Below are 56,335 nucleotides of genomic sequence, written 5' to 3' on the forward strand. Positions count from 1 at the left end.
CATTCCCATCCGGGAGGCGCTGGCGTCGCTCGCCGCGACGGGGCATGTGGTACACAAGCAGAGCCAGGGATACTTTTCGCGCGAGCTGTCGGCGGAGGACCTCACCGACATCTACCACTGGCGAGAGGTGCTGGAGCCTGAGGCGTACACGCTCGCCGCGCCTGACCTGACCGACGAGGACTTCGCGGTGCTGCGCGGCCTGATCGACCAGATGGCCGCACTGACGGCGCCGGAGCAGCGCTTCGAGTATCTCGAACTCAATCGCGAGTTCCACTTCGTGATCTTCCGGCGCGCCGGCTCCGATCGGCTGCTGCGGTTCCTCACCTATCTGTGGGACTCGGTGGAGCCGTATGGCTCGCGTGGCGCCCATGACCTGCGCAGCAGTGAGATCAGCCACGCTGAACACCTCGAGATGATGCCGATCATCGAGAGCCGCGATCCGGAGAAGATCGTGGCTGTCATGGATGAACACCGACAGCTCGGCACCGCGCACGTGGCTGCCTGGCTCGCTGGCCAGGACTGACCGGTATCGCCGGGTATCGGCTCTACTGTCGTCGGTCGCAGTATAGTTTATTGTCTTGTAGGCCCCAACGAAGGAGCACAGCGTGTCAGAACATGAGATACCGGAGCTGGTGCGAGTTGACGTGCGAGACCGTATCGCCGTCATCACTCTCACCAACGAACGGCGTCGGAACTCGCTCACCGTCGCGATGGTCGACCAGTTCATCGCCGCTGTGGACGCCGCCGAAGCGAACGACGGCATCGGCGCCATCGTCATTACCGGCGCAGGTGAGGCATTCTGCGCCGGCGCTGATCTGCGACACCTGGTCGGCGCCGCCAGCGCCGATGGGCGAGCCGAGGAGAGCCTGCGGTCCATCTACGCCGCCTTCCAGCGGTTGCATGCCTGCGCGCTACCCACGATCGCGGCCGTCAACGGCCCCGCCGTCGGCGCGGGAATGAACCTCGCGCTCGTCTGCGACGTGCTGCTCGCCGCCGAAGAGGCGCTCTTCGCCACACGCTTCCTGGAGCTGGGGCTTCATCCCGGTGGCGGCCATACGTGGCTGCTGAGCCGCCTCGTCGGCCCGCAGGCGGCGAATGCGCTTGTCCTGCTGGGGGAGGACGTCGACGGCGAACGGGCCCGCGAGCTCGGGCTCGTCTTTGAGTGCGTGCCGGGCGACCAACTCATGCCACGAGCCCTCGAGCTCGCCGCGAAGGCGTGCGTCGCCCCGCGTGGGGTTGCCGAGCGCGCCAAGGCATCCATCCGCGAAGCGGCAGCCTTCACCGACTACGGCCCCGCGATCGAGAACGAGATCACGAAGCAGCTCTGGTCTGCACAGCAGGACGAGTTCCAGAGCCGCATCGCCGCGCGCATGGCGCCCTCGAAACGGTGAGCTGAAGCCCGGATGCACGTCGAACAGATCGCGCGGGATGTCTGGCGGTTCCCGATCCCGATGCCCGAGGGGCACTGGATCGACAGTGCGAACGTCTACGCGCTCCGAGATGCCCACGGCGACGTGCATCTCGTCGACGCCGGCTGGGACACCGACGCCGCTTGGGGGGCGCTTGAGCAGGGGCTCCGCTCGCTCGGGCACGAGGTGACCGGCATCCGCTCGCTCACCCTCACCCATCTGCATCAGGATCACCGTGGTCTCGCGGAGCGCATCCGTGCGAGGAGCGGGGCGAGGGTCGCCATGCACAGAGCGGATGCCGCGGCTCAGGCATTGCCGCGCGGTACGACCGAGGCGGAACTGCGCGCTTGGGCCGTTCCGCCCCCGCGGTGGCCAGAATTGCTGGCGGCCGTGCCTGCTGGGCCCGCGCCGACCACCATTGATCGTCTACTGGACGACGGTGACCGACTCGGCATCCCCGGACTCGCGGTGACCGTCGTGCATACGCCCGGCCACTCGCTGGGGTCGATCTGCCTCGCCTTGCCCGATGAGCAGCTGCTCGTTACCGGCGACCACGTCCTTCCTGACTTCTACCCCGGGGTCGGCCTCAATCGGGGCGGCGCCGGCGACGACGCGCTCGCGGAGTATGTCAATTCGCTCGAGCGCCTCGCGCCTATGTTCGGCTGGCGTGGGCTGCCCGGGCACGGAGGCGTGATCCCCGAGATCGGTGTTCGCGTCGACGCGACCATCAAACATCAGCTGAAACGCGGGGAAGCGGCGAGAGAGATACGGCGGCGAGAATTGGATGCCACAGTGTGGCAGATCGCCGGTGCCCTGCGCTGGGGGCCCGGCTGGGAGGGACTTCGACCTTGGCATCGGGTGTCGGCATTGCGGCAAACGGCCATGCATCTGCGCTTCACCAGCGGTGATTAGTATATAGTTTACTCAGGACGCTACCAATGGAGGCCGCGATGACCACGACGGAACAGGCAGACGCGAAGTTCGAGAAGAAGCTCGCTACGGCGCAGTTCACCGACGAGATGCTCGACGAGATGCGAGCGCTGATCGGGACCGAGCTGCGCACGGCGGGATCCGTGAACAACGAGTATGCGGACCGCCACGCGATCCTGCGTTACTGCGAGGGCATCGGAGACGGCAATCCGCTGTGGACCGACGAGGAGTACGCGGTGCAGTCCGTCTACGGCGGCATCATCGCCCCACCGACGTTCATCTTCGCCTGTCTCGGGTCGGTGCAGGTCGGTTGGCGAGGCCTGGGCGGCTTCCACGCAGAGACGGACATCGAGTTCTACAAGCCGATCCGCGTCGGCGACAAGATCACCGCCACCATCGTCTTCGACGGGTTCGACGGACCGATCGAGGCGAGCAACTTCGCCGGCCGCCGCATCAAGGACTACCTCCGCCAGGAGTACCGCAACCAGGACGGAGAGCTGGTTGCGAAGTTCATCTGCTCTCGCATGCGATTCGAGCGCTCCGAGATGCAGAAGAAGCGCGAGACGCGCAAGATCGAGCTGCCGCATCCCTGGACTCCGGAAGAGATCGAGCAGATCGAGCGTGACGTGCTCGCTGAGACCCCCCGCGGCGCCGATCCCCGCTACTGGGACGACGTCAATGTCGACGACGAACTCGACGTCATCACTAAGGGACCGATGGGACTGAGCGACTTCATCGCCTTCATCGCATCGGGTGCCGCACCCATTCCGCGCATCGCGGCGCATGGCGTCGCACTCCGGCGGTTCGCCAAGCACCCCAAATGGGCGTTCCGCGACCCCAACACGCATGCCCTCGAGCCGGTCTACGCGGTGCACTACAACGACTACGCAGCGAGCCTGCAGGGTGCGCAGGCCGCGTACGACGTGGGTGTGCAGCGGACCGCCTGGGGCGTTCATCAGCTCACCAACTGGATGGGCGACGACGGGTTCCTGAAGCATGTCCACGGTCAGTACCGTGCCCACGTCTACCTCTCTGACGTGGTGCGTCTCGGTGGCAAGATCACCGAGAAGTACATCGACGATGACGGCGACCACGTCGTCAAGGTGGAGACGTGGGCGATGAACCAGCGAGGGCAGAATGCCATGCCTGGTACCGCCGTGATCAAGCTCCCGGTTCGGCCGCCCGCGGCGTGACAGCCACGCGTTCCCCGCGATGACGCTGATCACGATAGCCGGGCAGGACGGGCCGGTCGAAGCGTGGCTCGCCCGGCCGGATGGCGCTGCGGGCACCGCAGAACCACGGGCTGTGCTCCTCTTCATGGATGCGCTCGGCCTCCGCCCGAGGATCCATGAGATGGCGGACCGGATCGCCGGTTGGGGCTACGTGGTCCTCGCGCCCAATGTCTTCTATCGCTCGGGCACGGCCGACGAAACATCGCCGCGGAACGATCTGCGCCAGCCCGGCGCGCGCGAGGCGTTCTTCGGGGAAGCGGCGCCGCGGATGGATGCGCTCACGAGCGAACTCTCACGGGCGGACACCGCGAACTACATCGCGGCGCTCCAGGAACTCAGTGGGGCATCGTCCGTCGCGGTGAACGGCTATTGCATGGGCGTCCGCCTTGCGCTGCGGGCCGCGGGGGATCATCCCGACGTCGTGCGGGTGGCTACAGGATTCCATGGTGGAGCGCTCGTCACGGATGCCGCGGACAGCCCCCACCTGAGTCTGCGGTCAGCCCGGGCAGCGGTGATGCTGAGACATGGCGATGACGACCCGTCAATGCCTCCCGCGGCCATGGCCGAGATCGACCGCATCAGCCGCGTCGCCGGTGTGGAACTCTCGCAGGACGTGTACGCAGGAGCGCCCCATGGCTACTCGATGTCGGACACCTCGATGTACGACGAGGCTGCTGCAGAGCGTCACTTCGGGGAGCTGCGCCGCTGGCTCGACACCCGGCTGACCTGACGCTCGCTGAGCCGGACCGCCGCGTCGGCCTTGCAGGAGCCGGCGGAGTGAAGGACACGTGCTCATGGCGGCTCAGGACGTACGCGATTCCTGCGCGGCGGTGGAAGGGGTGGCAGCCCAGCTGCGGAGAAGATCGAGGGCGTCGGCGGAGGAGGAGCCCCTCTCGGCCAGGTATGTCGCCAGTCGGATCTTCGGCGCGGACGGAAGAGCCAGCGTCTGATAGGTGAGCGCCATCTCGCCGACGACGGGATGGGCAATGCGCTTGATGCCGGTGGTGTGGGTGCGTACGGTGTGGCTTCCCCACCACGTGCGGAACTCGCTGCTTCGGGTCGCGAGTTCTCCGACGAGGGCGGCGAGTTTCCTGTCGCTGGGGTCCTGACCGGCGAGGAGTCGCATCGCGGACACGGATTCGCGCGCGACCACATCCCAGTCGGGGTAGAACTCTTGAGATCGCGGGTCAAGGAACAAGTAGCGGGCGGTGTTGAGAGGGGTGGTGCCCTCCGGGAACAGGTGCAGGAACAAGGCCCTCCCGAGAGAGTTTGATCCCATCGGATCGCCGAGCCTGGACAGCGCGACGACGGGGACGTCTCTCATCGTGTCGAGAAGCTGTTCGAGTTGGGGCGAGAGCCGCGTTGCGGGCTTGGTTCGTGACGGTCTGCCGACACCGGTGGCATTGCGGGCGAGATCGAACAGATGCTGCGTTTCGGCCTCGTTGAGTTGCAGGGCGTTGACGAGGGCGTATAGCACGCTTTCGGACACGCCGCCGAGGTCGCCTCGCTCCATTCGCGTGTAGTACGCGGTGCTGACGCCGGCGAGTTGCGCGACCTCTTCGCGGCGGAGTCCTGGCACGCGTCGTTCTCCGCCGAACGCCGTGATGCCGGCGACCTCGGGAGTGATGCGTCCGCGCAGTCCGGTGAGGAAATCCTGCACCTCGTGCCTATTGTCCATACCTTCGACGCTAGTCCTCGACCCGGTCGCCGCGGGAGCCACCACCATTGACCCCTTCACGAGCCGTGGGGGTGAACGCTGGTGACTCTCACCCGGTTGGCGGTCCGGCGTACCGTCGGAGCATGACCACTCCGAACCTCAACCTGAACAACGGTGTCGAGATCCCCGCCATCGGGCTCGGCGTCTTCCAGACCTCTCCCGACGAGACCGTCGCCGCCGTCGTCGCGGCGCTGCAGGCCGGCTACCGGCACATCGACACCGCTGCTGCGTACGGCAACGAGCGCGAGGTGGGTCAAGGCATCCGCGACTCCGGTGTGCCCCGCGAGGACATCTTCATCGAAACCAAGATCTGGATCAGCGACTACGGCTACGACGAGACGCTGCACGCATTCGAAAAGAGCGCCGCGAAGCTTGGGGTCGACCAGATCGACCTGCTGATCCTGCACCAGGCATTGCCGTCGGCATTCGACAAGACCGTCGGCGCGTACAAGGCTTTGGAGAAGCTCCTCGCTGACGGAAAGGTACGGGCGATCGGTGTCAGCAATTTCATGGTCGAGCATCTGACGGACCTCCTCGCGCAGACCGACGTGGTGCCCGCGGTGAACCAGATCGAGGTGCACCCCTACTTTCAGCAGCGCGAGGTGCAGGCCATCGACGAGAAGCACGGCATCCTCACCCAGGCGTGGTCACCGATCGGCGGCATCACGTCCTACCGGGAGTCGGCTAAGCGCAGCTTCGACGAGCCAGTGATCCTCGCGATCGGCGAGGAGCACGGTAAGTCGGCTGCGCAGGTGATGCTTCGCTGGCACATCCAGAACGGCATCCAGGTGATCCCGAAGTCGACCAAGCCGGAGCGCATCGCGGAGAACTTCGACGTGTTCGACTTCGAACTCACCGACGACGAGATCGCCCGAATCGATGCACTGGACACCGGGACACGCGGCGGGCCCGACCCCGACGCGATCACGCTCGAGACTTTCGGTCGCCCTATCCCCGAGGCATGACCGTCACACGCCGCACCCTTCTCGGAGGGATCGCGGGACTCGCCGTGACCGGCCTTGCCGCCTGCACGCGGCCACCGTCACCCACCTCCTCTCCAACATCCAGGAGCGTCATGCCCACCCCCGCCACTGGCAGCCGCGTGCTCGTCGCCTATTTCTCCCGCGCAGGAGAGAACTACTGGAACGGTGGCCGCCGTGACCTGGACACCGGAAACACCGAAGTGATGGCCGGTTTGATCTCCGACCGGATCGACTGCGATGTGTATCGCATCGAGGCGGCCGAACCGTACTCCGACCGCTATGACCCCACCGTGGCGCGCAACGTCGCCGAACAGCGGGATGACGCCCGCCCCGCGATCGCCGGGGACCTGCCCGAGCTATCGGCATACGACACCGTTCTCCTCGGCAGTCCCATCTGGAACGTGCAGCCGCCGATGATCATGGCGACCTTCGTTGAAGCGGTCGACCTCTCGGGAACCTCGCTGCACCCATTCGTGACCTATGCCGTCAGCGGCCTGGGCTCCACCGCATCTTTCTACCGTGATCTGGACACTGGCGCCGACCTCCGCGACGGCCTGGCCATCCGGGGGGAAGAAGTCCGTGAAGCGCCAGCCGGCGCCGACGTCGAGCAGTGGCTGCGCGCCGCTGGTCTCATCGAAAGGTAGACATCATCATGACCGACCCTCAGTTGACCATCCTGGTCGTCGGCTCCACGGGCAGCATCGGCCGACGCGTTGTCGACGAAGCCCTCCGGCGGGGACACCGTCCCCGTGCGCTCGTCCGCAGTCCCGACCGCACTCCCGCGTTGAACCCTGACGCGGAGGCCGTCGTCGGCGACCTCACCGACTCCGCCACCCTCGCGGCCGCGGTCGACGACGTGGACGCGGTGATCTTCACCCACGGCGACAACAGCAACGCCGAAGCAGTCAACTATGGCGCCGTACGCAACGTGCTCAATGCCCTGGCCGGCCGCCCGGTGCGGATCGCGCTGATGACGACCATCGGCGTGACCGTGCTGCGGGACAGTTCGAAATGGAAGCGGCGCGGGGAGCGGCTGGTGCGCGCGAGTGGCAACGAATACACCATCGTGCGTCCTGGGTGGTTCGACATGAACGACGCTGACCAGGTCGCCATCGCGCCCCGACAAGGCGACACTCACCAGACCGGTACTCCCGCAGACGGTGTCATCGCCCGTCGCCAGATCGCTCGTGTCCTCGTCGACAGCCTCACCAACCCCGAGGCGGCCCACAAGACGTTCGAGCTCGTCGCCGCCCGAGGCCCAGAGCAGGACGACCTCGGCCTGGTGTTCGCCGCGCTAACGACAGATCCTGACGACGCTCTCGACGGCCCCGGCGACGCGGCGAATCTGCCCCTCGACGGCGAGCCCGCCTCGGTCCGGACGGATCTTGACCACATCAGGGCGCAGCGCTGACCCGACACGGGCGCGGGAGGATTGTCATGAAGACTTGGCTGATCACCGGAGCCTCCAGCGGACTTGGAGCTGCCCTGGCTCACGCCGTTCTCGACCGCGGCGACAACGCGGTCGTGACCGCTCGCAACGCCGACCACCTCGACAAGCTCACCGCTGCCTACCCTGACACCACCCTCGCCGTGTCACTGGATGTCGGGGATAGTGAACAGGTCGTTGCAGCCGTCGATGCGGCAACCGCCCGGTTCGGCGGTGTGGACGTGCTGGTCAATAACGCCGGGCACGGCTATCGGGCTGCGGTCGAGGAAGCCGAAGTCGACGAGGTTGAGGAACTGTTCGCTACCAACTTCTTCGGCCCCGTCGATCTGATCAAGCGGGTGCTGCCGCAGATGCGCGCCCGACGCGCCGGGACTATCGTCAACGTCTCGTCGATCGGCGCGCCCCGCTCGAACCCCGCCTCCGGCTACTACACCGCCACGAAGGCTGCTCTCGAAGGCGTGTCGGACGCCCTCCGCCGCGAGGTCGAGCCGCTGGGCATCCGGGTGCTGATCCTTGAGCCAGGTGCGTTCCGCACCGACTTCTCGGGCCGGTCGCTGAAACAGTCCCGCACCGTCATCTCTGACTACGCCGACACGGCCGGCAAGCGTCGTATTGAGAAGGACACCACCCACGGAACCCAGCGCGGTGACCCCGACCGCGCGGCCACGCTCATCATCGACGCGGTTCACGCCGAGGTGGGACCTTTCCGGCTCCTCCTGGGCTCGGACGCGATCCACGTCGTCCGCGAAGAGCTGCAGGGGCGCATCGATGAGATCGACGCCTGGGCGCACCTGAGCGTCACCACTGACTTTCCGAAGGAAGACAAGGAATGAGCGTCTGGTTCATCACCGGAGCATCCTCGGGGCTCGGGCGCTCATTGGCGGAGAAGGTGCTGGAGGCCGGGCACCAGGTCGTCGCCACCGCCCGTGACATCTCCGCGCTCGACGACGTCCACGACGCCAATCCGGGCTCACTGCTCGCCGCAACGCTCGATCTCACGGAAACAGACTCGCTGCGCGCGGCCGTGACAGCCGCCCATACGCGGTTCGGCTGCATCGACGTGCTGGTCAACAACGCAGGGTACGGGTACACCGCCGCGGTTGAGGAAGGCCGCACCGAGGATGTGGCGCGCCTGTTCGCGACCAACTTCTTCGGTCCGGTCGAGCTCATCAAGGCCGTGCTCCCTGGCATGCGCGCCCAAGGGGCCGGCACGATCGTGAACATATCCTCGATCGGAGCTCGCGCGATGATCCCTGGCGGTGGATATTATTCTGCCGCAAAAGCGGCGCTCGAGGGGCTTTCCGGAGCGATGCGGAAGGAGGTTGAACCGCTGGGACTGCGGGTGCTCGTCGTTGAGCCCGGCTCGTTCCGCACCGACTTCCGAGGTCGCTCGGCTGATCACTCCGACATCCGGGTCGAGGCGTACGACGAAGTACTCGGCCGCACCGGAAGCGCTCAGCTGAGCGCCCAACGCGGAGACCCGAAGAGGGCCGCAACCGCGATTTTGGAAGCCGTCGAGCACCCCGAGCCACCCTCGTTGCTGATCCTCGGCACCGACGCGCTTGCCGGCTTTCACGCATCCACCGCCGCCGATGCAGCGGACGTCGAACGCTTCTCGCGCCTGACCCGCAGTACTGACGCCGACTCGTGACCGTCACCTTGAACTGACGCGCTCGACCTGCCGCAGCGTTCGGACGCAAGAGTCCCGAGCGCGGAGCGGTCGGGCCTGTCAGCGCAGTGGCCTCGACCCGCGTCGCCTGTCCCACTTCTGCAGGATCCCAACTCACACGCGTGCACAGATCGGCAAGGCTTCCACGTCGGTCGGCAAGCCGTTTCGGGCTCGCTGCGAGACGGTGGCCATGCCGAAGACGGCAGAACCAATCGAGAAAGTTGGGATTCTGATGGGACACGCAATGAAGCAAGTCCGGCGCACTGCGGTGGGGGGTGTCGCGGTGTTGGGATTGACGGCGGGTCTGCTCGCCGCGGGAGTGACCTCCGCAACCGCGGCGGAGCCAGTCGATTCAGCGACGCTGGAGGAGGTCGACAAGCCGGGAACGACAATGATCTCGGCGGCGCCGTTCGACGTGAGTGCGTACGGCTACACCGAACGCGAGTTCTTCGCCTCGGGTGAAGCGCACCGATTCCAGAACGCCGACGGTTCGGTCTTCGCCTGGTCGCCGCGGGAGAGCATGACCACCGCTATTCGGGGCGACATCGCGGGAGACTACAAGACGCGTGTCGTTGTGCGGCAGCCTTCCGCTGAGAAGTTCAACGGAACGCTGGTCGTCGAACTGACGAACGTCACCACCGGCAACGACGGTGAATTCACGTTCGCCGAGAGCTATGACACGCTGCTCACCGAGGGTTACGCCGTCGCCGTCGTCAGCGGGAAGAAGGTCGGAGTGGACAATATCGTCGCGACCCGGCCCGCCCGCTACGGCGACCTCGAAGTCGAGCCTGAGGACTGCGCCGCCGGTGCCTGCCCGGTCGACACCATGTCGATCGACATCTTCACGCAAATCTCCAAAGCGCTCAAGGACTCGCCGGACTCGCCGTTCGCTGAGATCGGAGGAGTGGACGAGGTGATCGCCGTGGGCCAATCGGGATCCGCCTCAAACCTGTCGGCCTACTACAACAAGATTCAGCCGTTCTACAACTTCTTCGACGGCTTCGTGTTCTGGGATGGCGCGGGCCCCCTCCGCACAGATGTTGCGACGCCCGGTGTGGCCCTGAGCTCGTGGACCTGGAACACCGGAGGGGCAGTCCCGGTCACCGGTGAGTACACCCGGGAGTGGGAAGTGAACGGCGCGGCGCACGGGTCGGCGTACGTGCACGAGTATTTCGACGAGGTGTTCGTGCGCGACGGGACGCAGCCCGGCGGAGCGTCATTCACCGACTGGCATCTGGGCATCGGTAACTGCGCCAGCAGGCAGGTCGGCACGAAGGTGCACGTCGGCCAGGTGATCGGCGCGGCGATCGACAACGTCGACACGTGGATCAGAGGCGGAGAGTCTGCAGCGCCCGACGCGACATTCCAGCGGAACCCCGACGGGTCGCTGGCCCTCGATGACAACGGTCGAGTGATCGGCGGCGTGCAGATCGCGGATGCCGCGGCTCCGTCCTGGCGCTACGAGTACAACACCGGTGGATGGACCTGCCCGGCCGCCGGTGCGTGGGCGGAGTACACGGCCGAGGAGTTGAACGAGATGTACGGCTCGCATGCGGGCTATGTCGCCGCGGTGACCGAGGCGACCGAGGCAGCGCTTGCGAGGCGTCACATTCTGGCGTCGGATGCGGCGAAGACGATTGCGGAGGCGAAGGCGTCGACGATCGGTGCTGCGGTGTCGGATGACTCGCAGGAGATCGAGGTCTCGATTCCGCAGGCGGCTCCGGGTGAGTTCGTGTGGTCGATCGATGGGTCCAACGGGCTGGTTCAGCTCGGTGATGCTGTCGAGAGCGGCGACCACTACGCCGCCGCCGGTGAGATCAACCCGGTGCGGGTCACGGATACTCGTGCGGGCAGCCCGGTGTGGTCGGTGTCGGCGTCGGTCAGCGACTTCGCTGCCGGTGACGACACGTTCTCGGGCAAGTACCTCGGCTGGACGCCGAAGGTGATCGAGAGTGGCACGCGGGTGCAAGCCGGCGCGGCGGTGGGGTCCGGGTTCGACGGGGGCAAGGGTCTGTCGGTGTCGTCGACGCTCGGCTTCGGTCAGACCGGTCATGACCGTGCCTCGGCGCTGCTGGGTGCCGATCTGGGGCTGAAGATCCCGCTGGAGGTCGGTGAGGGAACCTACGCCGCAACGCTCACCCTGACAGCCCTGAGCTGAGCACTGCACCACGGAAGGAACGGCGGTGCCCCGGAAGGACTATCCGTCCAGGGCACCGCCACAACCGGAGAGGGCCACATCACCGGGAAGTGAAGCGACGCCTGGAGTCGTACGCAACGCATGCACAGATCGGCAAGACTCTCACATCGTTGGGCAAGCCTCGATGGGTAGCGCTACGAGACGGTGGCCATGCCGAAGACGGCTGTATCAATCGAGAGAGTTGGGATTGAGATGGGACACGCAATGAAGCACGTCCAACGAACCACAGTGGGGGGTGTTGCGGTATTGGGACTGACGGCGGGTTTGCTCGTCGCGGGAGTGACATCCGCAACCGCCGCTGAACCGGTCGATTCAGCGACGCTGGAGGAGGTCGACAGACCGGGAACGGCGATGGTCTCCGCGGCGCCGTTCGACGTGGGCGCATACGACTACACCGAACGCGAGTTCTTCGCTTCGGGCGAAGCTCACAGCTTCCTTCTCAACGGGGTGCTCACTCCGATGACCGGCGACTACAAGACCCGCGTCGTCATTCGTCAGCCCTCTGCTGAGAAGTTCAACGGGACGCTAATCGTCGAGTGGTTCAACCAGACGACCGGCAATGATGGCGAGTTCACTTTCGCCGAGAGTCACGACACGCTCCTGACTGAGGGCTTTGCGTACGCGTCGCTGAGCGTCCAGCGAACCGGTGTCAACAACCTCGTGGCCACGCAACCTGCGCGGTATGCCGGTTTGGAGGTGGACAGCACCTCTTGCGCGCCCGTCACGTGCCCCAACGACGCCATGCAATATGACATCGTCTCCCAGGTCTCGAAGGCACTGAAAGACTCGCCCGAGTCGCCATTCGCCGACCTCGGCGTCGAGAAAATGCTTCTGACCGGGCAATCCGCGGCTGGCGCGTCGATCACGCGCTATCGCAACTCAGTCCAACCGGTCACCGAAGTGTTCGACGGCTTCGTGAACTGGGACGGCACCGGCGTCGAGGAACGGACGGACCTGGCCGTGCCTTACATCCGGGTCTCGTCGTGGACGAAGGCCGGAAACACGACGGCTGCCCCACGTGTGACAGGACCGTTCAACCGCGAGTGGGAGGTGAATGGTTCGGCGCACGGCTCGAAGTACTCCCACGAGTACTTCGACGCGGTGTTCGTACGCGACGGCACCCAGCCGGGTGGACGGTCCTTCACGGAGTGGCACACCGCTGCCGGCAACTGTGCGAGCCCGCAACCGGGGACACCGGTGCACGTGGGTCAGGTCGTAGGTGCTGCATTCGTCGCGGTCGATCGCTGGATCCGCACTGGCGAGGCTGCTCCGGCGTCGACGTTCTTCGAGCGGAATCCGGACGGAACACTCGTTGAGGATGAGCGTGGCTTGTCCGTCGGTGGCGTGCAGATCGCAGATGCCGCGGCTCCGCACATGCGCACCGCTCGGCAGGCTGGCGGCCTGTTCTGCATTTACGCGGGGCAGTGGGCGGAGTACACGCCCGAGGAGCTGAATGAGATGTACGGCTCGCATGCCGGGTATGTGGCGGCGGTGACCGAGGTGACCGAGGCGGCTCTTGCTGGTGGTTACATTGCGCCGTCGGATGCGGCGAAGACGATTGCGGAGGCGAAGGCGTCGACGATCGGTGCTGCGGTGTCGGATGATTCGCAGGAGATCGAGGTCTCGGTTCCGCAGGCGGCTCCGGGTGAGTTCGTGTGGTCGATCGATGGGTCCAACGGGCTGGTTCAACTGGGAGATGCTGTCGAGAGCGGCGACCACTACGCCGCCGCCGGTGAGATCAACCCGGTGCGGGTCACGGATACTCGTGCGGGCAGCCCGGTGTGGTCGGTGTCGGCGTCGGTCAGCGACTTCGCTGCCGGTGACGACACGTTCTCGGGCAAGTACCTCGGCTGGACGCCGAAGGTGATCGAGAGTGGCACGCGGGTGCAAGCCGGCGCGGCGGTGGGGTCCGGGTTCGACGGGGGCAAGGGTCTGTCGGTGTCGTCGACGCTCGGCTTCGGTCAGACCGGTCATGACCGTGCCTCGGCGCTGCTGGGTGCCGACCTGGGGCTGAAGATCCCGCTCGAGGTCGGTCAGGGAACCTACGCCGCAACGCTGACACTGACAGCGCTCAGCTGATCACTGTCCACTGAATGAACGGCGGTGCCCCGGACGGCCAACACCTCCCGGGGCACCGCGCCACACCCGATATCAGAGCAGGAGACATCATGCACAGCTTCCGTTCGCGCATCGCAGGCGGTGCGGCGATCGTCCTGCTGACCGTCGTGGCCGCAGCCGGCGTGGCGGCACCAGGGTGGGCCGCGTCAGACGACGTCACGTGGGGTGTGCGGGCGGCCGACAACGATCACGGCACCGAGCGGCAGAACTTCACCTATGTGGTAGATCCCGGCGAATCAGTCGACGACACCATCGAGGTGACCAACCACGGCGCGGACGATCTGGCGCTCGAGCTCTACGCCGCTGACGGGTTCACCACCTCCAGTGGGCAACTCGATGTACTGACGCCGGGCGAGGCGTCCACCGAGATCGGCGCATGGACAACTGTCGAGACGAGTTCCCTCCTGCTCGAACCGGGCGAGTCGGCGGCTGTGCCGTTCCAGCTCGCCGTGCCCGAGAACGCATCCCCTGGCGACTACGCCGGCGCGATCGTGTCCTCGTTGCAGACGTCGCAGGACTCCGGCCTGAGCGTCGATCGCCGACTCGGCATCCGCATTCACCTGCAGGTCGGCGGCGAGCTTGCGCCGGCCCTGGAGATCGCCGACTTCACGGTCGAGTACGACGCGGCGATGTGGCCGTTCGTGACCAATCCGGCGACAGCGGAAGTCACCGTACACAACAGCGGCAACGCCCGGCTCGCCGCCGGACAGACGGTCACCCTATCTGGGCTGTTCTGGAGTTCGACGAGCGAACCCACCCAGGTGCCACAGCTTCTCCCGGGTGAAACCTGGACAACGTCGATCGAGGTGACCGGCATCATCCCCTCGGTGTATCTGACGGCCGCCGGCGAGCTCGTGCCCACCAGGCCCGACGGTGAGGTCGAAGACGCCGTTGCCGCCTCGGTGGGGGTGTGGGCCGTTCCGTGGCTGCTGTTCGGAATGATTGCACTGGCGGCGCTGATCGCGGTGGCGCTGACGTGGGCTGCGAAGCGTCGTCGACGTCACGCCAAGCAGGCAGAACAGCAGCGGATCTCGGATGCCGTCGACGCCGCACTGAAGGAACGCGACAGCGCGACGACGTGACGCCCTTACCGGCCGAGCGGCCGCAGGTCCGTTCACGCTGAGACATGCCTCCCGCGCTGGCGGTCAAGTGGCCGCACCCGCCCCGATCGAGAATGGGACCAGGCGCCCCCCCTGGGGCGCGCCCTCGACGATGAAGGAGACGCCGATGTCCGATACCACCCAGGTCCTCGACGAGACCGCGCTGCTGGCGCGCGTCGATACCGCCGACGGCCGAGAGATCCTCGACGCCGCCACCCGAGAGGTCATCGGCCGCGCCCCCGTGCACACCGTGGTGGAGCTCGACTCGGCGATCGCTCGGGCCAGGGCGGCCCAGCCTGCCTGGGATGCGCTCGGCCATGATGAGCGCAGCGCCATCTTGAACCGTGTCGCCGACGCGATCGAGGCGAACGCCGAGGCCCTCGCGCGCGTGCTGTCGCGCGAACAGGGCAAGCCGCTCAACGGACCCAATGCGCGTTTCGAGGTCGGGGCGTGCGCCGGGTGGCTGCGCGCCGCGGCCGGAACGCCGCTGGAGCCCGAGATCGTGATCGACGATGGCGAGAACTACTCCGAGCTGCATTACAAGGCCGTCGGCGTCGTCGGCGCCATCGGCCCGTGGAACTGGCCGATGATGATCTCGATCTGGCAGATCGCACCGTCGCTGCGCATGGGAAACACGGTCGTCGTCAAGCCGAGTGAGTACACGCCGCTGAGCGTCCTCGCGCTGCTGTCGGTCATGAACGACGTGCTCCCCGCCGACGTGCTGATCGGCATCTCGGGGGACCGTGAGGTCGGGGCGCGGCTGGCTTCGCACCCCGACATCGACAAGATCATGTTCACCGGATCGACGGCCACCGGCCGCAAGATCATCGAGAGCTCGGCAGGCAATCTCGCCCGGCTCACCCTCGAACTCGGCGGCAACGACGCCGGCATCGTGCTGCCCGGCACCGACCCTGCCGCCATCGCCGAGGACCTGTTCTGGGGGTGCTTCATCAACACGGGCCAGACGTGCGCCGCCCTCAAGCGACTGTATGTGCACGACTCCATCTACGAAGAGGTCGTCGACGCGCTCGCGCGTCTCGCCCACCAGATGCCGATGGGCAACGGCCTCGACGAGAACAACGTGCTCGGGCCCCTGCAGAACAAGCAGCAGTTCGACGTCGTCAACCGGCTGGTGGAGGATGCCAAGGCGAACGGCGGCCGCATCGTCACCGGTGGCGCGCCCGCGCCCGGGCTGGGTGAGCTGTTCTACCCGATCACCATCGTCGCCGATGTGGCGGACGGCACGGCCATCGTCGACGAGGAGCAGTTCGGCCCGGTGATCCCTGTCATTCGCTACGCCGAGGTCGAGGATGCGATCGCCAGCGCCAACCGGCTTGACGCCGGCCTCGGCGCCTCGGTGTGGGGAGACCGCGACGACGCCCGTAAGGTCGCGCCGCGCCTCGAATCCGGCACGGTGTGGATCAACGGGCACGGCGGCATCCATCCGATGGTGCCGTTCGGTGGGGTGAAGGCGTCGGGCTACGGCCTCGAGTTCGGCGTGGCCGGACTCAAGTCGGTGGCCGTCCCCCAGGTGATCACGGGTTGAGGGAGAAGACATGACCATCGATACCGCAATCGTCGTCGGCGCCGGATCATCCGGGGCGGTGGTGGCCCGTCGCCTCGTCGACGCCGGCATCCGCGTGACTCTGCTCGAGGCAGGTGGTGAGGATACCAATCCAGCGATCCACGACCCCATGCGCATGGGGGAGCTGTGGCACAGCGCCGACGACTGGGACTATTACACGGTGCCGCAGGAACACGCCGCGGGTCGGCGACTGCACCTGCCTCGCGGCAAGGTGCTCGGCGGCTCGCACGCGCTGAACGCCATGATCTGGGTGCGGTGCGCACCGAGTGACTTCGACCACTGGGCCGCCCTCGGTAATGAGGGGTGGTCCTGGACCGACGTGCTGCCGGTCTACAAGGCGATCGAGGACTTCAGCGGCGGCGCGTCCGAGGTTCGCGGTGCCGGCGGACCGCTTCCGGTCACCGACGACTACGCGTTGGCCCCGATCCAGCAATCGATCATCGAGGCTGGTATCGAGGAGGGACTCGAGCACAATCAGGACTACAACGGTGACCACCTCGACGGCATTTCGCAGCAGCAGGTGACGATGAGCGAGAGCCGCCGCGCGAACACCTGGACGGCGTATCTCAAACCGGTGCGCGATCGGCTCGATATCAGAACCGGATGCCACGTGCATTCGGTGATCGTGGAGAACGGCCGGGCCGTCGGTGTGCGATACCGCGAGGACGGGCAGGATCGCGAACTGCGCGCCGACGAGGTGATCCTCTCGGCGGGGGCAATCGACTCACCCGCGATCCTGCTGCGCTCGGGCATCGGGCCCGCGACCCATCTGGACTCGCTCGGCATCGAGGTGGTGCAGGACGCGCCCGGCGTCGGTCAGAACCTGCACGACCACCTTCTCTCGCCCGTGATCTTCCGCACCGACGCGAAGACCGTCGGCCCGCCGACCTCGGGGATGAGCGTCACTCAGACGCACCTGTTCTGGCGATCGCGACCAGAGCTGGAGGTTCCCGACACGCAGCCGATCAACTTCTCCGTGCCGATGTTCGGCGAAGACCTCGAACCGATCGGCGACGACGGGTTCTCGCTGATGGCCGGGATCGTCACGCCCAAGAGCCGCGGCGCGCTCACGCTGTCGGGGCCGGGGTTGGAGGACCCGGTGCAGATCGATCTGCAAGCCCTGGCCGATGACGACGACGTGCGCTCGCTCGCGGCATCCGTTCGGCAATGCCGCTCGATCGGCAGACAGCCGGCGCTCGCCGGGGAATGGGGGGCGGTGGAGATCTACCCCGGCCCCGACGTGCCCGACGACGAGGTCGAAGACTACGTGCGGCGCACCGCGATCACCTACCACCACCAGGTCGGCACCTGTCGCATGGGGATCGACGCTGATGCCGTGGTCGACCCGCGGCTGCGTGTCCACGGCATCGGGTCGCTCCGCGTCATCGACGCGTCGATCATGCCACGCATCACCACCGGCAACACGAACGCGCCCGCGGTGCTGATCGGCGAGCAGGGCGCACGGTTCCTGCTGGAGGATGCCGCGCGGGACTGATAGGACGACAGAACGGCCGCGATCCACCGAGCACGCTCGAGGATCGCGGCCGTTCGTCGTTGAACAGTCGAACATCATCTGCTGCACCAGGAGTCATGGTCCCTACCCGCATGGGCAAGATCCGACCCTGGTCGCCGACCTAGCCTGGCGACGTGGGGGCACCGCAGCCCTCCGACAGCGCATCCGCGACGCAGCAGTCGCGAAACGAGGAGGCACGGAAATGAACAGGAAATCCACAGTTGTTGCGGGTGCGGCAGCATTGCTGCTGGCGCTCACCGCGTGCAGTGGCAGCACCGATACCCCCCGGGATGGCGGCGACACCAGCCCGATCAAGGTCGGTTCGGTCAATGCGCTCAGCGGCCCGGCGATCTTCCCCGAGGCATCCGAAGCGGCGCAGGCCGTGTTCGACCGGTTCAACGAAGCGGGCGGGCTCGACGGCCGCCCGATCGAATACACCATCCTCGACGACAAGGCCGACCCGGCGACGGCCGCGGCATCCGCCCGCGAAGTCGTCGAAAGCAACGAGTCGGTCGCACTCGTAGGGTCGGCGAGCCTGCTCGACTGCGAGATCAACGGCGAGTACTACGTGCAGCAGGACATCCTGAGCATTCAGGGCACCGGCGTCGACCAGGTGTGCTTCGACAATCCGAACATCTCGCCGGTGAATGTCGGTCCATTCGGCGACACCACGATGACACTCACCTACGGCTCGGAAGAACTCGGGCTGGAGAAGATCTGCGGCCTGCTCGAGGTCACCGGCGGCACGCAGCCGGCCTACGAAGCGGCGATCGCGGAGTGGTCGGAGATCACGGGCAAGGAGCTCGTCTACCTCGACGACACTGTGCCCTACGGTGGGTCGGACTATACGCCCTACATCGTCCGCGCCAAGGAAGCCGGCTGCGACGCCGTGTACAGCAACGCTGTCGAGCCGGACGGCATCGGACAGATCAAGGCCGCCGAGGCGCAGGGCTGGAGCGATGTCACGTTCTTGTACCTCACGTCCGTGTACAGCGAGCAGTTTGCGACGGCGGTCGGTGAGGCAGGCAACGGCGTATCGGTTCCGGCCGAGTTCGCACCATTCACGGATGACACGCTCGAGGCGAACGCCGACTGGCGTGCGCTCATGGAGGACAACGACATCTCGCTGACCTCCTTCTCGCAAGGCGGCTATCTCGCGGCCACCTACTTCATCGAGGTTCTCGAGGGTATCGACGGTGACATCACCCGGGAGGCGGTCAACGAGGCGCTCCGTGGGATGACCACGCCGATCGAGAACGGCATGGTGGGCACTCCCTGGATCTTCGGCGACGGCGAAACCCACAACTCGAACCGGGCCGGTTGGCCGGTCAAGCTCGAATCGAATGCCGGCGCGTGGGCAACCGCAGCCGACGACTGGTTCCTGCTGGACTGACCCGGACGCCTCGCCACAAGAAACATCGGCAACGGGGTCGCGCTGCTTGGCAGCGCGACCCCTTCACCAGGGGAGGAGTGACGGATGCTGCAAGGTGCACTGGCGGGATTGGCCGCCGGCGGCCTCTACGCGATCATGGCGGTCTGCCTGACCGTCATGGCGCGACTCGTCCGCGTCGTCAACTTTGCGCAGGTCGCGGTCGGGATGTTCGGTGCCTTTGCCGCCGTCACCCTGTCCGGCGGGGTGCTGGCGCCTTGGCTCAGCGCGGTCATCGGCCTGCTCGTCGGAGCGCTGATCTCGGCGATTCTGGGGCTGATCGTCGCGCACTGGCTGTCAGAGGCAGATGTGAGTGCGCGGTCGGCGACGACCGTGGCGGCGCTGCTGCTGCTCGTCTCGCTCTCGTTCATCCTGTTCGGCACCAAGCCGCTTCCGTTCCGGCCGCTCTTTCCCGGGCCGGCGTTCACGATCGGCAACGTCGTGATCAGTCAGGTCACCGTGGTGCTCGTCATCCTGGCGATCGCCGTCGCACTGGTGGCCAAAGCTGTGCTGACCTGGACGACTCTCGGCATCCGACTGCGCGCGCTGAGCGAGCGTCCGACGACAGCAGAGCTGGTCGGGATCCCATCGCGCATCCTGAGCGTCGGCGTCTGGGTCGCCACCGGCGTCGTTGCGACGTTCGCCGTCATGGTGGTCGCGCCGAGTCAGTCCAATGACGCCACGACCCTTTCGCTGACCATCATCCCGGCAGCCGCGGCCGCCCTGGCCGGCGGATTCCGCCGCCTCGACCTGGCCGTGGTCGGCGGCCTGGTGCTGGGCATGCTCGAGGGCGCCCTCGCCCAGACCGGTTCACTGACGATCGTGCGGTACTTCGTGCCGTTCCTGGTGATCGTCGCTCTGCTGCTCTGGATGCAGCGTAGGGAGGTGTGGGATGTCGCGCGCTGATTCCCTGACCACAGTCCGCAGGATCGGTACACCGGTCGGTGTCGCCGTGCTCGGCATCGTTATCGCCTTCGCGGTGAGCCTGCTGCTGCCCAACTACTACGTGTTCCTCGGCGCGAGCGCGATCGTCGCGGCAATCACGCTGCTTGGGCTCGGCGTCGTCACCGGCAGTGCCGGCATGATCTCGCTGTGCCAGATGTCGTTCGCGACGATCGGCGCCTGGGTGGTGACCGGACTCAACGTCATGGACGCTCCCGGCGATCCCGTGGTGTGGATGATCTGCGGCGGCATCGTGGCGGGTCTTCTCGGCGTGCTTGTAGGGCTTCCCGCACTGCGCCTGCGCGGGGTCAACCTCGCCGTGGTGACGCTCGGTTTCGCGTCGGCCGTGCACCTCACTCTCATCCAGCTGCAGTTCCCCGGCGCGACCGCCGGGGTGCGCGTGCTGCGTCCGGACTACATCTCGACCGACCGGGAGTTCTTCGTGTTCGCCGCCGTCACCCTCACCGTGTGCGCGTTGGCCGTGTACGGGCTGAAGGCGACGCGGATCGGAGCCGGATGGCGTGTGGTCGCGTTCTCCGAACGGGGAACCGCGAGCGCGGGCGCAAGCGTCAGCACCACCAAGCTGGGCGCCTTCGCCGTCAGCGCGATGCTCGCCGGGATCAGCGGCGGACTCGTCACGATGCAGGTGGGCTTCGCCTCGCCCGCGACGTTCGCGGTGCTGATGTCACTCGCCCTCTATGTGCTGGCCGTCGTGATCGGCAGCCATCTGATCGACATGGCGATCGTCGGCGGCATCATGTGGGTGGCAATCCCCGAGATCCTCAAGCAGTTCGATGTGCCGCAGGACTGGGCCTTCGTGGTGTTCGGCGTCCTCGGCATCCAAGCCATCAGCTCTCGGTCGAATCTCGGCGAGGGACTGCGCGCGGTGTTGCGCTCAAGGCGCCCCCCGCACGCTGCGACCACCGACATCATCGGAGCTGCTGCACCGTGTGCGATGTCGGCCGCTCCTGCCGTCGCCGCGGACGCGCCGGTGGTGCTGAGCGCGACCGGCCTGACGGTGCGCTTCGGCACGGTGGCCGCGCTCGACGGCGTGGATGTGACTCTGCACGACGGGGAGATCGTCGGCCTGATCGGGCCGAACGGGGCGGGAAAGTCGACGCTCACCGACGTCCTCACGGGGTTCCTTCCGCGGCACGAGGGCGACGTCACGCTCGACGGTGCGTCACTGCGCGGAGCATCACCCACCCGCCGTGCGCGACTGGGTCTGCGGCGCACGTTCCAGCAGGACCGCGTGCCGCCCGGTCTCACCATCGAGGCTTACGTGCGGTTCGTCGCGCGGCGCCGGATACCACGCACCGAGATCGACGACGTGCTCGACTTCTTCGGGTGTCCGGGACGCACCACTGCGCTCGCCCACGTCGACGTCGGCACCCGGCGCCTCATCGAGGTCGCAGCCCAACTGGCGGCCCGGCCGCGGGTACTCATCCTCGACGAGCCCGCGGCCGGTCTCTCACACGAAGCGCACATCGCGCTGGGGGAGCGGTTGGTGCAGGTGCCCGCCCGATTCGGCGCGTCGATCATCCTGATCGAACACGACCTCGACCTCGTCCGCCGGGTGTGCCCGCGCATTGTGGTGCTCGACTTCGGCAAGGTGGTCGCCGACGGAGGTCAGGACGCCGTGCTGAGCAATCCTCGGGTTCGGGCCGCCTACATGGGAGACAAGGAACTGCTGTGACGACACTGACCCTGACGGACGTGGCCGTCTCGCGTGGCGCCGGCCCGGTCATCTCCGGCGTCGACGCCCACGTCTCCTCCGGTGAGGTGCTGGCGGTGGTCGGGCCGAACGGGGCCGGCAAGACGAGTCTGATCGAAGCGATCTCGGGAGTGATAAAGACGTCGGCGGGGGACATCCGGCTGGACGGTGATTCGATCACGAAGCTGTCACGGGTGCAGCGCGCACGCCGTGGCATCATCCACGTCGAACAGGGACGTGCCGTATTCCCGTCGCTGACGGTGGCAGAGAACGTGCGACTCACCGCGGGGAGTGCCGATGGCGTCGTCGCGGCGCTCGAGTACTTCCCGGAGCTGCAGAAGCGCTTCACAGCACCTGCGGGGCTGCTGTCGGGCGGCGAGCAGCAGATGGTGGTGCTGGCGCGGTCGTTCGCGGCCCGGCCGCGCGTCCTGCTCATCGACGAGATGTCGCTTGGACTCGCACCGGTCGTCGTACAGCGACTGCTACCGGCGGTGACAGAGTTCGCCGCGCAGGGTGCCGCCGTCATCCTCGTCGAACAGTTCACCCAGCTCGCGCTCGGAATCGCCGAGCAGGCACTCGTGGTCGCCAGCGGTGCGGTCCGGTACTCGGGCAGCGCCGAGGTCCTCGCCGCCGACCCGGACCTGCTTCATCGCGCTTACCTGGGCGAGTCGAGCGTCGTGTCGTAGAAGCCGGCACCGGCCCGAGCGGGTGCCGATCCGGCAATCCGCTCTCTGTAGTTCGTGTCACCGCGCTGCGGGCCGCACTGCCGAAGGCGGAACGCCGAAGTGACCGCGGAACGTACGGCTGAAGTGGGCGGGATCGACGAAGCCGTTGGAGAGGGCGATCGTGGTGACCGACCGGTCGGCGTAGCCCGGGTTGACCAGTTCGTCGTATGTGCGCTCGAGTCGGCGGGTGCGGATGGTCGTCGACACCGTGGTGCCCTGGATGCTGAAAAGCGCGTGAAGATGCCGCACCGATATGAAGTGAGCACCCGCGATCTCGGCCGGACACAGATCGGGAGAACTCAGGTGGTCGTCGATGTAGTCGAGGACCTGCCTGGTGATCGACTCATGGCCGCTGGCCGCAGGGCGCTGGGATGCCTGCTCTTCGAGGAGAGAGCCCACCAAATCGACCGCCGACCGGGCGAGGCGCCGGGCGAGATGCCCGCCGAGGCCGTCGGACTGCTGCACGAGCTGGGTCAGGTACGACCCGACCATGGTCCCGACTCCTGCATCCCCGGCGAACCGGCGCGCAGTGAGCTGTCCCATTGCCTCGGCGGGCAGTTCGATGAGTTCCTTGGGAAACATGACGATACCCAGACGCACCCGGTCGTCGAAGACGAGGGAGTACGGGCGGTCGGTGTCGTAGATCGCCATGTCGCCGGCGCCCAGCGCCGTCTCACGGCCGTCCTGGATGATCAGGCCCTGTCCCTCGAGGAGCAGTGAGAACTTGTAGTACTTACAGGTGCCGCGGGCGATCAAGGCTTCACTGCGGTGGACGGAATGCTCGTCGGCATGGATGTGGAAGACGTGAATGTCACCCGACCCGCCGCTATCGAGCTGGCCACCGAAATCATCGGGGTGATCGGTGTGGACGTCTAGCGGCACGACCGAGTGCGAAACGGCGGTGCGGTAGTCGTCGAAGCCGACGAACGGCAATATCGGAAGGGTGGCGGGAAACGTGGTCTCGGGCATTGCACACCTCATTGTGGACTGCGTGGCGTAACGGCATCGTATACGATCTCACCCTATCATCAGGAGGCGAAACCGCGAGAGGGCCGCTTCTTCGCTACATTTTGACGTTCGCGAATGCGAGGTCGAGCCTCCGTCGTGTGCGTTGCGGCCGGCGGCGTGCCCACGCGGTGCCCACATCTGAGCGAGATCGGCAGTGATCGAGAAGTGCCCAGAGCGGAGTTCACGGCCCGCGAACGCCTGAGATTGCGCGGAAAACGGACCGAGAAGGAACGAACCCGAACGGTGTGAGGTCTCCGGACATCGGTGACAGTTCCCGTCCTCGGGGGCCGCGGGGTTGGCCGTTGCCGATGTACTTGATGCCCGGCGCTGGCCAGTTGTGCTCGGCGAGGAGCGTGCCGCGGTTGTCGAAGATCATGATGCCGGCGGCTTCGTAGGTCAGGTAGACGTCCTGCCCGCGCAGCGGGTAGCTGACGTTGAAGATGATGCCGCGAGCTTTGATCGATCCGTTCGGGTGAATGGTTGCGACGCGGATGCCCTCGCGGAGGCGGCCGTTCGGTGACGGCGCCGGGGGCAGTGGGTCGCCCGATTTTCGCGGCAACGGGCGAGGCCTCGGTGGCTCGGCCTTCGGTGTCGCGTCCCATGCCATTCGCGGCGTGATCCGGCCGGGGAGCGCCTGATGGGGACGCTCGGTGTTATAGATGTGGTCGAACTGGTCGATCTGCGCCTGCAGCCCCCGCAGGTTGCCTGCGATGGGTTGCTTGTCGAGGTAGCGGAACAGGGTCTGATGGAACTGCTCGTTCTTGCCTTGCGTGGTCGGCTTATACGGCTTCCCGGTGATCGGCTCGACACCGAGTCGGGTGACGTACTCGACCAGCTGTGCGACGATCCCGCGCCGCGACGGGTTCAGCGATGCCGTTGTCAGTCAGCAGACGTTGCGGCACCCCGTGAGCCTTGATCGCTTTGCGCACGACCCGGATCGCGTCCCTCGAGGTTCGCGCAGCCGACGGGGAACCGACCGTGCCGCAACGTCCGACATCAGCACCCGTGTTGGACTGCCGGTCTCTGTCCGTGTCGATGCGGAAGCCCAGGCGCGCGGCGTCATCGTCGAGCTGCGCCTCGACACGACGGGAGCCGGCGCCCTGAGCGATCCGGTCGCCATTCGGCCCGGTACGAGCGTGGCCTACGACGTCGAGACGGTTTTCACCGAGCCGGGGACCTATTTCCTTGCGGTGCGCGCCACCGCCCAGACAGCGGGTGAGGCGAACGACAGTCACGCGCGCGTGCACAACATCGCGCGAGCCCGAGTAACCGTCGCGCTCTGAACCCGTCCGGTCACACCTGCGTTCGAAGGAACAATGCATGACAGAAGCTACACTTCCGACGACGTATTTCGTCGCCGCCCGTGTGGCCGCCCAGGTGGGCGGAGATGTCCCCATTCCACACGCTCGAGTACAGAACATCGCTCGAGCTCGCGTTGCTGTTCTATCGGGAGCGAAACAATGACTGCAGCTGCAACAAAGACGTCCGTCAGATGGATCGTGACCACGCAGGAACACGCATGGCGAGAAGTGGAAGGACCGGAGCTCGGCTCGCTCACGGATCCCCCGAACGTCATCGTCGTGCGCGATGCGCCGAAGCAGGTGATAGACGGATTCGGAGCGAGCTTCAACGAGCTCGGCTGGACGTCGCTCGCTGTGCTCGACCAGACACAGCGTGACGACATCTTCCGCGAGATATTCGCACCGGGCGTCGGTGCAGGTCTCTCCCTCTGCCGCATGCCGGTCGGCGCGAACGACTTCTCTCGCGACTGGTACTCCTACGACGAAGTCCCCGATGACTTCTCGCTCGACCACTTCACCATCGACAACGACCTCGAGACCCTGGTCCCCTTCATCCGCGCGGCGCAGCGCGAGCAGCCCGACCTGCGCATCTGGGCGTCCCCCTGGAGCCCACCAAGCTGGATGAAGCGCAACGGCCATTACGCCGCGGCCCTTCCCGAGCCGTTCATGAACATCGTCGAGAACGGACTCCGCCCCGACCAGATCGGCACGGAGGGGACCGATATGTTCATCCTCGACGAACCCCACCTCAAGGCGTACGCCGACTACTTCGGCCGATTCGTCGACGATTACCGGGAGCTCGGTATCCCGATCAGCATGGTCATGCCGCAGAACGAGTTCAACTCCACGCAGGTCTTCCCCAGTTGCGCATGGACTCCCGACGGACTCGCTCAGTTCCTCCACCACCTCGGACCCGAGATGGCAGCCCGCGGCGTCGAGGTCTTCCTCGGCACCCTCGAGCGCCCCGACGACCGACTGCTCGGCGATGTGCTGCACGACTCACAGGCAGCTGAGCACGTGTCCGGGCTGGGAGTGCAATGGGCGGGACGGGGGGCGATCGCAGCGCTCCATCGACTCCATCCCGAGCTGAAGATCTATCAAACCGAGCAGGAGTGCGGTGACGGTCGCAACGACTGGCGTCATGCGCGCTACGCCTGGTCGCTCATGAAGCACTTCTTCACCAACGGCGCGAACGCCTACATGTACTGGAACATCTCCCTGCTCGAAGGCGGGCGCAGCCGGTGGGGGTGGACGCAGAATTCCCTGGTGGTCGTCGACGCGGATGAGGCGACGTACCGATATTCCTACGAGTACCAGGTGCTCAAGCACGTCAGCGCCTTCGTCAACGCGGGTGCGCGGGCGCTGGACTGTCTTACCTACTCGGGATACGCGAACCAGCTCGCATTCCTCAACCCGGACGGCAGCATCGTTCTGGTCATGCAGAACGACATGGCGGAGGACATGCCCGTCCGCGTCCTATTGGGTGGTCGTGTCATTGCGCCGACTCTGCCGGCGGACTCGTTCAGCACCTTCGTGATACCTGCCGCATAGCACGGTTCCCCGAACTTCGTGCGTCCGTGTTGGCGGTGGCCCCGCCGAAAGGCGGAGGGCCGCTCACGGTCACGCCTGGCCGTGAGTCGACCGGGGAGATGAACATCGGCGCGAATTCGAGGGCGCTCGCCGCGTCTGGACGCAAGCTCATCTTGCCGACACGTGGTGTCCTCCGTCAGTCGGTGTCGTGGGCGCCCCACACGCCTTCGAGGAATTGCCGCACCTGCGTCACGCGCTCGCGGTCCTCGGGAGCGCGGCCCATGAACATCCCGTGCGGGGCGCCCTCCCACACGTGCAGCTCGGCGCGCACGCCCGCCTTGAGCAGCGTGCGATGCAGTCGCACGGTGTCGGAGAGGAGGAAGTCGCGAGTGCCCGCGGTGAGGATCGTCGGTGGGAAGTCCGCCATGAACTTTCCGAACAGAGGTGATACGTAGGGATGGTCGAGCGGGTGTTCACCGCGGTAGAACTCGGCAACGTTGGTCAGCCCCCCCGGGTCCGATTCGTGCTCAGGTGTCGGCGGGGATGACGAACCGATAGGCGGACGGGCTGTCGGGAGTCCAGTTCACCCAGTCGTCCCGGACCTCAGGGACACCGTCGCGAGCGAAGCTCGCCCACGCGTGCATCATTTCCCGGGACAGGGTCTCGCGCCCCTGCGTGTGGCCCGTGATCGGGCTGCGGTCGGTAGTGCCGAAGACATACGGGATCTCGAGGCCGTGGCACGCGCCGAGCAGTCCGTCGAGGACGTCGGTTGTCTGGTCGAATCGGTAGTGCCACACCGTGCCGCCGCCGGCGACGACCGCGTGCATGATCTTGTTCGTCTCCTGTGCGAACCCCCCGGCGCCGAGGATTCGGACGAAGAGCAGGTGTGGCGGATCGGTGGGTGCCTCGAGCGCCATGGCGTCGTATTGCGCTTCGCTGTGCCCTGGCGCGAAGTGCTCCAGTGTCGCGATCACTTGGTCGCGGCCCATGCCTCGGGAGAAGATCGAGCTGCCGGCCAGGAGCGACGCCATCTCGTGGGCGGTGAATCCGATCATCAACTGCAGGCGCGCGAGGTGGTCACGGTCGAACGGCTGAGCGGGCAGGTCGTCGTCCAAAGAGGGCGAGAACCCGGGAATCGAGTCCATGCGCAGCAAGAACGAGCCGTCCAGACCCGCGAATGCGGCCGCCTGCCCTTGCAGCAGATCGTCCGCACTCATCTGCTCGAGCTCGGCGAGCGTCGGCTGCCCCAGCGCCTCCAAGACGCGCTCGGTCGTGACGCGGCTGTCTGCCGCGGTCGGGAACCGGCTCACCGGACCGGACTGCATGATGGCTCGCGTGAACAGGCCCTCGGCTGCCGGCATGGCCAAAAGGGCCGCAACCTTGCCCGACCCGCCGGAGTGCCCGGCGATCGTCACGCGGGACGGGTCGCCACCGAAGGCCGCAATGTTGTCATGCACCCATTCGAGAGCCAGCACGATGTCGAGCATGCCCGGCTTGGCCGACCCGGTGATCGGCTCACCGCTGTCGTCGCAGAGGCTGAGGAAGCCGAACACTCCGAGACGGTGGGTGACCGTGACCACGACCACGTCCTCTGCAGCGGCGAGTCGGTCGCCGTTGAACCAGCCCTCGTTGCCCGAGCCGTTGGTGAACCCGCCACCGTGCAGCCAGACCAGCACCGGGAGTGATTCCGAGTGGTTGGCGGGCGCCCATACGTTGACACGCAAGCAGTCCTCACCGACGGCGCCGCCCTCCAGCGGAGATCCGCCGACCGGATGTTCCAGCCATCTCAGGGCTGCGGCATCCTCCTCGTCCGTGAACACGACCTGCGGACACGCCGGACCGAACGATGTCGCATCGCGCACCCCTTCCCATTTCTGAACCGGCAGGGGAGGGCGGAACCGGTGATCTCGAGTGTCGGCTCCGTACGGGATGCCGAGGAACGCAGTGACGTCGCCTTGCACGTATCCGCGGACGCGCCCAGCAGTGGTGAGTACTTCGATGTGTGGCATGGAGGTCTCCGAACAGGTCAGCGGGCGCCTTTGACGGGCAGGATGGCGACGGCTGCGATGGCGACGAGCACGATGCCCGCCACCCACACGAGCTGGTAGCCGCCGGTGAGGACGACGATCTGCGCGGCCAGGATCGGGGAGAGGCTCTGGCCGAGGTTGGTGGCCATGCCGGCGATCCCGAGGTCGCGACCGGCGTCGGCTTCGATGTCCGGAAGCACGTCGACGAAGAGCGCCTGGTCCACGGGGAGGAAGATGCCGAACGCGATCCCGGCCACGATGGCCTGGATGAACAGGCCGGGCAGGGTGGGGCTGATCAGCGGGATCATCATCGAGACGGCCATCAGAATCGATGCGGCGATGACGAATGGCTTTCGACGTCCGAGCCGGTCCGACAGCCGCCCGGCGGTGAGCAGTGCAATCACGGTGAACGGCAGTCCGACCAGCGTGATGAGCGGGGCTGTGGCGCTGGCATCGGCCTGGCTCATGGCCGGGTGGATATAGCTCTGCAGCATGTAGAGTCCGAGCGCGGTGGACACTCCGTACCCGAACAACAGCAGCACGCGAGCGATCCACACCCACCGGAAGTCGCGATCCAGCAGCGGCACCAGGAAGCCTTTGAAGAATGCGCCCCAGCGGAACTTCGCCAGCTCCAAGTCCTTCGAGGATCGATCCCTGGTGAACAGCACGAAGAGCACGACCGCGAGCGCGACTCCGAACGCGATGATGAGGTACACGTCCAAGCCGATGGTGGCGAACAGGGCGCCCGCTGCGACACCGCCGAGAATGCCTCCGATGAAGTTGCCGAGCCCGCCCATGGCGGAGACCGTGCCGAGTCGGTCCTCCGGAACCCGGTCTGCCATGGTTGCGGTCAGCGGTGTCGACGAGGCGTTCAGGACAACCTGGGCGAGCGTCCACAGCACGACGAGGACCGCAACAGTGGGGGCGAATCGCACCGCGACCAGCAGCAGTGCGCCGAGCAGGCCGCCATACAGGATCCACGGCGCGCGACGCCCCCACTTCGATCGGGTGCGGTCGGAGAATACGCCGATGATCGGCTGCATGAGCATGGTGCCGATGGTGCCGATCGAGGTGACCAGCGCCAGCGCGCTGGCACGGGCACCCTCGAATTGGCCGAGAAGACCCAGCAGTCGCTGCTGATCGGCGGTCGCGGTGGCGGTGCCGGCAGCGACATCTGATCGCAGGTTGGTCAGAGCGGTCAGATCCACCCCGGCGTCGGCGCCCGTGAAGAAGCTCCCGAACATCAGCCCCTGCACCTGGTTCGGGATCAGGATCGCCAAGGCGCCGCCCCACACCGCGGTGATCGCGAGCGAGACGATCGTGTACCAGAGGATGTAGCGCCGCAGCGGCTTTCCGTGCGTGTACTGAACCGGAATGGCGGTGGTGGTGGCCGCGATTCCACGAGGATCGACGGTGAATGGCGAGTCATCAGCCAAGGTGCTGTCCCTTCATCGGGTGGTCGGACCGGCTTCGATGCCGGCGGTGTGATCTGATCGGAAGTGCTCGCGGTACGTCCTTCAAGGCGGTACGCTGAGATTATTACCCCATCCGGGGGAAAATGCAAAGCCCAGGTCGGAGAGTATGGACGCGCCAGCGATGCGGTCATGATGGAAGCACTCGAGAGTGCAGGAGCAACCGTGGCGACACCGTCCTCGACGCCCAGAGGCCGTGGCCGGCCGGCCCGCGTGAGCCGGACGAAGATTGTCGAAGCTGCACGCAGGCTCGACCCGGCAGCGCTCACTATGCAGGCTGTGGCCGACGAACTCGGGGTCGACCGCAAGACCGTCCATTACCACGTCAAGGACCGCGAAGAACTGGTCCTCCTCGTCGCGCAGGACGTGTTTACAGACGAGTTGGCCAGAGTCACTGTCGACCCGGCGGCAGACTGGCGGGAAGCGATTCGATCGTTCGCGGTCGCGGTCCGCGATGCCTCCGTCGCCGCGGGAGTGAACGCCGCACTCGTCCAGATCGACCCGGACAACGACTGGGAGGCACTCGCCCCCGCCGAAGCCGCACTGCGCGCGCTCCTGGGCGCCGGATTCGACGAACTCACGTCGGCGCAGCTGCTGACCACGGCCGGTGTTCTGGCAACCGGATTCGCGCGCGACCTCGCTACCGAGCGACAGGCGGGGCCCCGCGCGCAGCGGGATGCCGTCAAGCGAGCACTTCGCGCACATTCCGACGGCGGACTGCCCGCCCTCGAGCACCTCGTCGACAACGAGGCTGCCATCGACGCCGGCAACGAAGCATCCTTCCAGTTCGCACTCGAGATCATGGTGAGCGGTGCCGAGCAGATCCTCAGCCGCCGGGGGGCCTGACGCATGCTGGATCGATACCGGCACATGGTCGCGCTCGGCAGCTCTTTCGCGGCAGGTCCCGGAGTGCAGCCGATCATCGACAGAGCGGCGATGCGGTCAGGCCGCAATTACGCCCACCTCGTCGCGTCGTCGCTGGGGGCGGAGCTCACAGACGCATCCGTCTCGGGCGCCACGACGAGCACGATCCTGCACAGCCCGCAACGAACGCTTCGCCGGGTGTTCGCCCAGCAGATCGAGTCGGTGGACGAGTCCACCGATCTGGTCACCATCACTGCGGGCGGCAACGACCTCGGCTACATCGGCGCTGTCATGCGCACTGCCATGCTCAACCGCTTCGCCGAGTCCGGCCTGATCCGCCCGCTCGCGCACCGGATGCAGCGCCGGCGTCCCTTGGCACTTCCCGATGAGGCGCAGGTCCAGGCGGCGACGGATGGTCTGGTCGAGATCTGCCGTGAAGCTCAGCGACGTGCGCCGCGCGCGACTGTCCTTCTCGTGGGCTACTTGCCGCTGTTCGATGAGACGGATGCCGAAGCCACGGGATTCAGCCCCGAACAGGTCGCTCATTTCCGGGACGTCGACGAGCTGCTCTCACGGGCCTACGGGGAGGCAAGCCGTCTGACCGGCGCGAGGATGGTGGCTGCTTCGGGCTACCCATCCGGCCACGGTGTGGGCTCAGCGGATCCCTGGGTGAACGGCCTCCAGCTGTGGCGATCCCTCGCGTCGTCCTTCCACCCGAATGCGGCGGGGATGCGTGCCGTCGCTGTGGCGATCCTTCACCACCTCGATGAGTACAGCGTCGGTAGCGCTATCAACGAGTGAGCGTGCAACGCGGCGCTCTCCCGCGTTGGGTGGATGCGGCCGAACCCCGTTTCGCTCCGTGGGCGTCAGTCCCGCCGCCACAGAGCGCCGAGCGTCGAAATCCGTGGGATCATCCGCGGCGGATGAGTGTCCCTCAGCCGACGATGGCCATCTCGTGCGGGGTCCGGTTGAGCCGGCGCCCACCGTCGGCCGTGACGGTGACGATGTCTTCGATGCGCACGCCGAACCGGCCGGGAAGGTAGATGCCCGGTTCGATCGAGAAGCACATGCCGGGCTGCATGGGCTGCCGTTCGCCCTCGACCATGTACGGCGGCTCGTGCGTGGTCAGCCCGATGCCGTGCCCGACCCGGTGGATGAAGTACTCCCCGTACCCGGCATCGGCGATCACGGCTCGCGCGGCACGGTCGACCTCTTGGCACTCGGCCCCGGGCCGCACCGCCTCGAACCCCGCCTGCTGCGCGCGGCGGACGATCTCATGCACCTCCCGCTCCTCATCGGTGGGCTCGCCGACATGGACCGTCCGGGTCGTGTCGGAACCGTAGCCGTGCTTGAGGCCCCCGAAATCGAGCACCACCATGTCGCCGTGCTCGATGATGCGGTCGCCCATCTCATGGTGCGGATTCGCGCCGTTCGGACCCGAGCCGACGACGGTGAAGTCGACCTGCGAGTGCCCGAACCCGCGCAGAAGCTGCGCCAGCTCATGGCCGATATCGGTCTCGCTGCGCCCGGCGAAGCGCACCTTGAGGATCTCCCGGTAGGCCTCGTCGGCCGCTGCTCCCGCCGCTGCCAGTCGCTCGAGCTCATCGTCGTCCTTGATCGCCCGCAGCATCGGAAGCGCGGTCGTCATCGACACGTACGATGTGTCGGGCAGCTGTTCCTGAAGCCCCAGCAGGTGCATCGCCCATGCCGAATCGGAGAGCGCATAACGGCCCGGTCCGAGCAGGCCCGCCGTCGCATGGTAGGGATCGCTGCCGTCGGTCCAGTCGGTCAGCCCGAAGACGGACGCGCCGGATGACGCTTCCGCGTCGGGGCGTTCCAGCTTCGGGACGATCATCGTCGGGTCGCCCTCGACGGGGACGACCAGCATGGTGATGCGCTCGGTGATCGCCACCGGTGCGTACCCCGTGAGATAGAGCAGATCGGGTCCCGGGGTGAGCAGCAGGCCGGTGAGGTCAGCGGCGTCGGCAGCCTGGGCGGCGCGCTTCAGGCGCACGGCGAAGTCCGCCGCCGTGAACGGGGCCGGGGCCGGTGTTCCATCTGTCATCACAGACTCCTTGCCTGAGGCCGTATCCGATCGGGAGCGGCGCCGATGGCCCTGAATCTACTCCCGCCCGCCCGCTCCGCAACCGCCCTGGCCGAACTCCCCGATGCTTTTCCCGCCCCGACAGGGGCAGGATGGGAGGGTGAAGAAAGAAATGGAGTCGCCGGGCATCTCCGGCAAGATCGCACTCGGCCTCGTGGGAGTCGTCCAAGTCGCGTTCGCGTTCCTCGCGTTCTGGGACCTTGCGCATCGCGATGAGGGCGAAGTCCGGGGGCCGAAACCGGCGTGGATTCCGGTGATCCTCGTCAACTGGATCGGACCGGCCGTCTACTTCGTGTTCGGCATCCGGCGCTGATCACGCGAGCCGGGCGACCTCGCCGACCGCGCGGAGGAACTCGAGGAAGTCGGGCTCACCCGCCGCGGGCGCCAAGATGACGGCATCCACCCCCACCGCAGCGAACCGCCGCACGCCCCCAGCGACATCGGCGGGCGTACCCCACACGCCGCGCTCGCCGACAGGCTCGCCGTCGCCGAGTTCGGAGCTCACCCGCTGTTCGGCGCCGTCGCCGAACGCTGCAGTGACATACGCGACGATGATCACGTCTTCCGAACGCCCCGAGGCGGACTGGGCCTCGCGCACGATCCGAACGTGCTCGCCCACCTGGGTCGGCGTGAAACCGGAGACCAGGATCGTCCCGTCGGCGAGCTCGCCGGTCAGCGCGAGCGTCTTGGGGCCTTCGCCCGCGGAGTACACCGGCGGCGCGGCCGGGGGCGGCCAGTCCAGCCGTACCCGGTCAAGGGACACGTAGCGTCCGGAGACCGTCACCTCTTCGCCTGCCAGCAGCGATCGCAGCGCGGGCAGGTACTCGCGCATGAGCGTGAGGGGAGACGCGGCGCGGACGCCGGCCTGCTCCATCCACGGCAGGACACCGTGGCCCACGCCGGGGAAGAACCGTCCCGGGAACATCCGCTCGATCGTCGCGATCTCCATCGCCGTCACCGCGACGTTGCGCAGTGGAATCGGCGCGATGCCCAGGCCGATGTGCAGGCGCTCGGTCCACGCGAGCGCGGCCGCGACAGAGGCGTAGGCCGACTCGCGGAAACAGTCCTCCCAGAGCCACAGCTCGGGAACGCCTGCCGCTTCGGCCGCCTCCGCTGCGCCCCGCAGCGCTTCCGGCGCATGATGGATGGTACGGGCTGAAGACAGCGCCGACGCGGGTCACGCAGTGCCGCCGTCGTTGGGGCGCGACGGGCTGAAGTGGGGGATCGGTGACGGGCGGTCGGCTCGCGACCTCGAGCGGGAGATGTCGATCGCTCCTGTCGCGGGCACGGCATAGACCGGTCCGGCCGTCTCGATACTGACGTCGAACCGTCGTCCGCTGACGGCGTCGGCGGCGATCCGCACCACGAACGGCTTCCAGGTCGGAGTCCGCGAGGCCAGCTGACTGATCCCGATGCGCTGCAGCTCCATCTCGCTCGTCACCTGCGCCGCGGTTCCCCGCACCACGACGCTCCACCGCGACGCGTCGTCCTCGCCGTCCACCTCGAACGCGACGCGCGGGTTCTCGGCGATGATGTCGAGCTTCGACCCGCGCGCGCTGCGAATCAGGATGCTCCCCTCGTGGACATGGTGGTTCACGGGGAAGATGTCGGGGTGCCCGTCCGATCTGATGACGGCGAGACGTCCGAGTCCGGCCGCTTCGATCAGGGCCCAGCACTCATCCTCACCCAGGCTGAAGCGCGAACTGTCTTCGTCGCCGCCGGGGAGGTGTGGTGATTCTGCATCGGTCATCATCGGTGGCCTCCTCTCGATCCTCTCCCCGAGGGGCGCTGGATTCAAGGGCCCGGGCGGACGCGGTCACGGCACCTGCCGCGGAGCACGACCGACGCCGTTGACCGTCAGCAGTGTGCCGGTGTCGCTGAACTCCTGCAGGATCTCGGATTGGCGCTCAGACCCGGCACGGTAGGTGAGCAGGCTCACGACGACCGCGACGATCAGCGCGCCGATGAAGGCGGGCAGCAGTTCGTACATCTCGGGCCAGACGGCGTCCCAGATGAAGACGCCGGCAGCGCCGACGAACATGCCGGCCAGCGCTCCCCAGTTCGTGAGCTTCGTCCAGAACAGGCTGAGCAGGATCAGCGGACCGAAGGCCGCGCCGAAGCCCGCCCATGCGAAGGACACGAGGCCCAGGATCGTGTCGTTGGGCGTGATCGCGAGGAGTGCCGCGACGATTCCCACGCCGAGCACGCAGAGCCGGCCGAGCATCACCATGTGCTTGCCCTCGGGCGGCGTCTTCTTCATGACCTTGTAGAGATCTTCGACCAGTGCCGAGGAGCACACGATCAGCTGGCTGGAGATCGTGCTCATGATGGCGGCGAGCACCGCGGCAAGGACGAGGCCCGCCACGAACGGGTGCAGCAATGTCTGCGACATCACCAGCACGACCGTCTCGGGGTTGCCGAGGTCGATGCCCTGCTGTGCCATGTAGGCGATGCCGACCAGGCCGGAGAAGACCGCGCCGATCAGGGAGACGATCATCCAGGTCATGCCGATGCGGCGAGCCGTCTTCGCCTCTCGAGGGCTGCGCAGCGCCATGAACCGCACGATGATGTGCGGCTGGCCGAAGTAGCCCAGGCCCCAGGCGAGCGCCGAGATGATCGCGAGCAGCGTGCCGCCGGTCAGCGCCGCACCGCCTGTCAGCGAGAGGTGGTTCGGGGCGAGCTCGTCGATCGCGGCGCCCATCTCGCCGAAGCCGCCGATGGCGATCACCGCGGCCACCGGCACGACGATGAGCGCGATCACCATCATGAGCCCCTGCACGACATCGGTGAACGATGCCCCCAGGAATCCGCCGAACAGGGTGTACAGCAGCGTCACTCCCGCGACGAGCGCCATGCCCCAGAGGTACTCGGAGTTGAACGAACTCTCGAAGAACACGCCGCCGGCGACCATGCCCGACGAGATGTAGAGCGTGAAGAAGACCAGGATCACGGCGCCCGCGAGGACGCGGAGCAGCCGTGACGAGTCGCGCAGCCGGTTCTCGAAGAAGCTCGGCACCGTGATCGAGTTCCGCGAGACCTCGGTGTAGGCACGCAGCCGCGGTGCGACCAGCAGCCAGTTGAGGTACGCGCCGATGGTGAGTCCGACGGCGATCCACGCTTCGATGAGGCCGGCGACGTAGATGGCGCCGGGCAGCCCCATCACCAGCCAGCCCGACATGTCGGAAGCTCCGGCGCTCAGCGCCGCCACCCAGGGTGGAAGATTCCGCCCGCCGAGCATGTAATCCTCGTGGTCGGTCGTCCGGCGGAAGGCCAAGTACCCGATGAGGAGCATTGCAGCGAAGTACAGCCCGAGTGCGAGCCAGGTGAAGATCTGATCGGACATCATCGTCCTTCCGTGTGCTGGCCCCTCATCTTGCCAGGCGTGCGGCGGCGCGACCACCCCTCCCCTGACGCGCACGCTGCGCAGCCGGAGCGCCGATCCGGTCTACCGTGGGTTCATGCGCATGACGGCGGTGGTTCGAAGCGCGAAACGCGCACCGTTCCTGCAGGTCGTCAAGTCTGCGGTGGCGACCATCGGCGCCTGGCTCCTCGCCGGATGGCTGGTGCCCGGACCGCTGCCGGTCTTCGCCGCCATCGCCGCGCTGCTGGTCGTGCAGCCGAGCGTGAACCAGTCTCTGGCCAAGGCGCTGGAGCGCAGCGTCGGGGTCATCGTCGGCGTGGTCATCGCCATGCTGCTGAGCCTGCTCCTCGGTCAGCAGAGCTGGGTCGTGCTGCTGGCGATCGTGGTGGCGATGCTCGTGGCGTGGGCCTTCCGCGCTTCTCCGGGCACGGGGAACCAGGTCGCGATCTCGGCGATGCTGGTGCTCGCCCTCGGCTCGTCCAGCCCGCAGTACGCGGTCGACCGGATCGTGGAGACGCTCATCGGCGCGGTCATCGGGATCATCGTCAACGTGCTCATCGTCCCGCCGGTGCTCGTCGCTCCGGCGCGCCGCGACGTGGGTCTGCTGGCGCGCGAGCTCGCCGCCAGCCTGGATCGGCTCGCCGCGGCACTGCCGGCGACGTCTTCACGCGAGCAGCTGCACGGCCTGATGGTCGAAGCGCGCCTGCTGCGCCCGATGAAGGATGCCGCGGATGCCTCCCTCGCGGCCGGTGATGAGTCCCTGACGCTCAATCCGCGCCGGTCCGCGCATCGCGACGAGCTGCGCGACCTGCGCGCGCTGCTGGAGAGGCTGACGCCCGTCGTCACGCAGGTGATCGGGATGACGCGGGCGTACTCCGACCACTACGACGACGGGCTGAGCAGCGAGCCCACCGTCCGTGCCATCGCCGAGCAGCTGCGCCGAGCCGCGCACGATGTGCGGCTGGCCGCGCAGCTCGGCCGCGCCGCCGACGTCGGCGATGAGACCTCCGAGATCCCGGCGCTCACGGCACCGCTGCAGGTGAAACCCCCGGCATCCACTCACTGGATCCTCATCGGGTCGCTGCTCGAGGATCTGCGCCGGATCCACGACGAGCTGATCGCGCCGGTGTGAGCGCGGGTGTCGGCGGTGGCGCCTACGCTCGGCCTGTGGCCACACTCGACGATCTGCGCCGGATTGCGGCGGAACTGCCGGGCAGCGAAGAGCGCGCGATGACGGGCGGCGCCGCCTGGGTCGTGCGACGCAAGGTCTACGCGTGGGAGTGCCACCCGTGGCCGAGCATTCCTGAGGACATCCGCGCGATCATCGGGGCCGAGCTCGTGGTCGGGGTGAAGGTCGCCGACCGGGTGGATGCGCTCGCCCTGGTCGAGATGATGCCGGACGTGTTTCTGCGCACCACGACGAGGTGGGGCGAGCCGAAGGTCGCGTTCCGCATGGCCGGCATCGACGAAGACCATCTCGCCGAACTGGTCACCGAGGCGTGGCGCGTGCAAGCGCCGAAGCACCTGCGCAACCGGCTCGACGGCGTGGCCGGCTGAGGCCGAGGCCGAGCACCCCGGGTGATGCCGGTGGCTGAGCCGTCGATCGCGCGGTCCCGGTATCCATCACCGGTGTCAGGTCAGATCGCGGCGGCGCAGCAGGGCGAAGCTCGTGGCGCCGGCGATCGTGGTCCAGACCAGCAGCACCACGACGGCGACACCGGGCGACGTCGCTGCGGTCAGCGCCGGCACCGTCTGCTGACCGGCCGGGACGAATCCGGCAGCCAGCGACGAGGTCGCCCCGACGGGGAGCACGCCCTGGATGGACGCCAGTGCCGACACGACCGGTGCGAGCATGCCGACCAGCAGGGACTCGATGCCGAGCACCCAGCCCACCGAGATCGCCGCCGCCGCGATCACGCTGCGGGTGAGCGTGCCGACGGCGAACCCGATGAACAGGAACGTGGCCGCCACCAGCCAGATGGCGGCCGCCGTGGTGGCCAGGTCGGGCAGCGGCGGAAACGGGCTGCTGCGCCCGGCGACGGCGGCGATGCCCAGACTGCACAGCACGCTCGAGAGCAAAGTGACGATCGCGACGAGGACGCCGACGATCGCGAGATTGGTGAGCCGGGCGCCGATGAACGACGTGCGGCGCGGGAAGCGCGAGACGAGCGTGCGGATCGTGCCGCGCGAGTGATCCGAAGATCCGAGGATCGCGCCGAGGATCGCGAACTGCGGCGCCCCGTAGAGGGGCAGGGAGGCCAGCGCGTAGAACGACGTGCCGGCGGGAAGCATCGCGTCGACGACCGTGCGCTGCTGCTCAGGCGTGTACCACTCCGCGCCCGCCGTGGAGAGGTAGCTGACCAGGTACGCGAACACGGCGATGCAGAACACCCACACCCCCAGTGACACCCACACCACGACGCGGCGGCGGGACAGCGCGAACGCGCCGCGGAGCGCACTGGCGTAGGCGGGTCGCGGCGGTGACACGGCCGTCAGAGTGCTCATGACCGGCTCCTCTCGAGCGGAGTGGATTCGGAGATCAGGCCGAAGAATGTCTCCTCGAGCGAGTCGCCGACCTCGGCCAGGGCGTTCACATGCACCCCCGCCGCGACGAGCATCGCGTTGACCTCCCACGGCTGGGTGGCGTCGTCCAGGTCGAATCGCACGCGACCGCCAGCCAGCGCGGTCGCGGCCAGGCCGTGCTGCCGGCCGGCCGTGAGAGCCGCGTCGGCGTCGTCGACTTCCACGTCGACGCCGCGGTGCGCCCGGACCCGGCGGCCGAGCTCGTCCACCGTGCCCTCGGCGATGAGGTGGCCCGACACCAGGATGCCGACGCGGTCGGCGACCTGCTCCACCTCGCCGAGCAGATGACTCGACAGCACGACCGCGCATCCGCGGTCGCGGAGCCCCCGCACGGTGTCGCGCACGCTCGCGATCGATTCCGGGTCGAGCCCGTTGGTCGGCTCGTCGAGCACGACGATGCGCGGCTCGCCCAGCAGCGCGGCAGCGATGCCGAGGCGCTGCTTCATGCCGAGTGAGTACTGGCGATAGGGACGCCGGCCATCGCGCACGCTCAGCCCGACCTGCCCGAGCGCCCGTTCCGCGGCGCGTGCCGGCAGGGACCAGTACGTGCACAGCAGCGTCAGGTTCTGCCGTCCCGACATCGAGGGATAGAAGGCCGGCGATTCAATGAGCGACCCGACACCGGCATCCACTCGCCCATCGCCGACGCGGACACGGCCGCTCGTCGTCGCGACCAGCCCGGTCATCATGCGCAGCAGCGTGGTCTTCCCCGCGCCGTTCGGGCCGACGAGCCCGTACACCTCGCCCGCGGCGACGCTCAGGGTCACCCCGTCGAGCGCACGGACGCCGCCGCGATACGTCTTGCCGACTTCTCGTACGTCGATCAACCCGGGGGAGCTCATACGCACTTTCTAACACAAAGTACACGCTGCTGGAAAGTCCCCTGTGATAGAAAGAAAGAGCAGAAGGGTGGATTGCCATGGGCGCCGACGAGCAGGACAGAGACCCGTCATCGATCCTGCGGGCGATCGACGACGACCAGCAGCGGGCGCAGCGCGCGCTCACCCCGAACGCGACGTTGTTGTACGCGACGTGGGGGATCGCGTGGGCCGTCGGCTTTCTGGCGTTCTACGCCGCCTTCTTCCCCGTCGACAACCCGCTCATCCCGTTCGCCGTCGGGGCGGCGATCGGCGGGGTGGCACTGGTGGCGGCCATCGTGTTCTCGGCCGTCCACTCCGCGAGACGCGGCTCGGGCTCGCGCGGCCCTTCGGTCGTGCAGGGCGCGATCTACGGCAACATCTTTCCCGTGGCGTTCACGCTGATGGGACTGCTCGGCTGGCGCCTGACCGCCGCGGGAGTGCCGGCCCTGACCATGCTCTCGTACTGGGTGGCCGTGCCGTGCCTGATCGTGGGCATCCTGTTCCTCGCCGGCGCGGCCATGTGGAACGAGCGCTCGCAGCTCGTTTTCGGCTGCTGGACCTTCATCGTCGGACTCGTGTCGATCGCGCTGCCCCCGCCGCACAACCTCCTCGCCGGGGCGGCCGGCGGCATCGGCTTCCTCGTGGTCGCCGTCGTCCAGTCGGTGCGCCCGCAACTCACCTCCGGCCCGATCACACGGAGCACCGATGGATGAGCTCGACCCCGTCATCCACGTGCAGGCGCGATTGCGCATCGTGACGATCCTCGACACCCTGGGCGCGGGCGATTCGCTGTCCTTCCCTCGGCTGCAGGCGCTGCTCGGCGCCACGTCCGGCAACCTCGCCACGCACCTGCGCAAACTCGAGGACAGCGACTACATCCGGGTGCGCAAGGTGATCGAAGGCCGCGCTCCGGTCACCTACATCGCCCTGACCGACGACGGCCGGCACGCCTTTCGGCGGTACAAGAAGAACCTTCGGGCGCTGCTCGAAGAGACCAGCTGAGCGGGCGGATGTCGTCAGCGCGTGACCGCGGACAGTGATCGCTGGATCGGGCGATAGTGCTCGACGACGGCCCGCCGGTAGGCGTCGACGTCACCGTTCAGCGCCGCATCGAGCATGTCGCCGTGCGCTCGGGCCGTGTCGTGGATGTCGGCGGGAATGGCCAGCCCAAGCTGCGGGATGACCGCCGTGTGGACGTCCCAGAAGGCACCCACCAGCTGCTGGGCGAGGTGGTTGCCGATCACACCGAACAGCTGGGTGTGGAAGGAGCGGTCGGCCTCGAGGAACATCTCGCCGCGCTCGGCCTTGTCGACCATCTCGGCCACGAGCCCGCGCAGCTCCGACTCGTCGACGGTCTGCGCGCCCTCGACGACGCGCTCGGCCATCGCGAGATCGAGTGCGAGGCGCACCTCGACCACTTCACGCAGGGCTTCGAGCGAACCGTCGGGGGAGAGGACCCCACGGAACACGAGCGCCTGCACCATCGGATCCAGCGACATCGCGCCGACGTAGGTGCCGTGCCCGTGGCGCACGTTGACGATGTCGAGTGTCGACAGGGTGCGGATCGCCTCTCGGACCGATGACCGCGAGACATCGAGCGTCTCGCACAGCTCGGCCTCGGTGGGCAGGGGATCCCCGGGCTTGAGATCGCGCGTGAGGATCAGCTCTTTGATCTGGTCCGCCGTGGTCGATCGGCGCATCCGCGCCCCGCGCGTATCGGGCAATGACATCAAGGGCTCCATCCAGCTTCAGGCCTGTCCGAAGGTTACAAGTTCATTTCACCGGTTGTGGGGAACCGGGGTCTCGTGTTTATATTACGTCAGACATCAGATGTCGTACAAGGTGTCTATCCTCAATAGGGTGTCCATCACATTCCAGGAGTACTCATGAATCGAATCCCCACCCACCGTCGGGCGGGTCGTATCGCAGCCGCCGTGGCGGGCACCGTTGCCGCCGCCGTCGTGCTGGCAGGCTGCGGTGGCGCGGCATCGCCCGCCCCCTCGGACGGATCCCCCGCCGACATCGATCCCGCCGGGACGATCGAAGCGGGAATCTCGTACGCGCTCAGCGGCAGCTTCGACCCGATGATCGCCTCGGGTGCGGTCACCGTCGCGGCGAACTGGCACATCTTCGAAGGGCTCGTCGACCTCGACCCCGTCACGAAGGAGCCGTACGCGGCGCTCGCCGCCGACCTGCCCACCCAGGTCGACGAGACCACCTACGACATCGACATCCGCGAGGGCGCGACGTTCCACAACGGCGACCCGGTCACCGCGGAGGACGTCGTCTACAGCTACGAGCGCGTCCTCGATCCGGCCAGCGAGTCGCTGTTCACGACCTACATCAACTTCATCGACACGGTCACCGCCGTCGACGAGGACACCGTCGAGATCACCACGAAGTTCCCGTACTCGCTGCTCAACGACCGGCTCGGGATCGTCAAGATCGTCCCGAAGGCAGTGGTCGAGGCAGACGCCGAGGACTTCGGTGCCCACCCGGTGGGTTCCGGTCCGTACGCCCTCGTCTCGGCGGTCCCGGAGGACAAGGTCGTCTTCGAGGCGTACGAGGACTACAACGGTCCGCGTCCCGCGAAGGCCGCCGGCATGAACTGGAACCTGCTCGCCGACTCGGCCGCACGCGTCACGGCCATGTCCTCGGGCACGATCCAGGCGATGGAGGACGTCCCGTACATCGACGTCGACACGCTCGCGTCCACCGTCGATGTCGACAGCGTCCAGTCGTTCGGGCTGCTGTTCATGATGTTCAACACCGACGCCGCGCCGTTCGACGACGTGCGCGTGCGCCAGGCGTTCTTCTACGCCCTCGACATGGACAAGATCATCGAGACCGGCATGCTCGGCAACGCCACCGCCGCGTCCTCGTTCCTGCCGGAGAGCTACCCGAACTACAACGAGGCATCCACGGTCTACACGTACGACCCCGACAAGGCGGAGTCGCTGCTCAGCGACGCCGGCGTCTCGGACCTGTCGATCACGCTGCTGACCACCGACACCGGCTGGGTGAAGGAAGTCGCGCCGCTGATCAAGGAGTCGCTGGACGCGATCGGCGTGGATGTGACCCTCGAGGTCAGCCAGTCCGCCGCCGCGTACGCCAAGGTCGACTCGGGCGACTACACCGTCATGGTCGCCCCCGGAGACCCGTCGGTCTTCGGCAGCGACCCCGACCTGCTGATGAACTGGTGGTATGGCGACAACGTGTGGACGAACACCCGCACCAACTGGTCGGACACCGACGAGTACGCGCAGCTGCGCACTCTGCTCGACGCCGCCGTCCAGGAAGAAGGCGACGCGCAGCAGCAGACCTGGAACCAGGCGTTCGACCTGATCGCCGATGAGGCCGTGCTGTACCCGCTGTTCCACCGCAAGCTCCCCACCGCCTGGAACGATCAGGCGCTGGTGGACTTCGCGCCGGTCCCCACCACCGGGCTGTCGTTCCTCGACGTCGGCGTCGCCGCCGGCTGATCCCCCTGCGGAGGGTGCGCTCCCCCCGGGCGCACCCTCCGCATCCCCTCTCTCCACGCCCCAGGAAGGAGCGGCACGTGTCCAACACGCTCCGCCTCATCGGCAGACGCCTTCTGCAGCTGCCGCTGATGATCCTCGGCATCACGTTCCTCGTCTTCTTCGTGATGTCGTTCTCCCCGGTGGATCCGGCGCGCACGGCCCTCGGCGAGACGGCATCGCCGGCAGCCCTCGAGGCCTACCGCGACGCGAACGGCCTCAACGATCCACTGTTCGTGAGGTACATCAACTTCCTCGTCGGACTGCTGCACGGCGATCTCGGAACCTACTCGGCACGCAGCCTCCCGGTGGGCGACGAAGTGGCCCGCGCGTTCCCGATCACCATCTCGCTGACCTTCCTCGGTCTGCTGATCGCCGTGGTCGTCGCCTTCATCCTCGGCGTCGTCGCCGCGGTCTACCGCGACCGGTGGCCCGACCAGGCCATCCGCATCCTGGGCGTGGCGTCGCTGTCGACCCCGTCGTTCTGGCTCGCGATCCTGCTCATCCAGCTCTTCACCCTGCAGCTCGGCATGCTTCCGGCATCCGGCCCCTTGCCGCCCTTCGCCGAAGACCCCGGCGGATGGCTGGCCCGCATGACATTGCCCGCGGTGGCCCTGGCCGTTCCCGTCATCGGACAGCTCTCGCGCGTGGTGCGGACCTCCATGGTCGAAGAGCTCGACCGCGACTACGTCCGCACCGCGCTCGGCGCCGGCATCTCCCGCACGATCGTCGTCGGCCGCAACGTGCTGCGCAACGCCCTGATCACCCCCGTCACCGTCCTCGGCCTGCGCGTCGGGTACCTGCTCGGCGGCGCCGTCGTGATCGAGGTCATCTTCGCGATTCCCGGCATGGGCACGCTCATCCTCAACGGCGTGACCAACAACGAGCCCAACCTCGTGCAGGGCGTCACGCTGGCCGTGGCACTGGCCTTCGTCGTGATCAACGTCATCGTCGATCTCCTGTACGTGCTGATCAATCCCCGAATCCGGGCGGTGTGAGAAATGCGACGCAAACTGACTGAACGACTGTCCACTCCGGGCCTGCGGCTGGGCGGCCTGTCGGCCGGATCGATCGTCTGCCTGGTGATCGTCGCGATCATCGCCCTGGCCGCGATCTTCGCCCCGCTGGTGGCCCCATACGACCCGCTCGCCTCCGGCCCGCCCGTCCAGCCGCCGAGCCCCGAGCACTGGTTCGGCACCGACCGGCAGGGCCGCGACATCTTCTCGCGGCTCGTGTACGGCGGCCGCTACTCGCTGACCATCGGCCTGGGCGCGACCTTCTGCGCGCTCATCGTCGCCGCCGTGCTCGGAGCGATCGCGGCGACCGCGCCGAAGTGGATCGCAGAGACGCTCATGCGCGTCATGGACGTGGTCATGTCGTTCCCCGGCATCGCCCTGGCCGCCGTGTTCGTCGCGGTGTTCGGTAAGTCGCTGCCGGTGCTGATCTTCACGATCGCGTTCCTCTACGTCCCCCAGCTCACACGCATCGTCCGCGCCAACATCCTCGACCAGTACGGCGAGGACTATGTGTCGGCCGTGCGGGTCATGGGAGCCTCGACCCCGCGGATCGTGATCACGCACGTCGCCCGCAACACGATGGCCCCGGTGCTCGTGTTCGCCACGGTCCTCGTCGCCGACGCGATCGTCTTCGAGGCCTCGCTGTCGTTCCTGCAGGCGGGCGTCCCCGACCCCGAGCCCTCGTGGGGCAACGTGATCGCCGCCGGCCGCAACCTGCTCATGAGCGGCGCCTGGTGGGCGACCTTCTTCCCCGGCCTGCTGATCATGATCACCGTGCTGTGCCTGAACATCCTCTCCGAGGGGATGACGGATGCCATGGTCGCCCCGCGTGCACGCAAGCTGTCGGCCGAAGCGGTCTCGACCGAGGAGTCGACCACCGTACTCGAGGCGGCGCAGGCGCCTGCCGGTGACGACATCTCCGCCGCCGAGGCGGCCGACGGCCGCGCATTCGACGGCATCGATACGCCGATCGTGACCGTGACCACCCCGACGCTCGCAGCGACGACCCCGGTGGTTCCGCTCGAAGAGCGCCTGGCCGAGCTCCGCGAGATCGAGCTCGATCGCATCGACCGGCTCGTCTACACCTCCGATGCGGCGCCTCTGCTCGAGGTCCGGGATCTGTCGATCTCGTTCCCGCGGCACGGCGACGTCAACGTCGTCGACCACGTGAGCTTCACGGTGCGGCCCGACGAGACGATGGCGCTGGTCGGTGAGTCCGGCTGTGGAAAGTCGATCACGTCGCTCGCGATCATGGGCCTGCTCGACCCCCGGGCGAACATCACCGGCGAGATCCTCTTCGACGGGGTGAACCTGCTGACGATGCCCGCCAAGGAGCGCAACCGGCTGCTGGGGCACGACATCGCGATGATCTATCAGGACGCGCTGAGCTCGCTGAACCCGGCGATGCTGATCCGCTCGCAGATGAAGCAGCTCACCACACGCGGCGGTACGCGCACCGCCGAAGATCTGCTGACCCTCGTCGGTCTCGATCCGAAGCGCACGCTCGCGTCCTACCCGCACGAGCTGTCGGGTGGCCAGCGTCAGCGCGTGCTCATCGCCATGGCGCTGACACGCAACCCGCGCCTCGTCATCGCCGATGAGCCCACCACGGCGCTCGACGTGACGGTGCAGGCACAGGTCGTCGACCTGCTCAACTCGCTGCGCGAGGAGCTCGGCTTCGCGATGCTGTTCGTCTCGCACGACCTGGCCCTCGTCGCCGAGCTCGCCCACCGGATCACGGTGATGTACGCGGGCCAGGTGGTCGAGCAGGGCACGACGCGCGAACTGCTCACCCAGCCCGTGCACGAATACACGCGAGGGCTCCTGGGCGCGGTGCTGTCGATCGAGTCCGGCTCCGACCGTCTGCACCAGGTGCGCGGCACGGTGCCGTCGCCCCGGGACTTCCCGAAGGGCGACCGGTTCGCACCGCGCTCGTCGAACCCGGCCCGCAACCGCGGAATCACCCCGGTGCGGCGCCGGATCGAGGGCACCGAGCACTTCTACTCCGCGCACCCCGACGATGCGCCCGTCTCACCGATCGGAGGCGCACGATGACCGAGCCGATCATCGAGCTGCAGGACGTCCACGTCCGTTTCAAGACGCGCACGTCGGGCCTGTTCCAGAAGAGCTACGTCGACGCGCTGGCGGGCGTCTCGTTCACGGTGACCCGCGGGCAGACGCTCGGCATCGTGGGGGAGTCGGGGTCGGGCAAGTCGACCGCGGCGAAGGTGCTCGTCGGGCTCGAACAGCCCACGAGCGGTCGGGTGGTGTTCGCCGGCGAACCGGTGACCACCTTCACCCGCAGCGTGCGACGGCGTCTGGGCCGCATCCTGTCGGTCGTCTTCCAAGACCCGGCCACCGCCCTCAACGCACGCATGACGATCCGCGACGCGCTGCTGGACCCGATGCAGGTGCACCGCATCGGCTCTCCCGCCGAACGCGACCGGCGCGTGCGCGAGCTGATCGGACTCGTCGGTCTGCCGAAGTCCGCGCTCGACGCGCTGCCCAGCCAGCTGTCCGGCGGGCAGCGTCAGCGGGTGGCGATCGCCCGGGCGCTGGCGCTGGATCCGCAGGTGATCGTCGCCGACGAGCCGACCTCCGCACTGGATGTCTCGGTGCGCGCGCAGATCCTGAATCTCCTCACCGACCTCAAGAACGAGCTCGGACTGGGAATGGTCTTCATCTCGCACGACATCCAGACCGTCCGCTACCTCTCCGATGAGATCGCCGTCATGAACAAGGGGCGGGTCGTCGAGTACGGCGACGCCGCCGAGATCTTCGAGAACCCGGCCGACCCGTACACCCGTTCCCTGCTCGGCGCCGCTCCGTCGCTGCTGGGCGCCCACCCTCTCTCCTGAACGCCACAGAACTGGAAGCACCCATGTCGCACACCTCCTCCGCCGTCGCCCGATTCACCGGCGTCGTTCCCCCCGTCGCCACCCCGCTGAACCTCGACGGCACCGTCGATCACGCCTCGCTCGAGCGCCTCGTCGATCACCTCATCGAGTCGGGCGTCCACGGACTGTTCGCCCTGGGCTCCACCGGCGAGACCGCGTACTTCACCGATGACCAGCGGGTGGCGATCGCCCGCACCATCGTGGCCGCTGCCGGCGGCCGCGTGCCGGTGATCGCCGGCGCGATCGAGCTCACCTCGACGCGCATCGCCGAACTCGGCCGCAAGCTCAGCGCCACCGGCGTCGACGCGATCGTCACCACCGCGCCGCTGTACACGCTGAACTCGGCCACCGAGGTCGGCGCGCACTTCCGCGCGATCGCCGCGGGCATCGATGTGCCGCTGTGGGCATACGACGTCCCGGTTCGCGTGCACACCAAGCTCGGCCTCGACCTGCTCATGCAGCTCGCGGCCGACGGCACCATCCACGGTGTCAAGGACTCGTCCGGTGACGATGTCGGATTCCGCCGCCTCATCGCCGCGAACAACGCCGCCGGCCACCCGCTGCAGCTGCTGACCGGACACGAGGTCGTCGTCGATGCGATGGCACTGGCCGGCGCCGATGGGGTCGTCCCGGGCCTGGCCAACGTCGAGGCGGCCGGCTATGTGCGGCTGTGGGATGCCGTGACGCGAGGCGACTGGACCGCGGCGCGCGCGGAGCAGGAGCGCATCAACAGCATCTTCGAGATCGTGTTCCAGCCGCGCGGCCTGTCGGGCGACGCCACCGGCGTCGGCGCGTTCAAGGCTGCCATGAAGGCGCGGGGTCTGATCACGACCGCGACGATGGCATCGACCGTCGAAACGCTTGACGACGATGCGCTCGAGCGGATCAACGAGATCCTCTCCGCGCTCGACCTGATGCCCGTCGCGTCCTGATGCACGAGGTCGTCGTCGCCGTCGACATCGGCGGAACCAAGACGGCGGTGGCGCTGACCGATCGTGCCGCGCGCGTGCTCGACACCGTCGTCGCGCCGACACCCGCAGGGGACGGCCCCGACGCGATCGTCGCGGCGATCGCCCGGATGGCTGAAGGACTCATCGACGCCGCCGGCGATGTCGCCGTCTGCGGCGTCGGCGTCGGAACGGCCGGGGTGGTCGACACGACGACCGGGTCGATCATCTCGTCGACCGACACGATCGCCGGATGGACGGGAACTCCGCTGGCAACGCGGCTTCGGACGGCGCTGGCCGCGCGACTGCCGGCGGACGCCGTCGTGCTCGTGCAGAACGACGTCGACGCCCACGCGCTGGGCGAAGCCCGCTTCGGGGCTGCGGCGGGCGCCCGAAGCGCGCTCATCGTGGCGGTCGGCACAGGGATCGGCGCAGGCATCATCCTCGACGGTCACCCGCTGCGCGGGTACCGCCACGTCGCCGGAGAGCTGGCTCACGTTCCCGTACCGGGCGCCGAGGGGCTGCGCTGCCCGTGCGGGCGGGACGGCCACCTCGAAGCCATCGGCTCGGGCGTCGGCATGCACCGCCACTACCTCGCCCTCGGGGGCGATGACACCGTCGCCGATGCCCGGCAGCTGGTCGTCAGAGCCGCCGACGGCGACCCCGTCGCGCGGCGCGCTCTGGCCGACTCCGCCGCCGCGGTCGGGTGCGCGATCGCGAGCGCCGTCACCCTGCTCGACCCCGAGCGCGTGGTCGTCACCGGCGGGGTCCCGGACATCGGCGCGACGTGGTGGAACCCGATGCGCGCCGCCTACCGGGCAGAGGTGATCGACGTGCTGCAGGATGTCCCGCTCGTGGCCGGGCAGCTCGGCGGCCAGGCGCCGCTGCGCGGAGCGGCGGCGTCGGCGTGGGAACGAATCGGAGGAGCATCATGACACTCACACTCGACGAGGCGCTCAGCCGGCTCGATGCCGGACTGGTCGTCTCGTGTCAGGCGTACCCGGGCGAACCCATGCGCGATCCCCGGACCATGGCGCAGATCGCCCGCGCGGCCGTGGCGGGCGGCGCGGCGGCCATCCGGGTGCAGGGACTCGACGACATCCGCGCGGTCAGCGACCTCGACGTCCCGGTCATCGGACTGTGGAAGGACGGCGATTCGGACGTGTTCATCACGCCCACTCTCCTGCACGCGAGAGCGGTGGCCGATGCCGGTGCCGACATCGTCGCGATCGACGGCACCCGGCGCGCTCGTCCGGATGGTCTCTCGCTCGCCGAGACGATCGCGCAGCTGCGCCAGAGCCATGACGTGCTCGTGATGGCCGACTGCGGTTCACTCGACGACGCCGTCGCCGCCGAAGCCGCCGGCGCCGACATCCTCGGCACGACGCTGTCGGGGTATTCGGGCGAGCGACCCAAGACGATCGGACCCGACATCGAGCTGATCGGGCAGATCCGCGAGCACTGCCGGCGCCCGCTCATGGCCGAGGGGCGGATCCACTCACCGGCCGACGCCGCCGCCGCACGGCGCGCCGGGGCGTTCGCGGTGTGCGTGGGCACCGCGATCACGCATCCGACGACGATCACCTCATGGTTCGTCGAGGCGATCACCGAGACGTCCTGATGGCGACGGCGCTTGCGCCCGTCCTGATCAGCGCGTACGCGGCCTCGCCCGCGCACACGGACTGGGATCCCGCTCTCGAGCACGAACTGCTGGACGCGCTGTGCGCGCTGCCCGGCGTCGCCGGACTCGAGGTCCCCTGGCTCAACGCGCTGCACCCGCACGACACCGAGTGGTTCCTGACGCACGTCCCGGCCGGAGCCCGGCTGGCGCTGACCGCACTGCCGTGGGCCATGCAGCAGTGCGCGCGCACGAGCGGCTACGGGATCGCGTCCGGCGACGAGGATGGGCGGCGAGCCGCGCTGGACGATCTGCGGGCGCTTGCCGCCGGCATCCATCGCCTGCACGGCGAGAGCCCCGCGCACGTCGACATCGTGCCGCTGCACACCGCGCCGCAGGGCACGGGCTGTGCTGCGGCCCTGGCGAGATCGCTCGACGAGCTGACGGGGTGGGACTGGCAGGGCGCGCGTCTGGTGATCGAGCACTGCGACGCCGTCGTGCCGGGACAGGCGTTCGAGAAGGGGTTCCTGAGTATCGGCGACGAGCTCGCGGCGATCGACGCCGTCGGTGCGTCGGTGGGGGTGTGGGTCAACTGGGGCCGCAGCGCGATCGAACTGAGGGATGCCGATGCGGTGACCGCGCAGATCGCGCAGGCGTCGGCGAGCGGGCTGCTGACCGGCCTCACGTTCTCGGGCGCGTCCCCCGCCGACACGACCTACGGGGCCGCGTGGGAGGACCGTCACCTGCCGGTGGCCGCAGCCGATCCGAGCGCGCAGTCGCTGCTCGACGATGCGCACATCGCGGCTGCCCTTCGGGAAGCGGCCGGGGCGGACTGGCTCGGGATCAAAGTGAGCAGGGCGCCGGCAGATCGTACGGCGGCCCAGGTCGCGGCCACCGTAGCCGCCAACCTCAGCGCCGTACGGCGGGTGGCCGAGCGCACCGATGCGTGAGGACACCGCCGTTCCGATCGCGCCGTCGCTGCGCGCCGCCCACACGATGCTCGGCGCCGCGCTGCCGACCGATCTGCGCACCCGGGCGGACATCGGCGCGTACCGGGCGGTCGCGGCCACACGCGGCACGACGCGGCCGCAGCGGCACTCGCCTGCCGCGACCGGGACGTGCGCCTGGGCGGCCAGCTCCTGATCTGCCCGATGCTCTCACGCGCCGACGCGCCGTCGATGCGACAGTTCGCGCGAGACCACTCCTGGAGTGCGCAGAGCAACGACACCGGCTGGATGTCCGCATTGGGACCGACGGACGACCTGCCTCCCGGCGAGCGCAGCGACCTGGCGGGCCTGCCGCCCACGTATCTCGACGCCGGCTCCGCCGAGCTCTTCCGCGACGCGATCGTGTCCTTCGCGTCGTCGCTGTGGGCGAAGGGATGCCGGGCAGAGCTGCACGTGTGGTCGGGAGGCTTCCACGCGTCCGACTGCGTCGATGAGACGCCGATCGTCTCTGCCGAGGCGCACCGCGCGCGCCGGGAGTGGATGCGGCGCTGGCTGGCCGGCGACCTGTAGTTCCGTACCACTGCAGACAGGGCCCGAGGCCCCGGGTGGTCGGGGCTACGGCCGGGCGACGGTGATGCCCGCTGCTGCGGTGGCGGCACCCATCGCCACGAGCGCGTCGGCGGCGCCCTGCAGGTCGGTCACGGCGCCGATGAGCCGCTCGGGGGCGAGCTGTCCGCTCTCGATCATGGCCATCATCGCCGGGTAGTCCTGCGCCGCCATCCCGTGCGAGCCGGTCACCGAGAGCTCCCACGCGATCACCCGGTCCCAGGGGAGGGATGCCGTGGCCGCATCTCCCAGCATGAGTCCCACCTGCACGTGGCGACCGCGTCGGCGGAGGCTGCGGACGGCCGCGTCGGCTGTCGCGGGTGACCCCAGGGCGTCGATCGTGACATGTGCGCCGCCGCCGGTCGCCCGGATGACGGCGTCGACGGGATCGGCCGCCGAGATCACATCGGCCGCACCCAGTTCGCGGGCCCGGTCGAGGGCGGCTTCGGACAGGTCGACCGCGGTCACACGTGCGCCGAGCGCGACGGCGATCGTGATCGCCGACAGGCCCACCCCGCCGCACCCGAATACGGCGACCTCGTCGCCGTGGTGCACGTCGCCGTGCACGGTGACGGCGCGGAAGGCGGTCGCGAAGCGGCATCCCAGCGCCGCAGCCGTGGTGGAATCGACGGAGTCGGGCAGATTCACGAGGTTCAGATCCGCGGCGTGCACGACGACGTACTCCGCGAACGACCCGGCATGGGTGAACCCGGGCTGGGTCTGGTCCGGGCAGACCTGCGCGTCGCCGCGGGCGCAGAACCCACAGGTGCCGCAGCCGTTGACGAACGGTGCCGTCACACGGGCGCCGGCCACCCAGTCGCTGACCTGTGCGCCGACCTCGGCGACCGTGCCGGCGAACTCATGACCGGGGATGTGCGGGAGCGCCACCGGGTCGTGCCCGCGCCAGGCGTGCCAGTCCGATCGGCAGACGCCCGTCGCCTCGACCCGGATCACCGCGCCGTCGGGCGGGCACAGCGGCGCCGGGACTTCCCGGACCCGCGGCAGCTCGCCGACGGCGTCGTAGACGACAGCACGCATCCGTCCAGTATGAGGGGTGCGAGCGCCGGATCAGCGGGCGCCTCCCATGGCGCGGAGCCACTCGCCGAACCGCGCATCGGGGAGGGGTGCGGGCACCGGCACATCGTCCGGCGTGGGCGCGAGGCCCTTGATGAGCAGTTCCAGATGCCGCCGAGCGAGCTCGGCCCCGATCCCCGGCATCCGTGTGGCGATATCGGCGATCGCGTGGGTGAGCAGCGGGATGTCGGTGGCGGTGAAATCGGCGCGTACCGCCTGCTCGGCCTTGGCCCGATCGATGATCGCGCTGAGCAGTGGCTCGATCTCGGCGCGAAGGTGCTCGGCCCCGTGCTCGATGTCGATGAGCAGCAGCTCTCGCACGGCGCGGTTGTGGGACTGGAAATCGACGTACACGCGCAGGACGCGGTGCAGCGCGTCCCGCCCGGAGCCCACCGCCGCGCACTCGCGGATCGCGTCGGCCATCTCGGACACCCGGTCGGTGAACAGGGCGTCGACGAGGCCGGCCTTCGATCCGAACCGGCGGTAGACGGTACCCACGCCCACGCCCGATTCCCGCGCGATGGTCTCGACCGAAGCACCGAGGCCCTCGCGGGCGAACACCCGCTCCGCCGCCGCGAGCACATCGTCGCGGTTGCGTGCGGCATCCTTGCGCAGCACTCGCGGAGTGGGATCGCTCACTCCGCCACTCTATGTCCGTTCGGAGAAAGCGGAGCGCATGATTCCGTTTCGTGTACGGTGTGTGCAGGGATCACCCGAACCCGGTACCACCGCAAGGAGGCGGAATGTCCACGCTGCGCCAGCGCTTCACGAAGATGATCGACCGACGTGTGCGAAAGGGCGTCGCTCTCGGCCCCTACGACGTGGAGGTGGACCGCAATCTGCGTGTGCCGATGGATGACGGGATCGAACTGCTCGCAGACCTCTATCGACCCGTCGGGGCGGACGGCTCGCTGCCCACGATCGTGATCCGCGGCCCGTATGGTCGCAGCGGCATGCTGGGCGGCGCAGCCCGGGCACTCGCGTACGAGGGGTTCCCGGTGCTGTTCCAGAGCTCCCGTGGCACATGGGGCTCGCCCGGCGTGTTCCACCCGCAGATCGACGAGCAGCGCGACGGCATCGCCACGCACCGGTGGGTGCGCCGCCAGCCCTGGTTCACGGGGCGCCTGGCGACCTTCGGTGAGAGCTACATGGGCTACACCCAGTGGGCGGTCGCGGGCAAGATGGCGCAGGAAGACGCCGTGAACGCGCCTGAAGCCATGGTGCTGCAGATCACGATGCCCGACTTCGGCGCGATCACGTGGGACAACGGGGCGTTCTCGCTGCGCAACGCCCTCGGCTGGAGCCGGATGATGGACCGGATGGGCCGGGGCGGACCTGTCCTGCTCGGCATGCTCCTGCCCGACCCCAAGCTGAAGAAGGCCTTCGATGTGCTGCCGCTGGGTCAGGGTGACTCGGCGGCGACCGGGCATGCGATCGGGTGGTACCAGGACTGGGTGAAGCACGAGGACCTCTCCGACCGGTACTGGACGCAGCAGTCGCACACCGCGTCGGTGCCCGATGTCACGGCGCCGGTGCTGATGGTGACCGGCTGGTACGACATCTTCCTGCCCTGGCAGCTGCGCAATTACGCGCAGCTGGTCGAGGCCGGCCGGCCGCCGGTGCTGACGGTGGGCCCCTGGGGGCACATCTCGCGCGGCAAGGCGGCCCCGGCGCACAACGACACCATCGCGTTTCTCAAGCACACGTTCCGCGACGAGCCCTGGGACCGGCCGGCACCGGTCCGTGCCTACCAGACCGGCCTGGAGCAGTGGCACGACCTCGAGATGTGGCCGCCGGCAGGCTCCGAGCAGACACCGTTCCACCTCGGCGCCGACGGTGCGGTCGCGCGCGAGCCGGTGACCGCCGGCACGACCGGCTACACCTATGACCCCGATCAGGCCACACCTGCCGTCGGCGGTCCGAGCCTGACCCCCGACACCGACCCGATGGACAATGCGGCGCACGAGCAGCGCAGCGACGTGCTGACCTTCCGCTCCGGGGCGCTCGACCAGCCGCTCGACGTCGCGGGCGAACCGGTGGGGGTCATCCGCGTCCGTTCGACCGCACCGAGCTTCGACGTGTTCGTCCGGATCACCGATGTCCATCCCGACGGCCGCTCGATGACGGTCTGCGACGGCATCCGCCGGATCGGCTCGGTCGGTACGCGGGCAACCGATCCCGAACCGGATGGGGACGGGTTCAGGGAGGTCGCCGTGACACTGTGGCCGACGTTCCACCGGTTCGCTCCCGGCCACCGGGTGGGGATCCAGATCAGCTCCGGAGCTCATCCCCGATACGCCCGGAACCCGGGAACGGGCGAGCCGGCGTTCGAAGCGGCGACCACGGTCATCGCCCAGCAGACGATCGCGCACGGCGGCGACACGGGCAGCCGCATCGAGCTGCCGGTCTGGGTGCACTGACATCACCGAACTGCCCCTCGTGCCGGGCCCCTGCGGGATGCGACGATGTGAGTACGCATCGGACACGCATCGGGAGGCTCCCATGGCCAGCCACGGCATCGACGAGAACGCGGCGTTCGCCGAGATCCTCGAGCGACTCACCAAGAAGTACGCCGAGGTACCGCCGGAGCGGATCGAGGCGATCGTGAACGAGGTCCGAGCCGAGATGAGCTCGGCCAAAGTGCGCGACTTCGTCCCGGTGCTCGCCGAGCGCGAAGTCAAGAAGCGCGTCAAGCTCGAGCTCGCCTGAGTGCTGCCGTCGCCAGGCGGACAGCCCAGGGCCCGGGCTCGCTGCGGCCCGGTGCTGGTCGGGTGGACAGATGCGTCACCGCCGGAGCGATTCGCCGCGGGGCGGCGGCTCCTGGCCGATCTCGCCCGCGAGCTCGGCGGCCCCGAGTCGCTCACGGTGATCAGCCGGTGCGCCGTATGCGGCGGAGACCACGGCCGGCCGGTCGACCCCTCCGGTCGCTTCGCGCTGAGCGTCGGCTACGCGGCCGGCCTCGTCGCGGCGGCGGCGGTGCCGGCGACTGTCGCCCCCGAAGTGGGAGTCGACGTCGAGCGCACCGCTCCGGCATCCACTCGCGACAGCGGCGAACTCGCGAGCCTGTTCGCCCCGCGACCGGCGCCGGACCTGCGGGGATGGACGGCGATCGAAGCGGTGCTCAAGGCCGATGGGCGGGGACTGCTCGTTCCGCCCGATCGGGTCGTCTTCACGGGCGCACCCGGGGTCCTCCTCGGCGACGGCCGGCTCGCCACGGTACCCGGTGCCGGCGGGTCGTTCGAGGTGGTTCCGGTGCCCGCGCCGGAGGGGTTCGTGATCAGCGTCGCGATCGGGACGGCGTGGATGCCGGGGTCCTGACCCGGCTCTTCGCTCCCACGTCCGGCAATTCGGGCAGCGGATGCTCGAACAGCCAGGACTGGAAGAGGTCGACGTGCCGCGACCCGGACAGCTCCTCGACCAGGTCGAGGAAGTCGCCCGTCTCGGCCGTGGACCCGCCGAACCGCGCCGTCCACGTCTGCAGCAGCGCGAAGAACCCGTCGTCGCCGACGGTCAGCCGCAGCGCGTGCAGCGTGAGCGCGCCGCGCTTGTAGATGCGGTCGTCGAACATGTCGTCCGGACCGGGGTCGCCCACGATCAGGTCTTCGGGCAGCCGGGTCAGCAGATCGTAGTGCTCGGCGGCGCTGACGTGCGCGGCGGGGCCGCCGGACTCCTCGGCCCAGATCCACTCCGCGTAGCACGCGAACCCCTCGTTCAGCCAGATGTCTCTCCACTGCGCGAGGCCGACGCTGTTGCCGAACCACTGGTGGGCGAGCTCGTGCGCGACGAGCCGCTCGAGGCCGCCCTCGCCGTCGATGTGGTTGGCGCCGAAGATGCCCATGCTCTGCGCTTCGAGGGGGATCTCGAGGTCGTCAGGGGTGACCACGACCGTGTA

At 68.0% G+C, this 56,335-nt stretch carries 57 protein-coding genes and 1 pseudogene (2 of these 58 running past the window's edge); 41 read left to right on the forward strand and 17 right to left on the reverse strand.

Annotated elements, in window-relative coordinates; translation table 11 throughout:
- The 5 genes from BKA10_RS15510 to BKA10_RS15530 form a co-directional block, all read left to right on the forward strand.
- Positions 1-523, forward strand: the 3' portion of a protein-coding gene (locus BKA10_RS15510) for a GntR family transcriptional regulator (RefSeq protein ID WP_183500792.1). Its footprint begins 146 nt before the window's first position; 523 of the gene's 669 nt are visible here — the last part of the coding sequence; its start codon lies beyond the left edge, outside the window; its stop codon occupies positions 521-523.
- A gap of 82 nt (positions 524-605) precedes the next feature.
- Entirely contained in the window at positions 606-1,391 is a 786-nt protein-coding gene (locus BKA10_RS15515) for an enoyl-CoA hydratase-related protein (protein ID WP_206686711.1), read from the forward strand.
- A gap of 12 nt (positions 1,392-1,403) precedes the next feature.
- Positions 1,404-2,321 carry an MBL fold metallo-hydrolase gene (locus BKA10_RS15520; RefSeq protein ID WP_183500793.1) on the forward strand — a complete coding sequence of 306 codons (918 nt, stop codon included), beginning with the start codon at positions 1,404-1,406 and terminating at the stop codon, positions 2,319-2,321.
- A gap of 38 nt (positions 2,322-2,359) precedes the next feature.
- Positions 2,360-3,532, forward strand: a complete 1,173-nt coding sequence (locus BKA10_RS15525) for an FAS1-like dehydratase domain-containing protein (RefSeq protein WP_183500794.1) — start codon at positions 2,360-2,362, stop codon at positions 3,530-3,532.
- Positions 3,533-3,551: 19 nt separating this feature from the next.
- Positions 3,552-4,301, forward strand: a complete 750-nt coding sequence (locus BKA10_RS15530; protein ID WP_183500795.1) for a dienelactone hydrolase family protein — start codon at positions 3,552-3,554, stop codon at positions 4,299-4,301.
- 72 nt (positions 4,302-4,373) lie between these two features.
- Here BKA10_RS15530 and BKA10_RS15535 read toward each other — a convergent pair whose 3' ends face one another.
- Positions 4,374-5,249 carry a helix-turn-helix transcriptional regulator gene (locus BKA10_RS15535; RefSeq protein ID WP_183500796.1) on the reverse strand — a complete coding sequence of 292 codons (876 nt, stop codon included), beginning with the start codon at positions 5,247-5,249 and terminating at the stop codon, positions 4,374-4,376.
- 122 nt (positions 5,250-5,371) lie between these two features.
- Between BKA10_RS15535 and BKA10_RS15540 the strand changes: the two genes are divergently transcribed.
- From BKA10_RS15540 to BKA10_RS15605, 14 genes are all read left to right on the forward strand, one after another.
- Entirely contained in the window at positions 5,372-6,253 is an 882-nt protein-coding gene (locus BKA10_RS15540) for an aldo/keto reductase (RefSeq protein WP_183500797.1), read from the forward strand.
- A 110-nt stretch (positions 6,254-6,363) separates the two neighbouring features.
- A complete protein-coding gene (locus BKA10_RS15545) occupies positions 6,364-6,915 on the forward strand; it encodes a flavodoxin (protein ID WP_241740018.1) in 552 nt (183 codons plus the stop codon).
- 8 nt (positions 6,916-6,923) lie between these two features.
- Positions 6,924-7,682, forward strand: coding sequence for an SDR family oxidoreductase (locus BKA10_RS15550; protein ID WP_183500799.1), 759 nt, complete (start codon positions 6,924-6,926; stop codon positions 7,680-7,682).
- A 26-nt stretch (positions 7,683-7,708) separates the two neighbouring features.
- Positions 7,709-8,551, forward strand: coding sequence for an oxidoreductase (locus tag BKA10_RS15555; protein WP_183500800.1), 843 nt, complete (start codon positions 7,709-7,711; stop codon positions 8,549-8,551).
- A complete protein-coding gene (locus tag BKA10_RS15560; RefSeq protein WP_183500801.1) occupies positions 8,548-9,369 on the forward strand; it encodes an oxidoreductase in 822 nt (273 codons plus the stop codon). The genes BKA10_RS15555 and BKA10_RS15560 overlap by 4 nt, the downstream gene beginning before the upstream one ends.
- 301 nt (positions 9,370-9,670) lie before the next feature.
- Complete coding sequence (locus tag BKA10_RS15565) at positions 9,671-11,545, forward strand: alpha/beta hydrolase domain-containing protein (RefSeq protein WP_183500802.1); 1,875 nt, start codon at positions 9,671-9,673, stop codon at positions 11,543-11,545.
- A gap of 189 nt (positions 11,546-11,734) precedes the next feature.
- The gene (locus BKA10_RS15570; RefSeq protein WP_183500803.1) at positions 11,735-13,663 is read left to right on the forward strand and encodes an alpha/beta hydrolase domain-containing protein; all 1,929 of its coding nucleotides are present in this window, start codon (positions 11,735-11,737) and stop codon (positions 13,661-13,663) included.
- An 89-nt stretch (positions 13,664-13,752) separates the two neighbouring features.
- The gene (locus BKA10_RS15575; protein ID WP_183500804.1) at positions 13,753-14,784 is read left to right on the forward strand and encodes a COG1470 family protein; all 1,032 of its coding nucleotides are present in this window, start codon (positions 13,753-13,755) and stop codon (positions 14,782-14,784) included.
- 145 nt (positions 14,785-14,929) lie between these two features.
- Positions 14,930-16,348, forward strand: coding sequence for an aldehyde dehydrogenase family protein (locus BKA10_RS15580; RefSeq protein ID WP_183500805.1), 1,419 nt, complete (start codon positions 14,930-14,932; stop codon positions 16,346-16,348).
- Between the two features lie 10 nt (positions 16,349-16,358).
- Entirely contained in the window at positions 16,359-17,882 is a 1,524-nt protein-coding gene (locus BKA10_RS15585; protein ID WP_183500806.1) for a GMC family oxidoreductase, read from the forward strand.
- Between the two features lie 220 nt (positions 17,883-18,102).
- Complete coding sequence (locus BKA10_RS15590) at positions 18,103-19,293, forward strand: ABC transporter substrate-binding protein (RefSeq protein WP_183500807.1); 1,191 nt, start codon at positions 18,103-18,105, stop codon at positions 19,291-19,293.
- A gap of 84 nt (positions 19,294-19,377) precedes the next feature.
- Positions 19,378-20,235 carry a branched-chain amino acid ABC transporter permease gene (locus BKA10_RS15595; RefSeq protein WP_183500808.1) on the forward strand — a complete coding sequence of 286 codons (858 nt, stop codon included), beginning with the start codon at positions 19,378-19,380 and terminating at the stop codon, positions 20,233-20,235.
- A gap of 46 nt (positions 20,236-20,281) precedes the next feature.
- Positions 20,282-21,967, forward strand: a complete 1,686-nt coding sequence (locus tag BKA10_RS15600) for a branched-chain amino acid ABC transporter ATP-binding protein/permease (protein WP_248199172.1) — start codon at positions 20,282-20,284, stop codon at positions 21,965-21,967.
- Positions 21,964-22,671 carry an ATP-binding cassette domain-containing protein gene (locus tag BKA10_RS15605; protein WP_183500810.1) on the forward strand — a complete coding sequence of 236 codons (708 nt, stop codon included), beginning with the start codon at positions 21,964-21,966 and terminating at the stop codon, positions 22,669-22,671. Before BKA10_RS15600 ends, BKA10_RS15605 begins: the two co-directional genes overlap by 4 nt.
- Positions 22,672-22,728: 57 nt before the next feature.
- Here the strand turns inward: BKA10_RS15605 and BKA10_RS15610 are convergent, their stop codons facing one another.
- The 3 genes and pseudogenes from BKA10_RS15610 to BKA10_RS16845 form a co-directional block, all read right to left on the reverse strand.
- Complete coding sequence (locus BKA10_RS15610; RefSeq protein WP_183500811.1) at positions 22,729-23,679, reverse strand: AraC-like ligand-binding domain-containing protein; 951 nt, start codon at positions 23,677-23,679, stop codon at positions 22,729-22,731.
- A gap of 220 nt (positions 23,680-23,899) precedes the next feature.
- Positions 23,900-24,277, reverse strand: a complete 378-nt coding sequence (locus BKA10_RS16840) for a hypothetical protein (RefSeq protein WP_241740140.1) — start codon at positions 24,275-24,277, stop codon at positions 23,900-23,902.
- A 15-nt stretch (positions 24,278-24,292) separates the two neighbouring features.
- A pseudogene (locus BKA10_RS16845) lies at positions 24,293-24,662 on the reverse strand (integrase core domain-containing protein); the annotation flags it as partial.
- Between BKA10_RS16845 and BKA10_RS15620 the strand changes: the two are divergent.
- Complete coding sequence (locus BKA10_RS15620) at positions 24,624-25,001, forward strand: hypothetical protein (RefSeq protein WP_183500812.1); 378 nt, start codon at positions 24,624-24,626, stop codon at positions 24,999-25,001. The pseudogene BKA10_RS16845 and the gene BKA10_RS15620 sit on opposite strands and share 39 nt — an antisense overlap.
- Before the next feature lie 216 nt (positions 25,002-25,217).
- The gene (locus BKA10_RS15625; RefSeq protein WP_248199170.1) at positions 25,218-26,570 is read left to right on the forward strand and encodes a glycoside hydrolase family 30 beta sandwich domain-containing protein; all 1,353 of its coding nucleotides are present in this window, start codon (positions 25,218-25,220) and stop codon (positions 26,568-26,570) included.
- A 175-nt stretch (positions 26,571-26,745) separates the two neighbouring features.
- On the opposite strand, the gene BKA10_RS15630 is transcribed toward BKA10_RS15625, so the two are convergent.
- From BKA10_RS15630 to BKA10_RS15640, 3 genes are read right to left on the reverse strand one after another with little or no spacing between them, the layout of a single operon-like run.
- Positions 26,746-27,105: an alpha/beta hydrolase fold domain-containing protein gene (locus BKA10_RS15630; RefSeq protein ID WP_338402339.1), complete on the reverse strand. Its 360-nt coding sequence runs from the start codon at positions 27,103-27,105 to the stop codon at positions 26,746-26,748.
- Positions 27,077-28,558, reverse strand: coding sequence for a carboxylesterase/lipase family protein (locus tag BKA10_RS15635; RefSeq protein WP_183500814.1), 1,482 nt, complete (start codon positions 28,556-28,558; stop codon positions 27,077-27,079). The genes BKA10_RS15630 and BKA10_RS15635 overlap by 29 nt, the downstream gene beginning before the upstream one ends.
- 17 nt (positions 28,559-28,575) lie before the next feature.
- On the reverse strand, positions 28,576-30,012 hold the full coding sequence (locus BKA10_RS15640; RefSeq protein ID WP_183500815.1) for an MFS transporter: 1,437 nt from the start codon (positions 30,010-30,012) through the stop codon (positions 28,576-28,578).
- 315 nt (positions 30,013-30,327) lie between these two features.
- Between BKA10_RS15640 and BKA10_RS15645 the strand changes: the two genes are divergently transcribed.
- Both BKA10_RS15645 and BKA10_RS15650 read left to right on the forward strand, forming a co-directional pair.
- Entirely contained in the window at positions 30,328-30,894 is a 567-nt protein-coding gene (locus BKA10_RS15645; RefSeq protein WP_183500816.1) for a TetR/AcrR family transcriptional regulator C-terminal domain-containing protein, read from the forward strand.
- Between the two features lie 3 nt (positions 30,895-30,897).
- The gene (locus tag BKA10_RS15650) at positions 30,898-31,713 is read left to right on the forward strand and encodes an SGNH/GDSL hydrolase family protein (protein WP_183500817.1); all 816 of its coding nucleotides are present in this window, start codon (positions 30,898-30,900) and stop codon (positions 31,711-31,713) included.
- Between the two features lie 133 nt (positions 31,714-31,846).
- Here the strand turns inward: BKA10_RS15650 and BKA10_RS15655 are convergent, their stop codons facing one another.
- Positions 31,847-32,977, reverse strand: a complete 1,131-nt coding sequence (locus BKA10_RS15655) for an aminopeptidase P family protein (protein WP_183500818.1) — start codon at positions 32,975-32,977, stop codon at positions 31,847-31,849.
- A gap of 139 nt (positions 32,978-33,116) precedes the next feature.
- Between BKA10_RS15655 and BKA10_RS15660 the strand changes: the two genes are divergently transcribed.
- Entirely contained in the window at positions 33,117-33,329 is a 213-nt protein-coding gene (locus BKA10_RS15660) for a PLDc N-terminal domain-containing protein (RefSeq protein WP_248199166.1), read from the forward strand.
- Here the strand turns inward: BKA10_RS15660 and BKA10_RS15665 are convergent, their stop codons facing one another.
- The 3 genes from BKA10_RS15665 to putP all read right to left on the reverse strand — a co-directional run bounded on the left by BKA10_RS15665 (position 33,330) and on the right by putP (position 36,359).
- On the reverse strand, positions 33,330-34,181 hold the full coding sequence (locus BKA10_RS15665) for an LLM class flavin-dependent oxidoreductase (RefSeq protein ID WP_338402340.1): 852 nt from the start codon (positions 34,179-34,181) through the stop codon (positions 33,330-33,332).
- A 12-nt stretch (positions 34,182-34,193) separates the two neighbouring features.
- Positions 34,194-34,769: a pyridoxamine 5'-phosphate oxidase family protein gene (locus BKA10_RS15670; RefSeq protein ID WP_183500819.1), complete on the reverse strand. Its 576-nt coding sequence runs from the start codon at positions 34,767-34,769 to the stop codon at positions 34,194-34,196.
- A 63-nt stretch (positions 34,770-34,832) separates the two neighbouring features.
- Positions 34,833-36,359 carry a sodium/proline symporter PutP gene (gene putP / locus BKA10_RS15675; RefSeq protein ID WP_183500820.1) on the reverse strand — a complete coding sequence of 509 codons (1,527 nt, stop codon included), beginning with the start codon at positions 36,357-36,359 and terminating at the stop codon, positions 34,833-34,835.
- Between the two features lie 115 nt (positions 36,360-36,474).
- On the opposite strand from putP, the gene BKA10_RS15680 reads away from it, so the two are divergent.
- Both BKA10_RS15680 and BKA10_RS15685 read left to right on the forward strand, forming a co-directional pair.
- Positions 36,475-37,509, forward strand: coding sequence for an FUSC family protein (locus BKA10_RS15680; RefSeq protein ID WP_183500821.1), 1,035 nt, complete (start codon positions 36,475-36,477; stop codon positions 37,507-37,509).
- A gap of 35 nt (positions 37,510-37,544) precedes the next feature.
- Positions 37,545-37,934 (forward strand): MmcQ/YjbR family DNA-binding protein, encoded by a 390-nt coding sequence (locus BKA10_RS15685; protein WP_248199164.1) that lies wholly within the window; start codon positions 37,545-37,547, stop codon positions 37,932-37,934.
- Positions 37,935-38,009: 75 nt separating this feature from the next.
- Here BKA10_RS15685 and BKA10_RS15690 read toward each other — a convergent pair whose 3' ends face one another.
- Both BKA10_RS15690 and BKA10_RS15695 read right to left on the reverse strand, forming a co-directional pair.
- Positions 38,010-38,882 (reverse strand): ABC transporter permease, encoded by an 873-nt coding sequence (locus BKA10_RS15690; protein ID WP_183500823.1) that lies wholly within the window; start codon positions 38,880-38,882, stop codon positions 38,010-38,012.
- Positions 38,879-39,802 (reverse strand): ABC transporter ATP-binding protein, encoded by a 924-nt coding sequence (locus BKA10_RS15695; protein ID WP_183500824.1) that lies wholly within the window; start codon positions 39,800-39,802, stop codon positions 38,879-38,881. The genes BKA10_RS15690 and BKA10_RS15695 overlap by 4 nt, the downstream gene beginning before the upstream one ends.
- A 77-nt stretch (positions 39,803-39,879) precedes the next feature.
- Between BKA10_RS15695 and BKA10_RS15700 the strand changes: the two genes are divergently transcribed.
- Together BKA10_RS15700 and BKA10_RS15705 are read left to right on the forward strand one after the other, a co-directional pair.
- Positions 39,880-40,533: a hypothetical protein gene (locus BKA10_RS15700; protein WP_183500825.1), complete on the forward strand. Its 654-nt coding sequence runs from the start codon at positions 39,880-39,882 to the stop codon at positions 40,531-40,533.
- Positions 40,526-40,822: a transcriptional regulator gene (locus BKA10_RS15705; RefSeq protein ID WP_183500826.1), complete on the forward strand. Its 297-nt coding sequence runs from the start codon at positions 40,526-40,528 to the stop codon at positions 40,820-40,822. Before BKA10_RS15700 ends, BKA10_RS15705 begins: the two co-directional genes overlap by 8 nt.
- A 14-nt stretch (positions 40,823-40,836) precedes the next feature.
- Here BKA10_RS15705 and BKA10_RS15710 read toward each other — a convergent pair whose 3' ends face one another.
- Positions 40,837-41,550, reverse strand: coding sequence for a FadR/GntR family transcriptional regulator (locus BKA10_RS15710; protein ID WP_241740019.1), 714 nt, complete (start codon positions 41,548-41,550; stop codon positions 40,837-40,839).
- 156 nt (positions 41,551-41,706) lie between these two features.
- Here BKA10_RS15710 and BKA10_RS15715 point away from each other — a divergent pair, with 156 nt between their 5' ends.
- From BKA10_RS15715 to BKA10_RS15760, 10 genes are all read left to right on the forward strand, one after another.
- Positions 41,707-43,302 carry an ABC transporter substrate-binding protein gene (locus BKA10_RS15715; RefSeq protein ID WP_183500827.1) on the forward strand — a complete coding sequence of 532 codons (1,596 nt, stop codon included), beginning with the start codon at positions 41,707-41,709 and terminating at the stop codon, positions 43,300-43,302.
- A gap of 77 nt (positions 43,303-43,379) precedes the next feature.
- On the forward strand, positions 43,380-44,336 hold the full coding sequence (locus BKA10_RS15720; protein WP_183500828.1) for an ABC transporter permease subunit: 957 nt from the start codon (positions 43,380-43,382) through the stop codon (positions 44,334-44,336).
- 3 nt (positions 44,337-44,339) lie between these two features.
- Positions 44,340-46,409 carry a dipeptide/oligopeptide/nickel ABC transporter permease/ATP-binding protein gene (locus BKA10_RS15725; protein ID WP_183500829.1) on the forward strand — a complete coding sequence of 690 codons (2,070 nt, stop codon included), beginning with the start codon at positions 44,340-44,342 and terminating at the stop codon, positions 46,407-46,409.
- The gene (locus BKA10_RS15730; protein ID WP_183500830.1) at positions 46,406-47,212 is read left to right on the forward strand and encodes an ABC transporter ATP-binding protein; all 807 of its coding nucleotides are present in this window, start codon (positions 46,406-46,408) and stop codon (positions 47,210-47,212) included. The genes BKA10_RS15725 and BKA10_RS15730 overlap by 4 nt, the downstream gene beginning before the upstream one ends.
- 23 nt (positions 47,213-47,235) lie before the next feature.
- Positions 47,236-48,183: a dihydrodipicolinate synthase family protein gene (locus BKA10_RS15735; protein ID WP_183500831.1), complete on the forward strand. Its 948-nt coding sequence runs from the start codon at positions 47,236-47,238 to the stop codon at positions 48,181-48,183.
- The gene (locus BKA10_RS15740; RefSeq protein ID WP_183500832.1) at positions 48,183-49,133 is read left to right on the forward strand and encodes an ROK family protein; all 951 of its coding nucleotides are present in this window, start codon (positions 48,183-48,185) and stop codon (positions 49,131-49,133) included. The genes BKA10_RS15735 and BKA10_RS15740 overlap by 1 nt, the downstream gene beginning before the upstream one ends.
- On the forward strand, positions 49,130-49,819 hold the full coding sequence (locus tag BKA10_RS15745; protein ID WP_183500833.1) for an N-acetylmannosamine-6-phosphate 2-epimerase: 690 nt from the start codon (positions 49,130-49,132) through the stop codon (positions 49,817-49,819). Before BKA10_RS15740 ends, BKA10_RS15745 begins: the two co-directional genes overlap by 4 nt.
- Entirely contained in the window at positions 49,819-50,766 is a 948-nt protein-coding gene (locus BKA10_RS15750) for a DUF4862 family protein (RefSeq protein ID WP_183500834.1), read from the forward strand. The genes BKA10_RS15745 and BKA10_RS15750 overlap by 1 nt, the downstream gene beginning before the upstream one ends.
- On the forward strand, positions 50,759-50,959 hold the full coding sequence (locus BKA10_RS15755; RefSeq protein ID WP_183500835.1) for a hypothetical protein: 201 nt from the start codon (positions 50,759-50,761) through the stop codon (positions 50,957-50,959). Before BKA10_RS15750 ends, BKA10_RS15755 begins: the two co-directional genes overlap by 8 nt.
- Positions 50,935-51,333, forward strand: coding sequence for an alpha/beta hydrolase fold domain-containing protein (locus tag BKA10_RS15760; RefSeq protein ID WP_183500836.1), 399 nt, complete (start codon positions 50,935-50,937; stop codon positions 51,331-51,333). The genes BKA10_RS15755 and BKA10_RS15760 overlap by 25 nt, the downstream gene beginning before the upstream one ends.
- A gap of 45 nt (positions 51,334-51,378) precedes the next feature.
- Here BKA10_RS15760 and BKA10_RS15765 read toward each other — a convergent pair whose 3' ends face one another.
- Both BKA10_RS15765 and BKA10_RS15770 read right to left on the reverse strand, forming a co-directional pair.
- The gene (locus BKA10_RS15765; protein ID WP_183500837.1) at positions 51,379-52,407 is read right to left on the reverse strand and encodes a zinc-dependent alcohol dehydrogenase family protein; all 1,029 of its coding nucleotides are present in this window, start codon (positions 52,405-52,407) and stop codon (positions 51,379-51,381) included.
- Between the two features lie 30 nt (positions 52,408-52,437).
- Entirely contained in the window at positions 52,438-53,082 is a 645-nt protein-coding gene (locus BKA10_RS15770) for a TetR family transcriptional regulator (RefSeq protein ID WP_183500838.1), read from the reverse strand.
- Between the two features lie 104 nt (positions 53,083-53,186).
- Between BKA10_RS15770 and BKA10_RS15775 the strand changes: the two genes are divergently transcribed.
- The 3 genes from BKA10_RS15775 to BKA10_RS15785 all read left to right on the forward strand — a co-directional run bounded on the left by BKA10_RS15775 (position 53,187) and on the right by BKA10_RS15785 (position 55,761).
- On the forward strand, positions 53,187-54,863 hold the full coding sequence (locus BKA10_RS15775) for a CocE/NonD family hydrolase (RefSeq protein WP_183500839.1): 1,677 nt from the start codon (positions 53,187-53,189) through the stop codon (positions 54,861-54,863).
- 82 nt (positions 54,864-54,945) lie between these two features.
- Positions 54,946-55,152, forward strand: a complete 207-nt coding sequence (locus BKA10_RS15780) for a three-helix bundle dimerization domain-containing protein (protein ID WP_183500840.1) — start codon at positions 54,946-54,948, stop codon at positions 55,150-55,152.
- Positions 55,153-55,203: 51 nt separating this feature from the next.
- Positions 55,204-55,761, forward strand: coding sequence for a 4'-phosphopantetheinyl transferase family protein (locus BKA10_RS15785; RefSeq protein ID WP_183500841.1), 558 nt, complete (start codon positions 55,204-55,206; stop codon positions 55,759-55,761).
- Here the strand turns inward: BKA10_RS15785 and BKA10_RS15790 are convergent.
- A protein-coding gene (locus BKA10_RS15790) for a M1 family metallopeptidase (protein ID WP_183500842.1) crosses the window boundary here: on the reverse strand, positions 55,721-56,335 show its final stretch. 735 nt of this gene lie beyond the right edge of the window; 615 of the gene's 1,350 nt are visible here — the last part of the coding sequence; its start codon lies beyond the right edge, outside the window; its stop codon occupies positions 55,721-55,723. The genes BKA10_RS15785 and BKA10_RS15790 overlap by 41 nt on opposite strands.

It is taken from the genome of Microbacterium invictum, assembly GCF_014197265.1.
Lineage (GTDB): Bacteria > Actinomycetota > Actinomycetes > Actinomycetales > Microbacteriaceae > Microbacterium > Microbacterium invictum.

What these genes read in the sequence shown, in the direction of transcription:
- BKA10_RS15520 (WP_183500793.1), top strand. Translation starts at nt 1,404, where the DNA reads ATGCACGTCGAACAGATCGCGCGGGATGTCTGGCGGTTCCCGATCCCG.
- BKA10_RS15525 (WP_183500794.1), top strand. Translation starts at nt 2,360, where the DNA reads ATGACCACGACGGAACAGGCAGACGCGAAGTTCGAGAAGAAGCTCGCT.
- BKA10_RS15530 (WP_183500795.1), top strand. Translation starts at nt 3,552, where the DNA reads ATGACGCTGATCACGATAGCCGGGCAGGACGGGCCGGTCGAAGCGTGG.
- BKA10_RS15535 (WP_183500796.1), bottom strand. Translation starts at nt 5,249, where the DNA reads ATGGACAATAGGCACGAGGTGCAGGATTTCCTCACCGGACTGCGCGGA.
- BKA10_RS15540 (WP_183500797.1), top strand. Translation starts at nt 5,372, where the DNA reads ATGACCACTCCGAACCTCAACCTGAACAACGGTGTCGAGATCCCCGCC.
- BKA10_RS15545 (WP_241740018.1), top strand. Translation starts at nt 6,364, where the DNA reads ATGCCCACCCCCGCCACTGGCAGCCGCGTGCTCGTCGCCTATTTCTCC.
- BKA10_RS15550 (WP_183500799.1), top strand. Translation starts at nt 6,924, where the DNA reads ATGACCGACCCTCAGTTGACCATCCTGGTCGTCGGCTCCACGGGCAGC.
- BKA10_RS15555 (WP_183500800.1), top strand. Translation starts at nt 7,709, where the DNA reads ATGAAGACTTGGCTGATCACCGGAGCCTCCAGCGGACTTGGAGCTGCC.
- BKA10_RS15560 (WP_183500801.1), top strand. Translation starts at nt 8,548, where the DNA reads ATGAGCGTCTGGTTCATCACCGGAGCATCCTCGGGGCTCGGGCGCTCA.
- BKA10_RS15570 (WP_183500803.1), top strand. Translation starts at nt 11,735, where the DNA reads ATGCCGAAGACGGCTGTATCAATCGAGAGAGTTGGGATTGAGATGGGA.
- BKA10_RS15575 (WP_183500804.1), top strand. Translation starts at nt 13,753, where the DNA reads ATGCACAGCTTCCGTTCGCGCATCGCAGGCGGTGCGGCGATCGTCCTG.
- BKA10_RS15580 (WP_183500805.1), top strand. Translation starts at nt 14,930, where the DNA reads ATGTCCGATACCACCCAGGTCCTCGACGAGACCGCGCTGCTGGCGCGC.
- BKA10_RS15585 (WP_183500806.1), top strand. Translation starts at nt 16,359, where the DNA reads ATGACCATCGATACCGCAATCGTCGTCGGCGCCGGATCATCCGGGGCG.
- BKA10_RS15590 (WP_183500807.1), top strand. Translation starts at nt 18,103, where the DNA reads ATGAACAGGAAATCCACAGTTGTTGCGGGTGCGGCAGCATTGCTGCTG.
- BKA10_RS15595 (WP_183500808.1), top strand. Translation starts at nt 19,378, where the DNA reads ATGCTGCAAGGTGCACTGGCGGGATTGGCCGCCGGCGGCCTCTACGCG.
- BKA10_RS15610 (WP_183500811.1), bottom strand. Translation starts at nt 23,679, where the DNA reads ATGCCCGAGACCACGTTTCCCGCCACCCTTCCGATATTGCCGTTCGTC.
- BKA10_RS15635 (WP_183500814.1), bottom strand. Translation starts at nt 28,558, where the DNA reads ATGCCACACATCGAAGTACTCACCACTGCTGGGCGCGTCCGCGGATAC.
- BKA10_RS15650 (WP_183500817.1), top strand. Translation starts at nt 30,898, where the DNA reads ATGCTGGATCGATACCGGCACATGGTCGCGCTCGGCAGCTCTTTCGCG.
- BKA10_RS15655 (WP_183500818.1), bottom strand. Translation starts at nt 32,977, where the DNA reads ATGACAGATGGAACACCGGCCCCGGCCCCGTTCACGGCGGCGGACTTC.
- BKA10_RS15670 (WP_183500819.1), bottom strand. Translation starts at nt 34,769, where the DNA reads ATGATGACCGATGCAGAATCACCACACCTCCCCGGCGGCGACGAAGAC.
- putP (WP_183500820.1), bottom strand. Translation starts at nt 36,359, where the DNA reads ATGTCCGATCAGATCTTCACCTGGCTCGCACTCGGGCTGTACTTCGCT.
- BKA10_RS15680 (WP_183500821.1), top strand. Translation starts at nt 36,475, where the DNA reads ATGCGCATGACGGCGGTGGTTCGAAGCGCGAAACGCGCACCGTTCCTG.
- BKA10_RS15690 (WP_183500823.1), bottom strand. Translation starts at nt 38,882, where the DNA reads ATGAGCACTCTGACGGCCGTGTCACCGCCGCGACCCGCCTACGCCAGT.
- BKA10_RS15695 (WP_183500824.1), bottom strand. Translation starts at nt 39,802, where the DNA reads ATGAGCTCCCCCGGGTTGATCGACGTACGAGAAGTCGGCAAGACGTAT.
- BKA10_RS15700 (WP_183500825.1), top strand. Translation starts at nt 39,880, where the DNA reads ATGGGCGCCGACGAGCAGGACAGAGACCCGTCATCGATCCTGCGGGCG.
- BKA10_RS15705 (WP_183500826.1), top strand. Translation starts at nt 40,526, where the DNA reads ATGGATGAGCTCGACCCCGTCATCCACGTGCAGGCGCGATTGCGCATC.
- BKA10_RS15710 (WP_241740019.1), bottom strand. Translation starts at nt 41,550, where the DNA reads ATGTCATTGCCCGATACGCGCGGGGCGCGGATGCGCCGATCGACCACG.
- BKA10_RS15715 (WP_183500827.1), top strand. Translation starts at nt 41,707, where the DNA reads ATGAATCGAATCCCCACCCACCGTCGGGCGGGTCGTATCGCAGCCGCC.
- BKA10_RS15725 (WP_183500829.1), top strand. Translation starts at nt 44,340, where the DNA reads ATGCGACGCAAACTGACTGAACGACTGTCCACTCCGGGCCTGCGGCTG.
- BKA10_RS15730 (WP_183500830.1), top strand. Translation starts at nt 46,406, where the DNA reads ATGACCGAGCCGATCATCGAGCTGCAGGACGTCCACGTCCGTTTCAAG.
- BKA10_RS15735 (WP_183500831.1), top strand. Translation starts at nt 47,236, where the DNA reads ATGTCGCACACCTCCTCCGCCGTCGCCCGATTCACCGGCGTCGTTCCC.
- BKA10_RS15740 (WP_183500832.1), top strand. Translation starts at nt 48,183, where the DNA reads ATGCACGAGGTCGTCGTCGCCGTCGACATCGGCGGAACCAAGACGGCG.
- BKA10_RS15745 (WP_183500833.1), top strand. Translation starts at nt 49,130, where the DNA reads ATGACACTCACACTCGACGAGGCGCTCAGCCGGCTCGATGCCGGACTG.
- BKA10_RS15750 (WP_183500834.1), top strand. Translation starts at nt 49,819, where the DNA reads ATGGCGACGGCGCTTGCGCCCGTCCTGATCAGCGCGTACGCGGCCTCG.
- BKA10_RS15755 (WP_183500835.1), top strand. Translation starts at nt 50,759, where the DNA reads ATGCGTGAGGACACCGCCGTTCCGATCGCGCCGTCGCTGCGCGCCGCC.
- BKA10_RS15765 (WP_183500837.1), bottom strand. Translation starts at nt 52,407, where the DNA reads ATGCGTGCTGTCGTCTACGACGCCGTCGGCGAGCTGCCGCGGGTCCGG.
- BKA10_RS15775 (WP_183500839.1), top strand. Translation starts at nt 53,187, where the DNA reads ATGTCCACGCTGCGCCAGCGCTTCACGAAGATGATCGACCGACGTGTG.
- BKA10_RS15780 (WP_183500840.1), top strand. Translation starts at nt 54,946, where the DNA reads ATGGCCAGCCACGGCATCGACGAGAACGCGGCGTTCGCCGAGATCCTC.